The sequence below is a fragment of the Azonexus sp. GW821-FHT04F04 genome, assembly GCF_059420025.1.
In genome coordinates this window covers 1-56,476 of the sequence record NZ_JBWKSX010000018.1, presented here as the reverse complement: position 1 = coordinate 56,476, position 56,476 = coordinate 1, and the positions used below count along the sequence as shown (strand labels likewise).

Below are 56,476 nucleotides of genomic sequence, written 5' to 3'. Positions count from 1 at the left end.
CACGCCGCGCATGGGGCCGATCAGTTCGATCATGGGCGAAATCATGCAGATCGCCATTCCCATCGACACGGCGAAGATTTCGCCGATGCAGGTGCGCGAATACGCCGACTGGGTGCTGCGTCCGCGTCTGATGGCCATCGCCGGCGTCGCGCAGGTCATCCCCATCGGCGGCGAAGTGCGCCAGTTCCAGGTGCAACCGAACACGACCCGCATGGCGGAACTGGGCATTTCGCACGAACAGTTGACCGGGGCGCTCAAGGGCTACTCAGCCAACACCTCCGGCGGCTTCCTCGAACTCAACGGGCGCGAATACCTGATTCGCCATCTCGGACGCACGTCGCGTCTGGATGACCTGACGAATCTCGCCCTGGCCGCACGCCACGGTCAACCCGTTTTATTGCGGCAAATCGCCGACGTGACCTTCGCGCCGGCCATCAAGCGGGGCGATGCCGGTTTTGAGGGCAAACCGGCGGTCATTCTCGGCATCCAGAAGCAGCCGACGGCCGATACCATCCATCTGACCCGGAGCATCGAGGCCGCCGTGGAGGATCTGAAGAAATCGCTGCCAGCCGGCATGGAGGCGCCCAAGGTGACCTTCCGCCAGGCGAGTTTCATCGAGTCGTCGATCAGCACGCTGCAAGGAAAGCTGATCGGGGCATCGATCTTCGTCGCCGTCATCCTGTTCTTCTTCCTGGGCACCTTGCGCCCGACGGTAATCGCGCTGACCGCGATCCCGGTGTCGATTTTCATGACGGCGCTGGTCTTCGACTATTACGGCCTGTCGATCAACACCATGACGCTGGGTGGCCTGGCCATCGCCATCGGTGGCCTGGTCGATGACGCTGTGGTCGGCGTCGAGAACGTGTTGCGGCGCCTGAAGGAAGACCGGGCCAAGCACCACGATCATCGGATGCACCCGATTGAACTGGTAGCCCATGCGACGATGGAAGTGCGTTCGGCCATCCTCTACGCAACGATCATCATCGTGCTGGTCTTCCTGCCGCTCTTCGCGCTGCCCGGTATGGAAGGGCGCTTGTTCGTGCCGCTCGGTATCGCTTTCATCGTTTCGACGCTGGCTTCGCTGGTGGTGTCGGTGACAGTGACGCCGGTGCTTTCCTTCTACCTGCTGCCCCGCATGAAGTCGCTCGATCATGGCGACACGAAACTGCTGGCCTGGCTGAAGGCCAGCTATGGCCGCAGTTTGCAGGCGGTACTCAACCGTCCCAAAGCGGCGTTGGCGGCCGGTGCCGTCGCCATTCTGGTGGCAGCAGTCGCGGTGCCGTTCTTCCCCAAGACCTTCCTGCCGCCCTTCAATGAAGGAACGCTACTGATTGGCATGCGCCTCAACCCCGGCGTCACGCTGGCCGAGTCGTCAGCCCTGGCACAACAGGCCGAGGTGCTGGTCAAAGCGGTGCCGGAAGTGGTGCACGTCGGGCGACGCAGCGGCCGGGCGGAACTGGACGAGCATGCCGAAGGTGTTCACGTCAGCGAACTGGATGTCGGCCTGAAGCCGGCGTCCGAAATGACACGTTCAATGGGCGAAATTTCGGCTGACATTCGCGCCCGCCTGATCAATCTGCCGGCGGCGATTGCCATTGGCCAGCCCATCTCGCACCGCATCGACCACATGCTCTCCGGCGTGCGTTCGCAGATCGCCATCAAGATTTTTGGTGACGACCTGGACACGCTACGCGGTCAGGCCGACGCGCTGCGCGGCAGGCTGGCCGGTATTCCGGGCATTGCCGATCTGGAAATCGAGAAGCAGGTGCTGGCCCCGCAGATCAAGGTCAGCGTCAACTATGCGACGGCGGCGCAATACGGCGTGCCGACGCCGCAGATTCTGGCGACGCTGCAAAGCCTGGTCGAAGGTGAAAAAGTAACGCAGGTGGTCGAGGGCGGCCGGCGCTTTGCCTTGGTCGTGCGCTTGCCCGAAACGTCCCGCTCGCTGGAAGGCCTCGGGCAGATCCTGCTGGAGACGCCCGGCGGCCCGATTCCCTTGTCAAAAATCGCCACCATCGAGGACGGCGACGGGCCGAATCAGGTCAGCCGCGACGACGGCAAGCGGCGCATCGTGATTTCGGCCAACGCGCAAGGACGGGCGTTGTCCGAGATTGTCGAGGACATCCGCAAGGTCGTCGGCGACAGCAAGCTGCCGGAAGGCTACTTCATCACGCTGGGCGGACAATTCCAGGCGCAGGAAGAGGCTTCGCGGCTGGTTGGCCTGCTCTCCATCGTCTCGCTGGTGCTGATGTTTGTGGTGCTCTTTAGTCGCTACCAGTCGGTCGTGCTGTCGGCGCTGATTATGGCCAACATTCCGTTGGCGCTGGTCGGCGCGGTGCTCGGCTTGTGGATTTCCGGGCAGCCGCTGTCGGTCGCCGCGCTGGTCGGCTTCATCACGCTGGCCGGCATCTCGGTGCGCAACGGCATTCTCAAGGTCAGCCATTACATCAATCTGATGCGCATGGAAGGCGAGAACTTTGACCACAAGATGATCCTGCGCGGCTCGCTGGAACGTCTTGCGCCCGTCTTGATGACGGCGCTGGTCACCGCCTTCGCGCTGGCGCCGTTGTTGTTCGAGGCCGAGCGGCCGGGCACGGAAATCCTGCATCCGGTGGCGGTGGTCATTTTCTCGGGCCTGATCAGCTCAACCCTGCTCGATACCTTCCTAACACCCGCCATGTTCTGGCTGTTTGGCCGCAAGGATGTGGAACGTCTGATGGCCGACCGCGATGCCGGTGCACTTTGATGATTATTCAACGAAAGGAAAACTCATGAAACCGATTCATCTTCTCGCCGCTTTTTCCTTCTCCATGTCCGGCCTTGCCTTCGCCGCGGGTAGCCACGAGCACGCCCACAAGCCGCTCCACGGTGGCGTGGTCAGCGAGGTCAGGGATATGGATTACGAACTGGTTGCCAAGCCGGATCTGATCCAGTTGTATTTGCGCGATCATGGCAAGCCGGTGGATGTCTCAAAGACCAACGCCAAACTGACCATTCTCGTCGGCACCGACAAGCAGGAAGTCGAGTTGAAACCGGCTGGTCAGCCACTGGAGGCCGGGGGAAGTTTCAAACTGGCCAACAGCAAGATTGTGGCCTTGGTATCCGTCCCGGGCAAAGCCCAGGCAACGGTTCGCTTCGTGTTGAAGTAGAAGGGAGACCACATGTCCGCGACGAGAAAAATACTCACCACATGTTTTCTGGGCGTGACGCTCTCCGGTTGTGCTGGGCATACTCATCGACTGGTATCGGAGAACAACTCGCTATCCGTCACTGGCTCCTTTAGCCACGAAGGCACACAAGCGCCGGTCATGGTTTTGGAACTCGAAGGAGCGCGATATGAGGGGCGGGGATTTGTGATTCAGCATTCTCAAGACCTCGCAAAATTACGTAAATTGTTTGGCCCAGGCAAACATTACGACCGAATTACCAGCGGCATGGACAGCGATCACATAAAGAATTCGGCTTCGCCGATACTACGTTCCCAAAGTGGGGAAACAATTCTATGCCTGCTGGCTTGGAGTTCAGGCCAAAGTCCAGCCGGGGTTTGCACGAAGCCTGATGGAAAGGAGATTGATGTTCGTTTCGACTGATTCTGGGTAAGCCTGCTTCGGGAAGCATAAAAAGCCAAAAAGGCGACAAGCCCATGGCTTTGCTTGCTTCCCAAATAGCGGATGTTCGTTGTGTGCCGTCTTGGTGTCATTTTGAGCTATACCCCAAACGGATGTCAGGGTAGGCCACTCAAAGAAGTCCAGATAAGTCAAATATTCAATTTATTGGCACCTGCCACGACAGGGCATAGATTTTTAGCTGACCGAATTCGCTCGGGAAAGGAGTTTAACGGGTCAAAGTGTCGGCTATGTCCGGTTCGGGACATTTCGAAGCGAGGATCAAAGGCAAGATCACTGTGCACCGGTAGGGGTCGCAAGATTACACAAATGTAATTTATCGGTCAGCATCCCGTTGGGCAACGCTCCGTACCATCCGTGTTTATTGATCTGAACTCGGTGAACTTGCCCCAATGAATTGCTCTCCGCCAACGCCCAAATTGCGCGCCGGGACCGGCTTCCTGCTGGTGGCCTTGCTGGCCGCCCCAATTGGTTCCGCTCAGGCGGAAACCCTGCGCGATGTGTTTGAAAAAGCGTGGGCCAATTCCCCTCAGGGGAAAACAGTCGTCGCGAAACGCGAGGAGGCGACCGCCAGCCGAACCGTTGCCGAATCCTTGTTTCCTGGTACACCGAAAATCGGCCTGGCGCAGCGCACTGACCGCTGGAACGACAATCTCGGCAAGGAAGAGAGCGAAATCGGAATTTCCGTTCCGCTCTGGCTGCCCGGCCAAAAATCAGCCCGGATAGCCGTTGCCGAGGCCGATGGCGACGAGAGTCAGCGGAGCATTGCCGCCATCCGGCTGGCCGTCGCCGGTGAATTGCGGACGGCCATGTGGACGCTCTATCTGGCGCAAAGCGAAGCGGCGGTTGCCGTTGAACGTCTGGACGCGGCGGCCAAGCTGGAAGCCGATGTGGCCAGGCGGGTCAAGGTCGGCGATATGGCGCGCTCCGATCTACTCCTCGTCAAGCAGGAAACGAGCAGCGCCCGGGCCGCAGCGGCCGAGGCGAAAGCCCTCGTCGTGCGCAGTACGCAACGCTACCGGGTGCTGACCGGCAGCGACCGCTTGCCGGACAATCCGCAAGAGCCGGTCATGGCTGCCGCCACTGACGATATCCATCCCCGTCTGGCGGCCGGACAAGCCATTGCCGAGCGTGCCCGTGCCGGCATGAAATTGGCACGGGAGTCGCGGCGCGATGCGCCCACTATCGGCGTGCAATATCGCCGGGAGCGCGATGCTTCCGGCGCCACCCCACGCGACAGCGTTGGCTTCGCCATCACCATCCCCTTCGCTGGCGAGGTCCGCAACGCCCCCTTGATTGCCAGCGCCAACACGGCACTGATCCAGGCCGATGCCCAGTATCAGCGGCTGCTTGCCGATGTCGAAGCTGAAGTCATGGAGGCCGAGGCGCAACTCGACTCGGCCCGAATCGGCGCCGAACTTACTGTCGATCGCGAGCAAGCCGCGGCCGAGCGCCTGGCCCTGATGCGCCGCGCCTTCGAACTGGGGGAAACCGCGCTCGTCGAATTGCTGCGTGCCCAAACCCAGGCGATCGAGGCCCGCATCGACCTGGGCCGCAGCCGCGCCCGCCTGTCGGCCGCCCAGGCCAATCTGAATCAAGCCCGAGGAATTACACCGTGATCGAGAAGCCTTTCATCCTGAGTTTGGCTGCCCTGAAAGCCATTATTACAACCATCCTGCTTGCGCTGTCCATGCCGCTCCTCGCCCATGAAGGCCATGACCACGGAGCCCCCGCCAAGCCGGCCGATGTCAACTTGGCACCACGTTTCGAACTGCGCAGCGAAGACCTTGAACTCGTCGGCGTACTCGCTGGCCAGGACCTGATCATCTATCTCGACCGCGCCGCCGACAACGCACCCGTTCCCGGAGCGCAAATCGAAATCGAAGGTCAGGGGATCAAAGGGGTAGCCACCGAGATGGCGAATGGGGTCTACCAATTATCCGCTCCCTCCCTGACGCAAGCCGGCAAATACCCGCTGACCATCACCGTCCAGGTGGGCGAAATTGTCGATCTGCTTTCGGCCAGTCTGGAGATTGGCGAAATAGCGCCTGCCATGCCTGACGACGGACACTCCGATCGCAACTGGTGGTTCTACGCCGGCACACCGCTGTTGCTGCTGGCCGGCGGCCTGATCGTGCGCCGCCTGCGTCGCCAACCGCAACATGGGATTCATTCAGCATGACCATTATCAAGAACTTTTCCCGCTACGCCCTGGCTCTGTTTGTGGGCAGCGCCCTGGCTGTCCAGGTCTCCGCCCACGGCGGCGAGGACCATGGCGATGCCCCGAAATCTCCCGCTGCACCGGCTCCGGCCGCCGCAGTCAATGCCCAAGGCCAGGTGACATTCAACGAGCCGGCCATTCGACTGCCGGACGGCAGCATATTTGTCCCGAAATCGGCGCAACGACAACTGAGCCTGCGCACCCGGGCAGCCCTCAAGGGAGAATTCCCGCGCACCCTCGAACTCAATGGCCGCATCATCGCCGACCCCAATGCCGGCGGCCGGGTGCAGACTTTCCAGAGCGGCCGGATCGAGGCCGGCCCGAACGGGCTGGCGGTGCTCGGTCAACGAGTGAAGAAGGGGCAGATATTAGCCTGGCTGCAACCCGCCGCGACCGCCCTCGAACGCGGCACACAGCAGTCGGTACTGGCTGAACTGGCCGCCCAGGAGAGCGTTCTCGAACGCCGCTTGGCGCGTCTCAAACAACTGGAGGGCAGCGTCCCGCAGAAAGACATCGAGCAGGCGGAGATCGAACTCGCCGCGTTCAAGAAACGTAAAAGTGCGGTGGGCGGCAGCCTCGGCCGTGAAGCCTTGGTTGCGCCGGTGACTGGCGTGGTCAGTGCGGCCAATGCCGCAGTCGGTCAGGTGGTCGATGCGCGGGAAGTAGTCTTCGAGGTCATCGATCCGCAGCGGCTGGCGGTCGAGGCATTGGCCTATGATCCGCTGTTGCTCGATGGACTGGGCAAGGCCAGCGCGCCGATTGCCGGTGGCGTGCTCGACCTCGCCTTTGTCGGCCTGGGGCGTACCTTGAAGGACCAGGCCATGCCGGTGCTGTTCCGGGTCGAGCCGCCGAAAAACGGCGCGAAGTTGGGTGAACTCCCCGCCGTAGCGGTCGGCCAGACCCTCAAGGTCCTGGCCCAAACCAGGGCCAGCCAAGCCGGCGTGGCGATTCCCGCCGCCGCAGTGGTACGCAATGCGGCCAATGAATCCGTGGTCTGGGTGCATGAAAGCGCCGAGCGCTTCGTTTCCCGCAAAGTCAAGGCGGCGGCCCTGGACGGTCATTCGGCGGTCGTGACCGACGGCCTGAACGGCGGTGAACGCGTCGTCGTTCAGGGCGCTGCTTCCCTGGCGCAGATTCGCTAAGGGGACGCCGTGTTCGATTTCATCATCAATGCGAGCCTCAAGCAGCGCCTGATCGTGCTCGGCGTTTCGCTGCTGCTGGTCATTTATGGGGCGCTGACCGTGCGCCAGATGCCGGTGGACGTATTCCCCGACCTCAACAAACCCATGGTCACGCTGATGACCGAAGCCGGCGGTATGGCCCCGGAAGAGGTCGAGCAATTGATCACCTTCCCCGTCGAATCGGCGATGAATGGCATGCCGGGCGTGACGCGGGTGCGATCGGTGTCGGGCATCGGCCTGTCGGTGGTCTATGTCGAGTTCGAGTGGGGCAGTGAGATTTATCGCAACCGCCAGCAGATCGCTGAGCGACTCAACCTCGTACGGGAGCAGTTGCCGCAGGGGATCGTGCCGCAGATGGGGCCAATCTCTTCAATCATGGGCGAAATCCTGCTCATCGCTTTGCCGGCCGATCCGGACAAAGCCAGCCCGATGCAGGTGCGCGAATACGCCGACTGGGTTATGCGGCCGCGCCTACTGACCATCCCGGGCGTCGCCCAGGTCATCCCGATCGGCGGCCAGGTCAAGCAGTACCGCGTCGAACCCGACCCGGCTCGCCTGCAGGCAGTCGGTGTCACACTGGCCGAACTGGAAGCGGCGCTGAAGAACTTCGGCGGCAACACGGCCGGCGGCTTCGTCGATGCCGGCGGCCGCGAATACCTGATCCGCAACATCGGCCGGACGACCCGGCTGGTCGATCTGCAGAACCAACCGGTGGCGACGCGCAACGGCCAGCCCATCCTGCTGCGCCAGGTGGCTTCCGTCACCTTTGCCCCCGGGGTCAAACGCGGCGATGCCAGTTTCAAGGGAAAACCTGCGGTCATTCTCTCGGTACAAAAGCAGCCGACGGCAGATTCGGTCGAGTTGACGCGGGCCGTCGAGCAGGCCCTGGCCGAGATGGGCAAGAGCCTGCCGCAAGGTGTCGACACGCCGCAGTTCCTGTTCAAGCAGGCCAGTTTCATCGAAGCCTCGGTCAGCAACGTCGAGGAAGCGTTGCGTGACGGGGCGATCATGGTCGCCGTCATCCTCTTCCTGTTCCTGGCCAATTTCCGCACCACCTTCATTTCGCTGACCGCCATTCCGGTCTCGCTGCTGGTCACAGCGCTGGTCTTCAGCTACTTCGGCCTGTCGATCAACACCATGACGCTGGGCGGCCTGGCCATCGCCATCGGCGAACTGGTCGACGATGCCGTGGTCGATGTCGAAAACGTCCTGCGCCGGCTGCGTGAAAACCGCAGCCTGCCCAACCCCCGGTCAGCGCTGGAAGTGATTGCCGCCGCCTCGAAGGAAGTCCGCTCCGGGGTCGTCTATGCGACCTTGATCGTCGTGCTGGTGTTCATTCCGCTGTTCGCCCTGCCGGGTATCGAGGGCCGGCTGTTCACGCCGCTTGGCGTCGCCTACATCGTCTCCATCCTGGCCAGCATGGCGGTAGCGATGACCATCACGCCGGTGCTCTGCTACTACCTGTTGCCGAAGATGAAGCATATTGATCACGGCGACAGCGCCCTGGTCAGAAAACTCAAAGCCTGGGACGAACGCCTGCTTAACTGGTCGTTCGACCGTGCCCGGGCGCTGCTGATCGGCGCCGTCGCCGTCGTGGTCATCGCGCTGGCCTCCATTCCCTTCTTTGCGAAGTCCTTCCTGCCGCCGTTCAACGAAGGCACGCTGACCGTCAATGTCGTGCTCAACCCCGGGTCATCGCTGGTCGAATCGAACCAGATCGGCACGCAAGCGGAAAACATCCTGCTCGCTGTGCCCGAAGTGACCGAGGTCGGCCGCCGTACCGGTCGCGCCGAGTTGGACGAGCACGCCGAAGGCGTCCATTACTCCGAGATCGAGGTTGATTTGAAGGCTTCCGGGCGGGATCGGGAAGCGATCATTGCCGACATCCGGCAGCGCTTGGCCGTGCTGCCAGCCGTGGTCAATGTCGGGCAGCCGATTTCGCACCGCCTCGACCATTTGCTGTCCGGCGTCCGGGCGCAGATCGCCCTGAAGATTTTCGGCGACGATCTGGACACCCTGCGCGGCCTGGCCGGCGAGCTCAAGGAACGCCTGGCCAAGATTCCGGGCATCACCGACTTGCAGATCGAAAAGCAGGTGCTGATTCCGCAGTACAAGATCCATCTCGATTACGATGCCGCCGCCCGCTACGGCGTGGCTTCCGGCGAGTTGCTGCAACGCCTGGAGCAATTGCTGGCCGGCGAGCGGATCGGCCAGGTCATCGAGGGCAATCGCCGTTTCGACCTGACCCTGCGCCTGCCGGAAGAAGCGCGCGGCGAACGCGGCCTGGCAAACCTGCTGATCGAGACGCCGACCGGCCGCGTGCCGCTGTCGTTACTGGCCCGCATCGAGGATGGCGACGGGCCGAACCAGATCGGCCGCGAGAACACCCGGCGCCGCATCGTCGTCTCGGCCAATACCGACGGTTCCGACATGAGCCGGATCATCGCCGACATCCGTCGCGAAATCGACAAAAAGCCCGTGCCGGAAGGCTACTTCACGCTGCTCGAAGGGCAGTTCCAGGCGCAGGAACAGGCGGCCAAGCTGATCGCGCTGCTCGCCATCGTCTCGCTGACCATGATCTACCTGGTGCTCTACAGCCGCTATCGCTCGGCGGTGCTGACCGCCATCATCATGGGCAACGTGCCGCTGGCCCTGGTCGGCTCGGTCGTCGCCCTGTGGATCTCCGGCCAGCCGCTGTCGGTCGCCGCTCTGGTCGGCTTCATCACGCTGACCGGCATCGCCACCCGCAACGGCATCCTGAAGATCAGCCATTACATCAATCTGTGCGCCTTCGAGGGCGAAATCTTCGGGCGAAAAATGATCGTCCGCGGCTCGCTGGAGCGCCTGACGCCGGTGCTGATGACGGCCCTGGTCGCCGCCTTCGCGCTGACCCCGCTGCTGCTGTCCGCCGACGCGCCGGGCAAGGAAATCCTGCATCCGGTCGCCGTGGTGATTTTCGGCGGCCTGATCAGTTCCACCTTGCTCGATACCCTGCTGACTCCGGTCATGTTCTGGCTGTTCGGCGAAAAACCCCTGCAACGCCTGCTCGCTGAGAAGGCAGAAGAGTCTTTCTAACCCCACCCGATGAGGAAAAATCCGTGAAGCTCCCCCTGATTCCCAACCTGATTTTATCTGCTGCCTTGCTGTTCGCCGGCAACGGCGCTTTCGCCCACGACGATGCCACCCTCGACCAGATGAAGGCCCCCAATGGTGGCCAACTGCGCATGGCCGGGCCATATCACTTCGAACTGCTGGTCGACAAAACCAACAAGGAGGCCAAGGACAGTCCGGTCACGGTCTATCTCACCGACCATGGTGAGAAAAAAATCCCGGCGGCCGGCGTCAGCGGTACGGCAACGATTTTGGCCGGCAAGTCGAAAGTGACGGTGCCGCTGTCCCCGGCTGGCGACAACAAACTGAGCGGGGTCGGCAAGTATGTCTCCGATGGCCATATGAAGGTGGTTGTCTCCATCGTCTTCCCGGATAAAAAGACTGAGCAGGCCCGGTTTTCCCCGCTGGCAGCGGAGCATGCTGAAGAGCATAAGCATTGACCGGCAAAAGCCACGGTAAGTACCGTCCGTGAAAATTACAAAAATGTAATCAAGGAGTCAGTATTTTGTTGGTATTGCTTGGCCATACTGCCCTCAGTCAATTGAACGAGGAGTGATTTCCATGGCAAAGCCGATAACTGTTCTGCTGACGCTGTTTGCCCTTGGCGCAGCGGTAAACCTGCCGGCCAGTGCGGCAGATGCGGTCGACGTCTATAAAAGTCCCTATTGTGGATGCTGCGAAAAATGGGTCGAGCATCTGCAGCAGGCGGGATTCGCTGTGCGAACCCACGACGTCAATGACGTGCCGGCTGCTCGCCAGCGGCTGGGCATGCCCGAGCGCCTCGGTTCATGTCACACAGCCAAGGTCGCCGGCTATGTTGTCGAAGGACACGTCCCCGCCGCCGACATCCAGCGCCTGCTCAAGGAAAAACCGAAGGCCATCGGCTTGGCCGTGCCTTCGATGCCGCCCGGATCTCCCGGCATGGAGAGCCCCAAGCCGGTTCCCTACAACACGCTGCTGGTCCAGGCCGGTGGTGCAACCACCGTATTTGCCAAACACTGACCCCTATTCCTCAACAGGAGAAAACCATGAAAGCACTCTTCACCTCAACCCTGATCGCCCTCGTCACCTTGGGTGCTGCGCCGGTTCAAGCGGCTGGCGATCATGCCGGCCACGGCATGGCGATGCAGGCAACTGCTTCCACAGAAATGCAGATGGTTGATGGCGTAGTCAAGAAAGTCGACAAATCGGCCGGCAAGGTGACGCTCTCCCATGGGCCGTTGACCAATCTGAGCATGCCGGCGATGACCATGGTTTTCCGGGTCAAGGATGCGAACTGGCTTGATCAGATGAAGGCGGGCGACAAGATTCGCTTCATGGCTGACAATGTCAATGGCGCGGTAACCATTGTGCATTTCGAACCGGCCAAATAACAACGAGGGCGATGGCATACCGGGGTAAGCCACCCGGAGTGCCCATCGCTTTGTGAAGTCGCGTTTTACAGGGAGGTCGTATGCGACGATTCAGGCTTGCCCCCATTTTCGCCTTGCTAATGGCCATCGGCTTGGGCATGCCCGCACTGGCTCAGGAACCGGCTATCGGCGCTTCGGTCGACAGCCTGCTCGATTTCGCCAAGACGCGGAACCCCGAGTACGCGGCAATGCAGGCGGAAGCGGAGGCCTCCGGCCAACGCATTACATCGGCCGGGGCGCTGCCCGACCCCAAGTTCCGGGCCGAGTTGCGGGACATTACCCGCATGGGCGAGCAGAACGCCACGCTTTCCCCAAGTCGCGTCGGCAGTACCAAATATCTGTTGATGCAGGATATTCCGTGGTTCGGCAAGCGCGACCTGAAGCGGGAAATTGCCGAGTTCGAGGCCGAAGGTGCCAAGGGGCGAGTTATGGGAACCTGGGCCGACATCGCCGGCCGGATCAAGGTCAACCATGCCCAGTTGTACTACCTCCACGGCAGTGAACGACTGACCCGCGAAATCCTTGACCTGATGATCCGTCTGGAAAAAATCGCCCAGGTCCGCTACGCCGGCGGGTTGGCGGCCCAGCAGGATGTCATTCGTGCCCAGGTTGAACAGACCACGATGCGCAATGAATTGATCGCCCTGGAAACCGAGCGTCATCACCTGCATGCCCGCCTGAACGCCTTGCTGGCCCGGCCGACTCGGGCGCCCCTGGCCGAGCCAAGCCAACTGCGGACACTGCCGCCACCGGCCAGACTCGACTATGTCGCCCTCGAAGAGCGCGTCCGCGCCAGGAATCCCCTGCTGTTCGCCGACGAGTCGCGGATCAGGGCCGCCGAAAAAACCCGCGATCTGACCTACAAGAATCGCTATCCCGATGTAACGCTCGGCGTCTCGCCCATCCAGTACCAGAACGAGGTCAAGGAGTGGGAGTTGATGCTCGAAATGAATATCCCGCTGCAGCAGTCCTCGCGCCGCGCTCAGGAACGAGAATCCGAATCCATGCTGAATGCGGCCAGAGCGCGCAAGGAAGCGACCGCGAACCAGGTGGTCAGTGACCTCGCGGAAGGTCTGGCCGGTATCGAGGCCGCCCGCCAGACCGAAAATCTGCTGAGTAACAGCCTGCTGCCGCAAGCCGAACTGACCTTCCAGGCCGCCTTGGCCGGCTATGAAACTGGCAAGGTCGATTTCGCCACGCTGCTCGATGCCCAGCGGCAAATTCGCCAGGCCAGACAAAATCGGATCAAGGCTCAGGCCGAGGCGCAAATGCGTCTGGCCGAAATCGAACGACTTTTAGGGGAAGACTTATGAAACAGGGCGCAGGATTGACTCTTGGCGTGATCGCGGTCGCCGTTGCAGCCGGCGGCGGCTATTGGCTGGGCGGCAAAGGCGACGCGCCCCACGGTGAAACAGCAGCGCCGGTGGCAGCCACTTCCCCGGAGCCGGCCAAGAAAGAAAAGAAGCTGCTCTTTTACCGCAATCCGATGGGGCTGCCCGACACCTCGCCGACGCCCAAGAAAGACCCGATGGGTATGGACTACATCGCCGTCTATGAAGGCGAAACGGACGACGAACCAACGACCGCCAACCAAATCAAGATCAGTACCGAGAAGGTGCAGAAACTGGGCGTGCGGACCGAAGCTGCACAACTCCGCATTCTCGACAAGGTGGTCCGAGCATCCGGCCGGATCGAGCCGGACGAGCGCCGCATGTATGCGATTTCGCCCAAGTTCGAGGGCTATGTCGAGCGCCTGCATGTCAATGTGACCGGCCAGCCCGTTGGCAAAGGCCAGCCGCTGTTCGAGGTGTACAGTCCGGAGTTGGTCTCCGCCCAGCGTGAATATGCGATTGCCGCCCAGGGCGTCGAATCGCTGAAAGAGGCCGGCGGCCCGGCGCGGGACGGCATGAAGCAACTGGCCGATTCCAGCCTGCTGCGACTGAAAAACTGGGATATCTCGGAAGAACAGGTCAAGGCCCTCGCCAAATCCGGCGAGGCGAAGCGGACGATGACGTTCCGTTCGCCGGTAGCCGGCATCGTCACCGAGAAAAAAGCCGTCCAGGGCATGCGCTTCATGCCCGGCGAGGCGCTCTATCAGGTCGCGGACCTCTCCTCGGTGTGGGTCGTCGCCGACGTGTTCGAACAGGACATCGGCCTGGTCAAATCTGGCAGCAAGGCCAAGGTGACGATCAACGCCTATCCGGGCAAGACTTTCGACGGCACGATCAGTTATGTCTATCCGACCTTGAACGCCCAGACCCGTACCGTGCCGGTTCGCGTCGAACTGGCAAATCCGGGGCTGCTGCTCAAGCCGTCGATGTTCGCCCAGGTCGAACTGCCGGTGGGCGCCAAAGGCCAGGTGGTCACGGTGCCGACCTCCGCCGTCATCGACAGCGGTGCCCGCCAGATCGTACTGATCCAGCAAGGCGAAGGCCGCTTCGAGCCGCGCGATATCAAACTCGGGGCGCGCAGCGACAATCACGTCGAAGTGCTGGAGGGGGTCAAGGAAGGCGAACAGGTGGTGGTCGCCGCCAACTTCCTGATCGATGCCGAGAGCAACCTCAAGGCGGCGGTCGGCGGTTTCGGCCATGCCGCCCACGGAGCAGCCCCCAAAGAAGGGCAAGCGGCAGCACCCGGACAGCCAGCCGCCAAAGGCGCTAGCCACCAGGCCGAAGGCACGGTGGATGGCATCGACGCGGCAGCCGGCACGATCAGTCTCAATCACGGCCCGGTCGCCAGCCTCAAATGGCCGGCCATGACCATGGAGTTCAAGGCTGCCAACGCATCGCTGCTGCAAGGGCTGAAACCGGGGGCCAAAGTCGCCGTCGAGTTCGTTGAGCGACAGCCCGGCGAATGGGTGATCACGGCCGTCAAGCCTCTGCCGGCAACCCAGGGAGCCGGCACGCCGGCCGCCGCTGCCAACCCGCACGCCGGTCACTGACCGAGAGCCACGGAGAGTCGCCCCATGTTGGCCAACATCATCGAATGGTCGGGCCGGAACCGCTTCCTGGTCCTGCTCGCCACCCTGTTCATCACCATCGGCGGCATTTATGCCGTGTTGCGCACCCCGATCGACGCCTTGCCCGACCTGTCGGACGTCCAGGTCATCGTCTATACCGAGTATCCCGGCCAGGCACCGCAAGTCGTCGAAGACCAGGTCACCTATCCGCTGACCACGGCCATGCTGTCGGTGCCGAAATCGAAGGTGGTGCGCGGCTTTTCCTTCTTCGGCGCCTCCTTCGTGTACGTCATTTTTGAAGACGGTACTGACATCTACTGGGCCCGCTCGCGTGTGCTGGAATACCTGAATTTTGCCTCCAGCCGCATGCCAAAGGGTGTCACCCCCTCGCTCGGACCGGACGCCACCGGCGTCGGCTGGGTCTACCAGTACGCGCTGCTCGCCAAGGATAAGACACTGGCCGAACTGCGCACCATCCAGGACTGGTACGTCCGCTATCAGCTGACCAAGGCGCACGGCGTCGCCGAAGTGGCCTCGATCGGCGGCTTCGTTCAGACCTACCAGGTCACCGTCGACCCGGTGAAACTGCGTTCCTACGGCATTCCGCTGATGAAGGTAGCGCAGGTGATCCGCGACTCGAACCGCGATGTCGGTGGCCGTGTCGTCGAGATGGCCGAAACTGAGTACATGGTGCGCGGCAAGGGCTACCTGCGCGGCAAGAGCGACCTCGAAACGCTGGTCGTCAAAAGCGACAAGGGCACGCCAGTGCTGATCCGCGACATTGCTCGCGTCGAACTGACGCCGGACGAAAGGCGTGGCCTGACCGAGCTGAACGGTGAAGGCGAAGTCGTATCGGGCATTGCCATGGCGCGCTACGGTGCGAACGCGCTGGAAGTCATCCACAACCTGAAAGCCAAAATCGACGAAATCGGTGGCGGCTTGCCCGAGGGCGTCACGGTGCAGACGGTGTACGACCGTTCCGAACTAATTCACCGCGCCATCGACACGCTGAAGCGGACGCTGCTGGAAGAAGCGCTGATCGTCGCCCTGGTCTGCATCGTTTTCCTGATGCATGTGCGCAGCGCGCTGGTCGCCATCCTGATGCTGCCGGTCGGCGTGCTGATCGCCTTCATCGCCATGCGCTCGCTGGGCATGAACTCCAATCTGATGAGCCTGGGCGGTATCGCCATCGCCATCGGCGCGATGATCGACGCCGCCATCGTGATGATAGAGAACGCCCACAAACACCTGGAGCGTCTGCCCGAGGAGCACAGCAAAGCCGAGCGTGCCGACGCCATGCTCGCCGCCTGCAAGGAAGTCGGCCCGGCGCTGTTCTTCTCGCTGCTCATCATCACTGTTTCCTTCCTCCCGGTGTTCGCCCTGGAAGGCCAGGAGGGGCGGCTGTTCTCGCCGCTGGCCTTCACCAAGACCTTCTCGATGGCCGGCGCGGCGCTGCTTTCGGTGACGCTAGTGCCGGTCCTGATGATGCTATTCATCCGCGGCAAGGTCATGCCGGAAGCGAAGAATCCGGTGAATCGCTTCCTGATCTGGGTCTATCGGCCGATCATCGCCGGCGTCATGCGCTGGAAGAAAATGACCATCGTTGCTGCCGTCGTTGCCTTGGTGGCCTCGATCTACCCAGCCTCTCAACTCGGCTCGGAGTTCATGCCTACGCTCAACGAGGGTACGCTGCTCTACATGCCGGCATCGCTGCCCGGCATGTCGATCACCAAAGCCGCCGAGTTGATGCAGACGCAGAACAAGATCATCAAGAGTTTCCCCGAGGTCGCTTCGGTCTATGGCAAGGCCGGGCGCGCCAATACGGCGACCGATCCGGCGCCGACCGAGATGTTCGAGACGGTGATCAACCTGAAGCCGGAATCCGAATGGCGCCCGGGCCTGACCACCGACAAGTTGATTGCCGAACTCGACAAGGCCCTGCAATTCCCCGGCGTCGCCAACGCCTGGACGATGCCGATCAAGGCCCGCATCGACATGCTGTCCACCGGCATTCGCACGCCGATCGGCATCAAGGTCTTCGGCAAGGATCTCGGTGAGATGGAAAAAGTGGCCAAGGAAATCGAGGCCGTGGTCAAAGCCGTGCCCGGCACGACCAGTGCCTTCGCCGAGCGCATCACGGGCGGCTTCTATCTCAATATCGAACCGGACCGCGAGCAACTGGCGCGCTACGGCCTGGCCATCGGCGACCTGCAGGATGTGATCGGCACGGCGCTGGGCGGTGAGATGGTGACGACCACGGTCGAGGGGCGGGAACGTTTCGGTGTCACCGTGCGCTACCCGCGCGAATTGCGCTCCGATCCGCAGCGGATCGCCCGCGAAGTGCTGATCCCGACCATGGACGGGGCGATGATTCCGCTCGGGCAACTGGCCAAGGTCGTTGTCGCCAAGGGCGCACCCAGCATCCGTACCGAAAACGCCCTGCTCTCCGCCTATATTTATGTCGACATCCGCGACCGTGACATTGGCAGCTACGTGGCCGATGCCAAGAAGGCGGTCGCCGAACAGGTCAAGTTCCCGCCGGGCTATTACGTGACCTGGAGCGGCCAGTTCGAATACATGGAACGGGCCATCGAGAAAATGAAGATCGTCATCCCGGTAACGCTGCTGTCGATTTTCCTGCTGCTCTATCTCAACTTCAAGCGCATTACCGAGACGCTGATCGTCATGCTCTCGGTGCCTTTCGCGCTGGTTGGCGGCATCTGGTTGATGTGGTGGCTCGGCTACAACCTGTCGGTCGCCGTCGCCGTCGGCTTCATTGCGCTGGCCGGCGTCGCGGCCGAGACCGGCGTCATCATGCTGATCTATCTCGATCACGCTTGGGAGGAATTGAAGACCAAGCGGCGCGCCGAGGGTCAGGTTCCTGGCCTGACCGATCTTTACGAGGCGATCATGGAAGGCGCCGTCGAGCGCGTCCGCCCGAAAATGATGACCGTGGTAGCGATCATGGCCGGCCTGCTGCCCATCATGTGGGGCACCGGCACCGGTTCGGAAGTGATGAGCCGCATCGCGGCACCGATGGTCGGCGGCATGATTTCCTCGACGGTGCTGACCCTCGCGGTGATTCCAGCAATCTACGCGCTGGTCAAGCAATGGCGCCTGAATCGGGGTATCGAGGAATGAATATTTTCAACGCAAGGAGAACGTGATGTCGAAGAAGCTCTTGGTGGTTGCTGTGACGGTCGTCGGACTGTTGCTGGGCGGGTGTGCCAGTAGTGGATATGCGGGCGGCTCCGGAAACGACTCGCACGCTGGTCATTCCCACTAATCGGTTCCTGTAGGGAAGCGGTTCACTGCTGGTGATCCGCTTCCCTTGTCAGCGGCAATGGGCTGCCAAGCAAGGCACGACAACCCGCCCGCTCATTTGCTGTTCTACCGCTTCATCCGGTGTCTATCAAGTACAAGGAGTCCGCTCATGAAAGCAGAATCTGCACATCATCACGCCGAGCCGTGGTATCGGTCTCGTGGCGCGGTCGTCGTTGCCATGATCGCGGTCATCCTAGGGTTCTTCATCATTCGCGAGCATTGGGAGCACGTAGCCGGACGGTGGATTTATTTGCTCCTTCTGCTTTGTCCGTTGATGCACTTCTTCGGTCACGGTGGACATGGCGGTCACGGCAAGGCAGAAGGAAGCAATGAACAGAATTCGTAGGCGACAGTTCGCCGCGGGGCTGATGGCATTGATCAGCCTGTCGGTGCAAGCCCAAGGCTGGCAGGTGCCCAAACCCAGCCCCGGCCTGATGCCCAATCCGGTAGCCGGCAAGACGCTATTCGCGAAACATTGCGCGGCCTGTCACGGTACGAACTTGAAAGGTTCGGATAAGGGGCCGCCACTCCTGAACCGCATCTATGAGCCCTCGCACCATGCCGATGCCGCTTTCCAACTCGCCGTGAAGAACGGCGTGCGCGCCCATCACTGGAAATTCGGCGACATGGCGCCGGTGCCGCAGGTAACACCCGACGACGTGGCACACATCACGGCCTATGTGCGCAGCGAGCAGCGCAAGGTCGGTATCGACTAAATAGAAAGTAGTCATGAGGAAAAATCTGGCTGGAGCCTGTGCAACTTTAGCTGGATACCTTTTGCGGTCGGCTTTCTCTCCTGCGCGACCGTTGCTAACGGCCTTGCTGCTGAGCAAGGCCTATTTTTTTCGATATTGGCCCATGGGGCGGCTGGATTAACTTTGAGCAAATCGCGTAATTGTGATTTTTTTGATTAAAGGGGAGTTGCCATGGACAGCGAACACTCAGGTGAACATCACAGCCATTCGTCGTCGGTCTTGAAAGCTACGTCGGGTATCTTCATCGACCCCGTCTGCGGCATGACCGTCAAACCGGAATCCCCCCACGCGACGGATCTGGACGGCGTCAACTACCGCTTTTGCAGCGCCAAATGCAAAACGAAATTCGACGCGGAACCGGCGCGTTACCTTGCTCCGCAGGCGGCGGAGCCCGCCATTCCGGATGCCGAATACACCTGCCCGATGCACCCGGAAATCCGGCAGATCGGCCCCGGCACCTGCCCCAAGTGCGGCATGGCCCTCGAACCGCTGCTGCCCGATTTCGATAAGGACGAGGACAACGCCGAATATCGGGACTTCCACCGCCGTTTCTGGGCCAGCCTGCCACTGACCATTATCGTGGTCGTCCTGGCGATGGCCGGCCACCGGCTGGAAGGCTTGCCGCCTCTGGTCCGGACCTGGGCCGAACTGCTGCTCAGCCTGCCCATCGTGCTCTGGGCCGGGGCGCCGTTTTTCATCCGCGGCTGGCAGTCGCTCGTCCACCGCAGCCCGAACATGTGGACACTGATCAGCCTCGGAACCGGCGCTGCTTTCGGTTATAGCGTCGTAGCGGCGCTGGCCCCCGGCCTGTTTCCCCAATCATTCGTTGCCCACGGCCGCATCGGCGTCTATTTCGAGGCAGCGGCGGTCATCATTTCCCTGACCCTCCTTGGCCAGATGCTGGAACTGCGCGCCCGTTCGCAAACCTCGGCCGCCATCAGGTCGCTGCTCGGCCTCTCTCCGAAGACGGCCCGCCGCATTAACCCGGACGGAATAGAGGAGGATGTGCCGCTGACTCATGTCCATCTCGGCGACATGCTGCGCGTACGGCCTGGCGAGAAGGTTCCGGTCGATGGCGCGGTGATCGAAGGTTCGAGCGCCGTCGATGAGGCGATGCTCACTGGCGAGCCGCTGCCTGTAACGAAACGCCCCGGCGACAAAGTGATCGGTGCCACCATGAACACCGCCGGCAGCCTGGTCATCCGTGCCGAGAAGGTCGGTGCCCAGACCATGCTCGCCCAGATCGTCCAGATGGTCGCCCAGGCCCAGCGCTCGAAGGCGCCGTTGCAGCGGCTGGCCGACGTCGTCGCCGGCTATTTCGTCGTCGTCGTGGTGGCCATCGCCCTAATCAGTTTCTTCGCCTGGGGCATTTTCGGTGGCGAGCAGGGCTGGGTCTTCGGTCTGATCAACGGCGTCTCGGTGCTGATCATCGCCTGCCCCTGCGCCCTCGGGCTGGCGACGCCGATGTCGATCATGGTCGCCACCGGCCGCGCAGCGACGCAGGGCATTCTGTTTCGCGACGCGGCGGCCATCGAACGGCTGCGCGACGTGGATACCCTGATCGTTGACAAGACCGGCACGTTGACCGAAGGGCGGCCGGCCTTCGAACGCGTGCTGCCTGCACCCGGCATCGCCGAGGACGAAGTGCTGCGCCTGGCGGCCAGCCTCGACCAGGGCAGCGAGCATCCGCTGGCCGACGCCATCGTCCGCGCCGCCCGGGAACGCGGGCTGGCCCTCGACAAGGCCGAGCAGTTCGAATCGGCCAGCGGCATCGGCGTACGCGGAACGGTCGGCGGCCAGCGCCTGGCCCTCGGCAACGCCGCGCTGATGGCCGAGGACGGCGTTGATATCGACGCCCTTGGCAAGGAAGCGGAAACCCTGCGCCAAAGCGGCGCCAGCGTCATGCATCTGGCGGCCGACGGCCGCCTGCTCGGTTTGCTGGCGGTCGCCGACCCAATCAAGGCGAGTACCCAGGAAGCCCTGACCATCCTGCGCCAGGCCGGGCTGCGCATCGTGATGGCCACCGGCGACGGCCTGACCACCGCCCGGGCGGTCGGGGCCAGTCTGGGCATCGAGGAGGTGCACGGCGAGGTCAAGCCGGCCGACAAACTGGCGCTGGTCGAACGCCTGCAACGTGAGGGACGCGTCGTGGCGATGGCCGGCGATGGCATCAACGACGCCCCGGCGCTGGCCAAAGCGGATGTCGGCATCGCCATGGGTACCGGCACCGACGTCGCCATGAATAGCGCCCAGCTCACGCTGGTCAAGGGCGACCTGCGCGGTATCGCCCGCGCCCGTCTGCTCTCTGTTGCAACGGTCGGCAACATGCGCCAGAACCTGGCCTTCGCCTTCCTCTACAACGCCCTCGGGGTACCGGTCGCGGCCGGCATCCTCTATCCCTTCTTCGGGCTGGTGCTGTCGCCGGTGATTGCGGCCGCGGCGATGAGTCTGTCGTCGGTCAGCGTGGTCGGCAATGCGCTGCGTCTGCGCGGGCAACAATAAAACAGAGATCTGCTGATGTCCTCACGATTGCCTGACATAACTACCCAATACGAATGGCGCGACTGCTACAGCGTCGGGAACGCCATCATCGACCAGCAGCATAAAAAGATGTTGCTACTGTGTGCGGAGTCGGAGAAATGCTTGGAGAGCGCCGGTCCAGAAAGTTGTGAAAAATTTCATGATCTCCTCAACGAAATGGCTGTCTGTGCCAGAGAGCATTTTGCGAAGGAAGAAGAATTGCTGCTTGCGCGACATTACCCGATGCTGGCTGAGCACGCCGAAGAGCATGAACGATTCCAAACCGCGCTAGTCGATTTTCTATTCTCCGCAGTGCACGGCGAACTGGACAAGACCGGGGTGTTCCGTTTCCTGTCCGAATGGTGGATTCACCATATCCTCGTATCAGATTTGGACTGTAAGCCGTATCTCATAGAAAGTTCAGCCCTCACGGAATACTCCTCAACATCAGATTGCACCTGAGTTTCCTGACATGAATGTAATCAATAAGTCATCCCGGTGACAGTTGCGAAAGCGCAGACTTCGAAGTGTCAGGTATTTATCAGCGATCCGACATTTCTTACCACTCTTCTGGAGAACCATCATGAAATTGCAATCCACGCTTTCAGCAATCCTGTTGGCCACCGCCGCGCTGTCCTTGGGAGTCCAAGCCGCCGACGCCGACAAAGCAGCGCCTGCCGCAGAAATGAAGATGGAGCAAGGCGCCAAGCCCGCCAAGGCAGTCAAGCCGCACTCGCACGTTGAAGAAAAAACCGGCGTTCCGCAAAAGGCGCCTGCCGCCGTTGATCCCGACAAGAAGAATGCTGCGCAGGACAAGGACAAGCACTACCACCCCCGGGATATGAAATAACGGGTTTTCGTTACCAGGCTGTTCGCAGAAGCCTGCACAGTTCTGCTGACTTGGTATACGGCTTGGCACTGATTGAGATGGCGCCAAGCCGGGAGGGAGAGCGACCGTGACAAAAGCCGTGACCACAAGCCGCGATCCGGTGTGCGGCATGGCTATCGAGGTCGCTCGCTCCTCACGCTTCATCACCTATCGCGGCATGCTCTACCACTTCTGCTCGGCCCACTGCCTCGAACGCTTCAATGATATCCCGGCCCTCTACACCGGCTCACAGCGGATTGCCGATATCCGCCCCATCCCGAAACGACGCAAACTGCGACTGGCGAACGGCAACGAATCGGACATCCAACGCGCCGGCCGACGTGTCGGCGAAATGATTGGGGTAATCTCCGTCATCACGGGGAAAAACCAGCTGCTGGTCGAATACGATTTGAGGAAAACCATCCTCTCCCAAATCGAAGCGGTGGCCACCGCCGAGAGCTTGCGGTTTAAAGATGGGTTCCATGGCTTCAGACGACGCCTTTGGAAACTGGCGGAAGCCAGCGAGCTGGAAAATGCCGCCCACCCCGGACCCGGAGCCTGCTGCAACCGGCCTCCTACCAGGTTGCGCTGACCGAACCCGCGAAACGACGGCGTCTGCCTTTTTCCGGACCTGTGTCGAATTACACCTGCGCCGAGTGCTGCGAGCCAATGCCTGCGATGCGACTACGGGCTGCATTGACGCGTCGCGAAAGCCCGGATTTATCATGACATTTCGCCAACTGCTTTGTAATTCGATGGTTATGTTGTCGACAGTCGCCGGGTCGCACACTGGATACACCATTACAAGCAGAGGAGAAGATCATGCGTATCGCACTCGCTCCAATTCTTGCCGGGATTGCCTTTCTGACCCTAACGGCATGCACCTCGGTGCCGTCGGTCGGTGAAATTCCGGCGAGCATTGCCAATGCCACCACAGCCGCCGAGCACCAGCGAATAGCTGCCTATTTCGCGGAGAAGGCGGCCAGCTACGATGCCGAAGCGGCTTGGCACGAAAAAATGGGGCGCTCCTACGCGAGCCGCCCGAAAGGCGATCTGGCGGCGATGCAATCTCACTGCCGTTCGCTGCAGGCGCAGTTCACCAATGCCGCCAAGGATGCGCGCACCCTGGAACAGGCACACCGCCAATTGGCCGGCAGTTCCGGTAAATAGATGCCGATACGGCAGGCAATCCGTTGCCCGAAACGTTCGCGTCGCGTAATCCGAAATGAATAGCGCGCCGCCACTCTCGACAGCCACAAGGTATCGCCCACAAATTGCCAAAGGAATACAAGGAAAAAGGCGAGGACTGACAAGTAATCGCCCTTTTGATTGAGTCAAACCAAAGTTCAAGGAGATTTTCATGGCTATCGATTCCATTAGCCGCAATACCATCACCAGCGCTACGCGCCAGCCTGTCGAAAGTCCACTAACCCAAGAGCTAAAACAAGCCGAACGCCAGGAAGTCAGGGCGCAAGAAGTCTCACAGCGCCAAGCAGAGGAAACGTTACCGCCGGTTGTGAATATTCAGGGCCAAACCACCGGGACGCTAATCAACATCGTCGCCTGAGTTGGGGAACGTGTTTGGGTGAAAAGCACTTGGGCCGACAGTTTGGCCAAAAACGGTTCCCGCCCGCTATGTTGTTGCACCTGACATTTGAATGACAAACTTGTAACCGCGGAGTTATGTAGGCGTCAGTCTCCTCGACGCATACTGCAATTATTCAATATCCAGGATAAAGGAAGAAAAAATGCTGGAAGCTGCTGATCGTTTGAAAAGCCAGTGTCAGTCACAACTTGAGTTGACCTTGAATCTTGGCAATTTGGGGCTGGGATGTTGCGAGCGCCTGATGGAAATCAATGGACAGTCGGCTCGCGCGCTTCTGGCTCAGGCTGAAACCGATGGTCAGTCGTGGCAAGGGGGCGATGCGACCGGTTTCATTGTGGAAACGAGTCGGACCGTCATGGAGCATTGGGCCTCGACACTTGCCTGTTGCACTGATTTTCAACGGCAGGTACTGAGCAGTTTGGCGAAGAAATGATTCCTTGTGCAATGGCGGGGCCTTGCTCCAGCACCTTGCTGCTAGGCGCACACTAGCCAACACCCAATGCCCCCCAAGCGAGTTCGTGCGCATAAGTGAATAAAGCCGCCAATGCCACGAATCGATGCAGTCACCAACTCTCCACCAATGCAGCCCCCGGCCGATGGCAGCCACGCCAATCACGGTGCCACGGTGGGCGCTTCTTTTGGTGACGCCCTTTCGCAAGCCATCGGTCAACGTGCAGCAGCATCGCCCCATGGCAACCATGGCAACGCTACGGGTAATGCTCAGCACGAGAGGCATGGTGGTAGCCTGACCTCATCGAGTAACGAGCCGCACTCTCAGCATTTCCCCTTGTCCAGTCAGGCGCATGGCGGGGAAAAACATGGCGTTCAGGAAATGGCCCTTGGGGTGCGCGCCTATCGCCAGCAGTTGATTGCCTCCAATATCGCCAACGCCGATACCCCCGCTTATAAGGCTGTGGACATCAATGTCGAGGAAGCCATGCGCATCGCCCGATCGGCCTCCCAAGTACCACCGACAATGCTGACGACGACCAGCAGCGGCCACATTTCCGCGGCGGCCGTTTCTTCCCAGCCACCGTATCCTCTCAAATACCAGGTGCCGAGCCAGGATAGCGCGGACGGCAACACGGTCGATATGGATGTCGAGCGCACCAAGTTTTCCGATAACTCGATCATGTACCAGTTTTCAGTTGATCGTGTTAGCGGCCACTTCAAAATGCTGATGGAGTTGTATCAGTCCTTGAAATAAATGACATCGCCTTTCCATGGAACTTCGCAAACCTCCTGAACATGGTGATCGCTGCACCTGTCGTATGCTCGCCGCGGCCGTCGGTTGTAATCCCAAGACTTTGACTTATAACTATTGCCGAACGGTGCTGCAAAAACGTTGGTTTGTGGAGTGCAATCACGGTTGCTGCAATGAGCAAAAAACCGTCGCGCCCCGTGATGCATGGCACGATCTTGGGCCCATCGACCCGATCAAGGCTATCCTGATCATCAACGAGTGATCGATCAACTCATGCCCATCATGAATGCCCAAACCGGCTTTTACACCGCCAACCCGGAAGGCGCCCCGCCCAAATGAAAAACGCCACCCTACCGCAAACTCCCCGGCAACTGCGTTGGATGCTGGCTAGCAAGTTGGGAGCCACCTCGATCTTGATCGGACTGGCAGCAGGAGGGGGCTCGTACCTGCTCGAAACGTCGAGGACCGAGCAAGCGGCACTGGATCGCGCGACGACCAGCGCCCGCCACTTCGAGTCGCCGGCCATGCAAATGGCCTTTGATGGAAAAGCACAGGAGGAGCACGGTACACTCAACCGCCTGCTGGATCGAACCCGGTTTGTCGGCATTCGCGTATTCAGCCCGAGCCGAGCGCTGATCTACGAAACTTGGGAAGATATTCCGGCAACCCTCGTCGCTGCCGCCAAGTCCCGGCAGCATGACTGGCCGGAACGCGGTCAAAGTCACCGAAACTGGATCGAAGTGTCAGGCGAACGGCTGATCCAAGTCGTCTTGCCATTGTTCGGGAGCGATGATTCGCTGGCCGGCTATGTGGAAGGCGTCAGCCGTCTCGATGAGGAAAGCTTGCTAGCTCAGCGAGAACAAGTCCGCGCCGCAGCCCTGACCGCCACCTTGTCTGTCCTGCTCACGGCACTGCTACTCTATCCCTTGCTGTTGGCCATGCTGCAGCAATCGACCGGGCTGTCCCGACGCCTGCTGGACTCCAATCTTTCCCTGATGCACTCCCTCGGCAACGCCGTTGCCAAGCGGGATTCGGATACCGACGCCCACAACTACCGGGTCACTTACTATGCAGTCGCTTTGGCCGAGGCGATGGGCCTGCCGGAAAAGGAGATTGCCGATTTGGTGGTCGGCGCTTTTCTGCACGATGTCGGCAAGATCGGCATTCCCGACCGCATTCTGCTCAAACCCGGCAAACTGACCGCCGAGGAATTCGAAATCATGAAAAGCCATTCCCTGCTCGGCACCGAGATCGTCGCCGGGAACCGTTGGCTGGCGGGCGCGGCGCAGACCATTCGCCATCACCATGAGCGGTTTGACGGTGCTGGCTACCCAGACGGCCTGCGCGGCGAGGCGATTCCCCGTATTGCCCGCGTTTTTGCAGTGGTTGATGTCTTCGACGCACTAACCTCGAAACGCCCCTACAAGGAGCCGATGACGCTCGCTGAAGCGCTGAGCATTATCGAGAGAGATGCCGGTCAACATTTCGACCCGTTGGTCGTTGCCGTATACATCAAGATTGCGCCTGGCTTGTACACCAAGGCGGTGCAGGTTGACGATGCCGAATTGCGGCAGGGAATGCGCATGTTGCTTTCCCGCTATTTCAAAACAGAAACGGCCCCCGAAGAAGGAGCCGCTTTCGTAACGACACAGTCGGTGATTTAGCCGCGATGATCCTTATGGAGCAGACTGTCGAGACGCATGACTTCGTCACCATGCATAATGATCTTCTGGCCATCCTTGGCTTCCATCACGGTGTCTTTCTTCATGCGCACCGCGCGGCCAAGTTTGTCTTCCATGCCCATTTTTCCGTCCTTGAAAATGTAGACCGTGGAGCCATCTTTCAACTCGATCGATTTTTCAACCTGTGCCGCATCCACGGCAAATGCGGTCGCCGTAACGGCACTCATCGCAACAACCATCAACAATTTTTTCAGCATTTTGTTTCTCCACTAATTTAACGCACTGGTAATACCTCTGTTTGCAACGCTTACAAGCGTTCAACTTGCTTGATAGCCGCTTCACGCTCCGTGAGAGTCGATCGATTAGCCGCCCTCATGCCCTTTCTTGAGCAGAGAATCGAGACGCATGACTTCGTCGCCGTGCATGATGATCTTCTGACCATCCTTGGCTTCCATCACGGTGTCTTTCTTCATACGCATGGCGCGACCATATTTATCCTCCATGCCCATTTTGCCGTCCTTGAAGATGTAGACCGTCGATCCGTCTTTCAATTCGATCACCTGCTTGGCAGCAGCACGGGCTTCATCAGAAGCAAACGCAGTAGCGGTCACCGCGCTCATCGCGACAACCATCAACAGTTTTTTCAGCATTTCTTTCTCCTTGAGAGTAATGGACTTGCATTTCAATGCTACCTACGAGAACCTGTCAGCTCCCCGACGAGGCAATGACATTTGTGTCATCGCCTCGTAATCTTTCACTCAGCCGCCGGTGTAGGCCGGGTTCTCCGTGACATACACCGTCACGCCCTCAGCCCCCGGAATAACCTTGGCAAGCGGAAACGACGCAGTGCCCAGGGTATCGAACGTCCAGGTGACGCTCTTGCTGCCAACATTGATCCGGATGGTTTCGAGGCGTGTGACATTCAGGTACTTGGTGCCGCTGTCGATATTCACCACCCGAGCAGCTGCGCTGGAAGTTGCATAGCCGTAGGGCGCGAGTTGGTTGGTGGTCGGCTGACTCTTGGATTCCGAGACATGTGAAAGCCAGTGCAAACTCTGCCCTTCTGAGTAGTCCTCGTGGGCATAGCTGGTTCCGGCAACAGAAAAACCGAGAGCAGCGATCAGGGTTAGTTTGGCAATGTTCGTTTTCATGATTCTCTCCTTGTGAGATCGGGTTAATCGTGTCGGACCTCTTTCGTCCAACCGTGATGTCATCTTAGGAGTGCGCTACCAACAGGACGCTGACCTGGAGATTACGTTTCTGATAGCCAATTTGTAATTTCCTGACAGGTTTCCAGATGCCGCCAAGCCAAATACCCAGATTGGGCCATCACGAAAATTAACCATGAAATGCGCCTGAAAAAATTTACGTGGTCAGCACATTTGTTGGAGAGGCCCTCATGAAACTTACCGCAGATGATCTAGCAACCTTTCATACCCATGCACTGATCCCCCCTTTCCCGACCTCGATGGCGAAATCCCCCTCATAAGCTTCCCATTCTCGGGAGACGTCCCAGGTGGCACCGCCTACTCTTCAACCATGCGCTCGCAAGCGCAATACGTCACCGAACCGAGGTCAGGCCCATGTTCACTGCTGCATCGACGACGCACCGGCACAACACACTTCCCCGTCCGCATCAGAGCGGGCTGCAGGAGATCATCGAAACCCGTCTGTGGCTCGAAGAGCACGATTGGCTGTACCGGTTGCTACGCAGCGAGACCAATGTATCGCCGACCTTTCGCTTCCCCGACCTCATCAGCGCCTGCGTTTCGCAGGTCTTCGCCCTGCCGGATGCGCCCACACGCATCTTCCGGTTCCTCGGTACCGAGTTGGTACTGCGTTCACCGCAGACCCCGCGCCGCCGCGAATCGATGTGGCGAAGCCAATATCAGTTGTTGCTGGAGTTGCAACGCTCTCCCGCCAACCGGCACCCCAACCCCAAGTTCCAACTCGACCAACTGACAACGGCCTGCGTAGCACTGTGCCGGATGCCGGATCCGTTAGGCACGAGCGTCTTGCAGCAGGCCCGCCTGAATATGGTGGAGCGTTCCCAACTCGAGCGTCTAACCGCATCTGGTTAAGGGCCACTTGACCTCAAATCCGCCCCCAGCCGTACCCCTCCCACGCTGACCCGTTCGCTCATCGTCACCTTGCCCGGTTAGACCCGGACCGACCCGAATCCCACCCAGGCAGTCCGCTCACCGCTGACTACCCAGACCTGGCTGCCCGCCTGGCGGTCTGTCCCGATTCCGTTCGAGAGGTGATCCATGCGTTCGTCGTCCTTTGTCTCCCTGGCTACCCTGGCTGTCATGGCAACGCTTTCTCCCCATGCATTGGCCTGCTGGGGAGAGGCAGGACAGCGCTATGGCGTGTCCGCCGACCTGCTCTACGCGATCGCCCGAGTCGAATCGAACCTGAACCCGAAGGCCGTCAACCGCTCGCACATTCAGCGCACCGGGTCCTACGACATTGGACTCATGCAGATCAACAACCGTCATCTCTCGGCGCTGTCACGCCACGGCATCAGTGAATCGGACCTTTTTGCTCCTTGCACCAACATTCAGGTCGGTGCCTGGCTGCTGTCCGATTTGTTTTCCCGGCACGGAACGACATGGGATGCGGTCGGTGCCTACAACGCAGCCTGCTCGCAGCTAAAAGGTGAGGCTTGCACCAAGGCCCGCGCCCAATACGCCTGGCGGGTTTACCGCCAATTACCGGCCCAACGCAGCAGCCAGTTCATCAGGGCACCGAGCGTGGTCAAGCCGGCGGCCTCGGGCGAAATGCTTGCGATGATGTCGGTGCGGGTGGCGCCATGAGATTTGGCTCACTACGCCATTGGACACTCGGCCTCATGGGCGGCTGCGCCCTTTTGGCCGCGTCGTGCAGCCTGTTCTCTACGCCGGTATCACCCGATCACCAGGCAATCCTGCAGCGCGCAGCACCAGCACAGTTGGCCCAACTCGATTTCGGCAGGCAGGCGACGTTTGCACGCTGCATCCCACCCGCCTGCCCGATCCGTACCCCCAAGACGCTCGCGCTGGAAACGCCTGACCCATCGGCAAAGCGGACCGATGCGTCCATCCCAATCGAGCCCTCCCCGCCCGCTGCACCGTTAGCCCCGGTACCGAAGAAGGAAGTCTCCCGCACGCTCACCCTGCGTTTCGGACTAGGTAGCGCCAAGCTGAGCCCTGTCGCTCGCACCCAATTGAATGAGGCGATGGCTGACCTGAAGTCGACACGCCGCATCACGATCTTCGGCCGTACCGACAACACGGGGCCGTTGGCCTTCAATGATTCGCTGGCTCTGGCGCGCGCCTTGGCGGTCCGCGACCATCTGCTCAAAACCTATCCGACGCTGACGCCGGATCTGACCATCAAGGCGCAAGGCGGGTGCTGCTTCATCGCCCCGAACGATACCCAAGCCGGCCGCACGCAAAACCGCCGGGTCGAGGTGGTCTTTCAGATGAACGAGGGCCTGCCGCCATGACGCCGGGCGGCCCGATCTCCGTATTTGCAGCCTTTCACCCGCCGAGCACGCGCTCCCACCCGCTGGGCATCCCGATGCCTACCCGCCTTTTCCACCCCCATTCAACGTTCGACTCTTCCCCGGAGGTACTCATGAACACTGCTGTGCTGGTTTCTTCCCCTCGTCTTGCTACACGCAAGCCGATCATGGTCGCCATGCTGCTGGCAACGATCGCTCTCGGCCTCGGCATCGCTTTTCCCGGCTACGCCCTGGACTTGGTCGCCTTCACCGGCATCACCGGACCGCTAACTTCAGCCCTGACCCAGATCGCCGCGCTCGGCCCCGGCATCAAGGCCCTGGTCGGCTTCGTCGGGTTCGTGGTCGCGCTCATCTCGCTCTCCGCGCTACGCAACTTCGGTCCAGTCCTGTTTTACGTGGGCCTCGCCATCTTCGCCGCCGTCGGTCTGGTGATCGCCGGCGCGATCATGGGCGCGGTGATCTGAAACGCCGGCATCGACCCCAGGAGACCGATATGCAAGCAGACACCTATATCCCGCGGCGTCTCGATGACCAATGGAAGATCGGCTTCTGGGATGTCGATGTCGCCGCGCCGATCCTGTTCATGTTTTTCGTGGGCTACATGTCCGGTAGCAAGACTTCGTTCGCCGTCTGCATGGCGGCGGGCATCTTCGTCTCGCGCTGGATATCGCGCATCAAGGCGGACAAGCATCCGGCCTTCGCCATCCACTGGCTGTACTGGCACCTGCCGGCCAGTCCGCTGACCACCATGCGCGCCACGCCGCCGTCACACATCCGCCGCATGGTCGGCTGAGCCAAGGAGAAGAACCCATGGACTTCGAACGACTCAACGGCGACATCAAGGAAATGCGTCGCCGCAACCGGGGGCTCGGTCTGGCGGTCGGCGTACTGGCCGCCGGCCAGATCCTCGCCCTGATAGTCATCCTCAACCTGCTCGGTACGGTACGGACCGTCGTCGTGCCGCCCTCGATCGACAAGACCTTCTGGGTCACCCGCGACAAGGCGAGCAGCGAATACCTCGAGCAGATGGGTGGTTTCATCGCCTGGCTGGTGCTCGACGTGACGCCGGCCTCAATCGACTGGAAGAAGGAAATTCTGCTCGGCTACGTCGAACCCGAGCAGTACGGCCCGCTGAAGACCCGACAGGAAGTGGAAGCCGAACGCCTGAAGCGCATCAACGCCGCCACCGTGTTCGCGCCCCAGCAACTGGTTCCCAGTGAAGAAGGCCAGAGCGTCGTCATTCGCGGGCGGCTACGCACCCTGGTCAATGGCTTCGAGACGGCCAACGACCTCAAGGCCTATCGGGTCGACTTCAGCTACGCCGGCGCGCGCATGCATCTGAAAAGCTTCAAGGAGATAGCCAATGTCGGCAACTGATACCCACCCTGCCCTATGCAGATCCGATCCCCAGCCTGCGACAAAACACGGATGGACGATGAGCGCTGTGCTGGCCGTCGCCTGTATCGCCGCCATGACGGCCCTGCCCGCCCAAGCACTGCAACTCGTCGAGGCCAGCGACGGTGCGGCGGTCGAAGCCATCCTGTCAATCCGCGAACCGACCCGCATCCGCATCGAAGGGGCATCGATCACCGATGTCTTCGGCAATATCCATTCGAGCCAATGCGGCATGGCGGCAGCACTTCCCGCCACCCCGGGCATTGCGCCCGCCGGTACGGGTTCATCACCGATCAATCCGGCCGGCGAGATCGCGCTGACCTGCGACCGCGACAAGGGCGAAATCTATGTCCGGCCGGTCGGTGATTCCGCCAAGCCGATCAACCTCTTCGTCGCAACGGCCAACGCCACCTACACCTTGCTGCTGCGCCGTTCTGATACACCGGCCGACACGATCCTCATCCGCGACAGGACGCCGAAAGCATTGAAGCATGCGACGTCGGCTCAGGCTCAGGCTCAGGCCGGCCCGTCACCCAACCAGGTACGAGCGATGAAGGCGCTGTTGGTGGCGATGGCTTCGGATCGGGTACCGCCGGATGTCCGGGTCGAAGAGACCCACGGCACGCTCCCGTTATGGAACGAGGCGCGGTTTTCCCGGGTACGCCAGTACGACGGGCGCGGCCTGGTCGGCGAGAAATACCTGCTGCAGAACATCAGCGATGCGCCCATGGTGCTGGCCGAACCGGAATTCGACCGCGCGCAGGGCAATGTGGTCGGTATCGCTGTCGAGCACCACAACCTTCGCCCCGGCGAGAGCACCAGCGTCTATGTAATCCGCCGTGGAGAGACGCCATGACGACGCCGCGTCAGTGGATGCAGACGCTGCGGGGCTTACCGCAGCAATTGCTGCAGCACCTGTCCCCGCGACAACGCCAGTACGCCATGCTCGGCGCCCTGATGGCCGGCGGCGTCGGGCTGCTCTGGTCGATTTTCGCATTTACCGCGAGCAGTCCGCCCGCGAGCACCACGCAACCCGCCGCCGGGCCGGCCAGTTCGGTCACCAACATCGGCGTCATGTCGCCCGGCGCTCAGGTCAATCCGGTGGATCAGTGGGTCGGCACAGCCGGGCGCAAGCTTGCCCAGTACGAGAACGAACGCGAAGAACAGGGACGACTCAACAAGGATCGCCAAACCTTCGAAGCGAAAACGATGCAGCGCTTTGCCGAACTGGAACAACGTCTTACGTCGACCCAGCAGGCAGCAGCAACACCCCAGCCACCCACGCCAGTCCCGACCATGCCACCGGCGGCGAGCCTGCCACCCGCGCCGCCGCCGTCCAAGGGCTTGCCCGCCGGAGCAATGCCGAGCGGCACGCCCGGCGATCTGCCGCCTCCGAGCCCACTTATTGCGCAAACGCCAGCAATTACCCGGATTAGCGTTGCCGAGCGCTCCCTGCTCGCCAACACCGGCGAAAAAGCCGAGCGCGCCGCCGGGGCTGGATCGCAAACCACCCGAACCATTTCCACCTTCCTCCCCGTCAGCTTTACCCGTGGCACGCTGCTGGGAGGCCTGGATGCGCCGACCGGCGGTCAATCGCAATCCAATCCACACCCTGTCCTGATCCGTCTTTCAGACAACTCCTTCCTGCCCAACCGTTTCCGGGCCGAATACCGGGAGTGCTTCGTGGTGGCCGCCGGTTATGGCGACATCAGTTCCGAGCGCGCCTACCTGCGGACCGAGAGTCTGTCCTGCGTCCGGACCGACGGTGCGACGCTGGAAGTCAAGATTCAGGGCTCGATCTACGGTGAGGATGGCAAGGTCGGCATGCGCGGGCGGCTGGTCACCAAGCAGGGCCAGATGCTCGCCAATGCCCTGCTGGCCGGCGTGGTCAGCGGCATCGGCCAGGGCCTGGCCACCTCGTCGACCGAGTACAGCACCTCGGCCCTCGGCACTGTGGCCAGTGCCACCGGATCCGAAGCCTACCGCGCCGGCCTCGGCTCTGGCGTCGGCAAGGCCCTAGACCGGCTGGCCCAGTACTACATCAAGCTCGCCGAGAACACCTTCCCGGTCATCGAAGTGGACGCCGGCCGCGAAGTCGATGTGGTGATTACCAAGGGCGTGCGCATCGATGTACCGATGTCGACGGGCGAGTCCTCTTCCACCCGCTTCGCCAATTCCCCTGAAACCCGTTATCTGGAGACCTCGGACGATGGCAACTACTAAACCCATGCGCCGGCGAGCACTCGTCGCAGCCTTGAGCACAACCCTCCTCGTCCCCTGGCTCAGCGGCAACGCCGCCACGCCCGACGAGACGCGGCTACTGGCGGACCTGCAGAAAGCACATCCGGGAACGCAGTTTTCCAGCGTCGCCCGCACGCCCATCGCCGGCCTCTACGAGGTCCGGATGAACGGCAACGTGGCCTACGTGTCGGCCAGGCAGCCGCGCTACTTTCTCTTTGGTCATCTGTTCGACACCCAGAGCATGAGAGACCTGACCGGCACGAAACTGGCGCAGGCCGGCAAGGCAAAAAGCCCCGATGAAGCGCCCCAGCAATACCCGCCAACCACAGCATCACCGATCCGCTTCGAACAGTTGCCCCTGAGCGACGCGATCAAGACTGTGCACGGCACCGGTCAGCGCCGTGTGGCGGTTTTCAGCGACCCGAGTTGCCCTTACTGCAAACAGTTGGAAGCGGAGCTGGCCAACCTCGACAACATCACCATCTACACCTTCCTGCTACCTTTCCTCGGTGAGACCAAACCGATCGCCATCTGGTGTGCAGCGGATCGTGCGGCGGCCTGGCGGCGCCTGATGCTCGACAGCGACAACAGCTTGCTCAACACCGCCACTGCCTGTGACCACCCGATCAGTCGCAACCTGGCGCTGGCCCGCCAACTCGGCGTGCAGGGCACGCCCACGCTGATCTGGGCGGATGGCACCCGTAGCGAAGGGTTTGTCGGACGGACCTTGATCGAATCACGGCTCGCAGCGACTACTCCACAAGTTGGCCCGGAGAAATAGCCATGAAGACGCTGATCTTGCGACTCGGTGCCGTCTGCCTGCTTCTCCCCTTGGGCGCCTGCATGAACATGTCCGGCCTGGGCGGCGATTCGAAGTACGCCTGCAAAGCCCCCGATGGCGTCGCCTGCGACTCGGTGTCCGGCACCTACGCCAACGCCCTGCACAACAATCTGCCCAGCCAGCAGGCCCAACGCTCCGCTCGCCGGCAGAAAGAGACATCCGAAGAGAACGCCTCCCCCACGGTTGGACGTCCTGTTTCCTTGGCAACAGCCAAGCTTTCCGGGATGGCCGTGACTCCCACTCCCCTACGTACCCAGGCCCGCATCCTGCGGCTGTGGATCAAACCCTGGGAAGACGCCGACGGCGATCTCTACGATCAGGGCTACGTCTATGTCCAGGTGGACAACGGCCAGTGGCAGATCGACCACGTGCAACGCCAGATCCGTGATGTCTATGCACCGCTGAAGCTGCCACCCAAGCCAGCCACTGAGGCGGCCGCCGAACCCGGCGCCAGTACGCCACCGCCCCTGCCGATGCTGCAACGCCCGCCGCTTTCCGGGCCCGGCACCAGCCCTGCGCAGTGAGGTCAAGATGAACACCACCAACAGCGATCCCCATTTCGCCCGCCCGCGCAACCACGCCCATGTGACGCGCTTTCCCTTCGGCGAGGCGGCAGACACACCGGCCGAACAGTTCGCCAACTGGCTGCCCTACTCTGGCTATTTCGCTACCGAGAAGATCTTCGTGAACCGCGACAGCATGGGGGTCATGCTCGAACTGATGCCGCAGTCGGGGGCCGACGAGCGGATGGCGGAAGTGCTGATCTCGCTCTACGCCAATTGTCCACCCGGCACCGGCATCCAGTTCCATTTGTTCGCCTCGCCCCAGGTGCGCAGTCAATTGCGCCAGTACGCCAATCTGCGGGTCGAGGACGAGGATCAGGCCGAGCAGGCGAAACAATGGGGCCGCCCGGCGCGCAACGGAAATCTCTTCCGCAAACTGGCCCGGCAGCGCGTCGAGCACCTGCTGCAAGGGGCACAGAAGTCGCTGACCGCCGGCTTTCATTACACGATCCGGGATTTCCGCCTGATGCTGAGCGTCGCCTTCCCGGGCGATCCGGAAGACCTCAACAAGCGCGACGAACTGCTCGCCCTGCGCGACTCGATGTCGTCCAGCCTGCGCTCGGCCTCGTTGCCCAACCGCGTTTGCGATGCCGCCGACCTGATCAACTGGTGCGCCCTGTTCACCAATCCCGACCGCATCTCGCAGACCGATGCACCGGACCTCAATTACGACGACGGCCGCGAGTTGCGCGACCAGATCGTCGATTTCGACACCATCCAGGACCCGCATCCGAGTGGCCTGACCTTGTGGAAGGAAGCCAGTCCCGATGTGCTGGAGGCGCGCTTCTACTCGATCAAGAGTTTTCCGGAACGCTTTGCCCTGTGGCAGATGGGGTCGCTGATCGGCGACCTGATGCAGCCGGCCTTGCAGTACAGCGCGCCATTTCTGCTCACCCTCGGCGTCCAGGTCCTCGACCCCAATCTTACCAAGTCGGTGGTCACTGCCAACCATGTGCGGGCGACGCAGAATGCCAAATCGAAAATGGCCGACGTCATGCCGGACGTCAACAAGAAGTTGCAGGACTGGACGGCAGCGGCCGATGCCATCGACACCGGCGGCAACCTGGTCAGCCTCTACCACCAACTGGCGATATTCACCGCCCCGAACAAATCAGTCGCCGCCCACGAAGCCGCCAATGCGATCTGGCGCGGCCGCGGTTTCCAACTCAATGCCGACGCCTACATGCACCGCCAGGCACTACTCGCCAGCCTGCCGATGACGCTGACCGAGAAGTTTCACAAGGACTTGGTCAAGATGCGCCGGGTCACGCGCAAGACCATGGCCAACGCCATCCACATGGCACCGCTGATCGCCGAGTGGCGCGGCACGCGCACCCCGGCCCTGGTTTTCGGGGGACGGCGCGGCCAGTTGATGACGCTCGATATCTTCGACAACGATCTCGGCAACTACAACTTCGCCATCATCGGTGCCCCCGGCTCGGGCAAGTCAGTGCTGATGAACGAAATGGCCTGGTCCTACCGCGCCATCGGCGCCAAGGTCTGGATGCTCGATCTCGGTCGCAGTTTCGAGAAGCTGTGCCGCAAGGCCAAGGGCACCTATATCGAATTCCGACCCGACGTGAATATCTGCCTGGACCCGTTCACCCACATCGTCGACATCAACGAGGACATCGACATGCTGGTGCCCGGTATCGCCAAGATGTGCTCGATGCAGCACACCCTGGAAGAGGTGCAATACAAGGCGATCTCGGCCATGGTCCTCAAGCTCTGGCGTGAATACGGCAATGAACTGCGCATCACCGGCCTGCGCGACGCTTTCAAGAGCGGGAGCATCGAAGAACTGGGTGTCGTTGGCGACCAGCGCATCAAGGACCTCGCCATCATGCTCAACCCCTATTCCCGCGGCGGGCAATACGAGCGCTTTTTCGAAGGCCGCAACAACATCGACTTCTCCAATGACTTCATCGTCATCGAGAACGAGGAACTCAAACGCCGGCCCGACCTGCATGCGGTGGTCAATATCCTGCTGCTGCATCGGATCACCGGCGAGATGTACCTCACCCGTAACCGGCGCAAGGTGCTCTTCGTCGACGAGCTGAAACAGCAACTGGGCGATATCGGCGCCGACGATCCGGTCAAGGCTGCGGTCATTGAGGAAGCGGCCCGGCGTGCCCGCAAGTACGGCGGCGCGCTTGGCACGGCGACCCAGAGTGCCGACGATTTCTACGGCTCGACCCAGATGGAAGCGGCTTTCAACTGCTCGGACTGGGTTTTCCTGCTGCGCCAGAAACCCGAGTCCATCGAAATGCTCGACCGCAAGGGCCGGCTGACCATGGACGAACCGAAGAAGCGGCTGTTGAACTCCCTGCGCACCGAGGCCGGCGTCTTCTCCGAGTTGTACATCTCGTCGCCGGTCGGCGAAGGCGTCGCCCGCAACATCCTAGATCGGGCCACCCATCTGCTGTTCTCCAACAAGCTGGAAGACAACGCCCCGATCGACGAATTGCGCGCCCAGGGCCTGTCCATCGACGAGGCGATCAGCGAGTTGCTGCGCCATCGGGGGCATACGGTATGAAGCCGAATACCGCCCAGTTATTGCGCCACGGCTTGCTGACGTTACTTGTGGTGAGCGCCGCCCTGACCACCTACGACCGTCTCGTCCTGCGCCCCGCGCTGGTCATCGGCGTGGTCGACGTGGCCGAAGTGTACCGCGCCAAAGAAGCCGAATTTACCCAGATCCTGACCAAGGCCAGTTCCGAGGATGACCGGCAAAAAGCCCTGTTCATGGCGCGAAGCTTTGCCCAGCGCCTGCCGGTCGCCCTTGAAGAATTGCCGCGTGAATGCGGTTGCCTGGTCGTCCTCAAGGCGGCCGTGGCCGGACCGACGCCGAATACCGTCGATCTGACGGCCGCACTGCGCAGAAAGGTGACTACACCATGAACAGCGATCCTCTTCAACCGGCAGTCGCCACTCCCGCCGCACGACCCCGCCCTAGGCGGCGAATCCTCGGGTGTGTCGGCGACTTTCTGCGCCATGCCCGCCAGCGCTGGTATCTCTATCTGCCGATTGTCGCCATCTGGAGCCTAGCCTATGTCCGCCTCTTCATTGATGCGACACCGCGCGTGCCTATCCTTTTCAACTGGACGCCGAGCCTGCCTTATCGCGTTGCCTGGCTGCAGCACGGCCCACACCCGGTGCAGCGCGGCGATTTCATCGTTTTCTCGTTTGCCGGCGAGGCGCAGCGGCGTTATCCGGGATTGCTCGGTCAGCCTTTCTTCAAGATCGTGCGCGGGTTACCAGGCGATACCGTAACCGTCAGCGGCCGGCAGGTGGCCATCAACGGCCAGGACGTCGGTGTGGCCAAGGCACAAGCCTACGACCATCGGCCACTCGCGCCGATCACACCGACCGTCATCCCGCCTCGCTACTACTACGTGCAGGGCACCTGCCCCGACTCTTTCGACTCGCGCTACCAGGAAAGTGGCCTGGTCCGGGCGGAGCAGGTTATCGGTGTCGTGGTCCCGCTGTTCTGAGCCGCCAGCCATGTCCCGTCCCCTCTTCACGCTCGCACTATTCAGTCTTCTGGCTTTTTCCTGCGCATGGGCCCAGCCGCCTCTGGTCGGTGCCGCGTTGCCGAGCCCCCCAGATAGCCCGCCAGTAGCGCAAGGAACGCAGATCTCCGACAACCACATGCCACTGGCCGACTATCTCGGCCTGCTGCGACAGATTGCTCCCGCCGCTGAAGCCGGGGCCCGAGATTACCTCGCCGCTTTCGCACGGCGCTGCGGCCGAGCCCTCACGCCGGCCGAATTGCGCCGGGCAATCGCCGACGGTGACGGCGATCCGGCACTGATGGCTCTGATCCGCGCGAACCACCTGGGCGATACCGCCGGGCGCGAACAACTCGCCGGACAAATCCGCTGCCCGGGCAAGGCGACGCGATGAAACGCCTGATCGCCACCCTGCCCCTGCTCTTCGCGCCGCTGCTGGTCGCCCCGGGCGCGCGAGCCCTTGATCTGGGCATCATCGGGCCAACCTATGAGATTAGCGAACCGCATCTGCTGCAGATGATCGAAAGGCGCCTGCGCGACAAGGAGCGCAGCGGCGAACTCAAGCGTCTGGAAGAACAGGCCAGGGAACGCGGCATCGCAACCGTCAAGAACCCGCCGCCGGTCGCCGGCCTGCACTCGACCGAGACAGCCCGGACCTTCTACTTCGACCCGAGTTTCAGCCTCGACCGCAACATCCTCGGGCCCCGGGGCGAGTTGCTGTTTGCCGCCGGCACCCGCAAGAACCCGCTGGAAGTGGTATCGCTGTCCCGGCACCTGCTCTTTTTCGATGGGCGCGACGCGCGCCAGGTAGGTCGGGCCCGGCAACTGATTGCCTTCTATCAAGGGCGGGTCAAGCCGATTCTGGTCGGCGGCTCCTACCTCGAGCTGATGAAGTCATGGCGCATGCCGGTCTATTTCGATCAGCAGGGTCTGCTTACCCGCCGCCTGGGCATCACCCAGGTTCCTGCCCTGGTATCGCAGGAAGGACTGCGCCTACGGATCGACGAACTGGAGATGGCGCGATGAGCCAACGCTGCTTCGTGAACAGTCTCCATTTTCTTTTGGCGCTGTTCCTCGGCTTCTCCTCCCTGCCGACCCCTGCTGCCGGAACAGCCACCTGCACCGGCAAGTTTCCGAATCCGATCACCGACATCTGCTGGTCCTGCATCCTGCCGATCAGCATTGGCAGTGCGCGTATTGCCAACTTTGGCGACCAGGAGGATACCGACAATCCACCCAACCCCGTGTGCAGTTGCCTGGTCAATCCGATCGTCGGTCTGTCCATCGGCTTCTGGGAGCCGGCGCGCCATGTCGAAGTGGTGCGCAAACCCTTCTGCCTCGTCTCCCTCGGCGGCGTTGACCTTGATCCAGGCATCCCTGCTCCCGAGGCGGCCCGCTTTACCCGGCCGGAAGGCGATGGCGATGGTGGCGGTTTCTATCAGGCGCATTACTACCTGAACCCGGTGATGTACTGGCTAGACGTGGTCACCGATTTTCCCTGCCTGGAGAAGGCATCCTTCGATCTGGCCTACATGACCGAGGTCGATCCCTTGTGGGCCGACGACGAACTCACCCTGATCCTCAATCCCGATGCCGTGCTGTTCGCCAATCCAGTCGCCATTTCCGCTTGTGCCGCCGATTGCGTCGCAGCCTCGGTTGGCTTCGGCATCCGCGAGATGTTCTGGTGCGCTGGTTGCCAAGGCGGCATCTATCCGCTCAATGGGCACGTCCCCTACCACCTGGGTGGCGTGCGGACTGCCGCGCTGATGGCCCAGCGCTTGAGCGCCAAGATGCACCGTGAGTTGGTGGCCTGGGGCTGGCATGGCAAAGACGGCCTGTGCGGGCCGTACTTCGAGCCAGTGATGGACAAGACCGCCTACAAAACCCAACTCACTTATCCCATTCCCAACACCGACAAGGAAGGCGGCCGCTGCTGCCAGCCCTTCGGACGGACCACCGTACTCTGGGGGGCCGGCAAGGAATACCCGGTGCGCGGTGAGGACTTCGCCTTCATGTTGTTTCGCAAAAGGAATTGCTGTGTCGGCTACTAACCTCCATCGAACCCTTGCCCTCCTGACCCTCGGACTCAGTGCCGCGCTTGCTATCGGCAGCCCGGCCCTGGCGCAGACAACTCCGGTCGTCACGGAGGCGGACATCGAACGAGCCCGGCGTGAGACCCCCACGGTCACCGAGCAAGACATCGAGTTGGCGCGGCAGAAGTACGCGCAGCCGATCGATGTCGGGCGCCGATCCGCGCCGCAGAACAGCCCGAACCTTGAGGCGCTGCCCAAGCCGGCAACGCCCGTGCCGGTCGACCTGGAAGCGCTGGCCCGCGGCTATGCCGGACAATCCGATGCGATGACGCGGGCGCAGGGACTCGCTACGGGTCCAGGCTTTTTCATCTTCGTCAGCCTGACCATGCCCCGCGCCACACTGCAACGTCTGGTCGACCAGGCGGCGCTGGCCAAAGCCGCCATCGTCATCCGCGGCTTCGCCAACGGCTCGCTGCGCGAAACGGTCTCCCAGATCCAGGGCTTGATCGGCAAACAGCAGGTGGCAATCCAGATCGATCCGCTGGCCTTCGACCGCTTCGCCATCAGCAAGGTGCCCAGCTTCGTCTTGGTGCGCGACAGAACACGTCCCGTTCCCTGTGCCAGCGGCAGTTGCGCGCCCGCTGACAGTTTCCTGCGCACAACCGGTGACGTCAGCCTGGATTACGCGCTGGAGCACATGCAGCGCTCTGCCCCTGGCTTCAGTCCAGCCGCCGAACTCTTTCTGAAACGCATCAGAGGATAGGTGATCCCCATGCGCCGCCTGATCATCTGGATCACGCTGTTCTGCTTCGTCACGACGCAGAGTGCTGCAATCGCCGGGCCGTTTGAAGAGGGCACCGCCGCCGGCCAGGTGGCCAACCCGGTCATTCGCGGCACGGTAAATATGCCCAGCGCCGCGAGCGCCGTGCCGTCGTACACCACGACGCCCCCCGAAACGGCGTATTACGGCCAGCCCAACTTGTCCGGGGCGGCCAATGTCCGCCTGAGTACCTGCGCGGCTGGTACCAGCGATCCGGTCTGCCAGGCCCAGGACGGCGCGCTGACCTCGGCCAATACCCCCCGTCCGGCGATCTCCGCCTACGATCCGGCGGTCTCCGCGGCCCGCGACATCGCCCGCAATCCGTCGAGCACACTGGGCAGCCTGGCCGATTATTACTCGGGCTGCACCACCGCCGAGGTCGGCATTGCGGCGGGCACCACGACCAAGGTTTGCAATCGCTACAGCGGGGTCGGCAACTACACGACGCGGCGCGATCTGACGGTTGAGATCGACCTCCAGCCCAGTTGCATCGAAGGCACTTGGGTCGCCCACGGTCAGGTAAACCGCAACGGCGCCGACTACATGGTGGCGGAAGCGCAATGCCAACTGCGCAGCGATGGGCTGCAGCGTTTCCGCTTCTATGCGGCCGGTGGCCAAGGGGCCTGCATCGGCTGGCAGACCGTCGACCTCCCGACCGCACCGGCCACCCTGGCCACCTATGTCACCAACCTATCCCCCCATTGGGAAGGCAGTTGCCGGAGCCCATTCACGGTCAACATGATGCCCGGTTCAGGCTGCACGGCCGGGACGTGCAATTACACATTCCAGTTCAGCGGTTTTGGCGGATTCGTGAAGTGGAACCTGCCTCTGTCATTCGTCCAGCCGGCCATGGTGCAACACGAGACCGATGTCTGGGTCGACAAGAGTGCCGTGCTGAACGCTGGCGGGCGCTGCACCGTCACCACGGCCGACACCTGTGTCGACGGCCCGGCGACCAAGGCCATCGAAGGCCGCGCCGTGACCCGTGCCTGCTGGTCCTATGAGCGCACCCTGACCTGCACCTCGGGCGCCCCGGTCGACGAGTGCGCACCGCTGGCCAGCAGCGGCTGCACGCCAGCCAGCAGTTCCTGCAAGCAAATGAATGTCGGCAGCGGACTGTGCGAGATCACCCAGGACACCTATACCTGCCCGGTCGCCGCGCAAACCACGACTACCGCTTCGAACTGCCCGGCCAACGTTTATTGCCTGGGTGCGAACTGCTTCAACACCAGCTACACCAACGATGCCGACTTCGCCCGTTCGATGTCACTGATGGAAGCCGGACGCGAAGCGGGCGTGTATCTCGACACCAGCAAGATGCAGGTTTTCAAAGGCGAAGGCAACCGCTGCCGCGACCGCCTGCTGAAGAACTGTTGCAGTTCCGATTCGGCCGGCGCCGGCATGACCAACCAGAGCCTGTTCGGCACCGGCTCGAGCCTGGTCTACGACGTGCTGATGAATTCCCAGAACCGCGAGTTTCTCTATCAAGGGATGCAGGCCTTGCTGCTGGGCGGCGGTTTCAGCGGCAGCTTCACCACTTATGGCATCACCGTTGCGGTCAACGGTACGGCACTGCCGGCCAGTTCGGCCGTGCTCTATTCCGGTGAAAGCCTGGTCGTCGCCTTCGACCCCTGGTCGCTGGTCATTGCAATCGTCATCTACATCATCATGTCGATGTCGTCCTGTAACGAGGAAGAAGGCAAGCTCGCCATGAAGGAAGGGGCCGGTCTGTGCCATACGGTCGGTTCCTGGTGCTCCTCCTGCATTCGGATTTTCGGCAAGTGCGTCTCCTGTATCGAACACAGCACCGGCAAGTGCTGCTTCAACAGCAAACTGGCCCGCATCGTCAATGAGCAGGGCCGCGTGCAGGTCGGCAAGGGCTGGGGCTCCGGGGAACGCCCCGACTGCTCGGGGTTCACCATCGCCCAACTCCAGAGCCTCGACTTTGCGGCCATGGACCTCACCGAGTTCTACGCATCCATCGTCCCGACGCTGCCCAATGCCGGCGCGCTCCAGGGCAGCAACGCCGCCCGCCTGACGACTTGCTACTACGGACAGGGGAAGTGCCAATGAAGATCGCTTACACCGCTGCCTTGCTCGCCGGATTCGCGTCGCCCGCCCTCGCCGACGAGGTGCCCAGAGCCCCGGTATCGGATCCCCGACCGGTCATGTTGGCCGCCCTCCGATCAGTTGATGGCGAGGCCCACGCCATCCTCAGCGGCGAGATTGCCGAGGCGCTCACCCAGCGCTTTGCTGCCACCTCGCCGATCTATATCGATGTCACGACCGAGAAGCGCTACGCCCAGGCCGGTTGTGCCCGCTTGAATGTCAGGTTCTGGCAGGACGGGGTTTTACTGCCCGGTGCGCCGAGCCCACGCCGCCAGAGCATCGATTTCGGCATCAACTACTGCCTTGACGGCCAGCCACCGCAATCCCTGAAGTAGGGCCACGCATGATTATCCGTAACCGCTCCGCCCTCCCGCTGCTGCTGACCTTCGCCGTGCTGCTCGGCAACCAGAGCGCAACAGCCCAGGATGCTGCCTCCCGCTATTGGGCCGACAGTTGGCGCGGCTGGCATTTCTATGAAGCGCCAGTGCCAGAAGAGATCGAACACCCATTACCGCCGGGCAAGGCTACAACAACTGTGCCACCAGCCCAACCTTCGCGGGCACCGGAACTGCTCGAATTCGAACGCCTTCAGAAAGCACTGGAGGAGACGCGCAACATCGCCATCATGCGACCGAGCGAAGCCAATGTACGGCGCTACATGGAACTGGAGTCACAGGTCGTCGCCCGCGCTTCCTACTTCGCCGATGTCGCGCAACGCGTGGCCTGGGCCACCCCGCAACTGGACCCGACCCTGCAGGGCCGCCCGGTCAATGCCAAGGCCCTGGAAGTCTTCGACCAAGCCGAACTGGTGGATCGCTCGCGCGCCATTACCGACTTGGGCAAGGATCACGTGCTGTTCTTTTTCTATCGCTCGGACTGTCCGTACTGCCATGCCTTGGCACCGACGTTGGCAGCCTTCCAGGCCCGTCACAGTATCCAGGTCGTCGCCATCAGCGTGGACGGTGGACAGTTGCCAGTTTTCCCCAATGCCCGCCCAGACAACGGCATTGCCACTGCCCTGAAAGTCAGCCAGGTGCCCGCCGTATATCTGGCCCAGCCCTTCACCGGAAAGATCAGCCCGATCGGCTTCGGGGTGCTCTCGGAATCCCAGTTGCTCGAACGCATTGCCGTCGTCTCCACTCCGCAAGCCGAGGCCATGCTGCCCACAACCACACAAGGTCTCGCCCTACCCCCGGAGGTGCCATGAAACATTACGATCATCCTCATTTGCAGCGTAGTGCTGCCGCCTTCCTGGCGCTGCTGCTGGCGATCCCGTCCCTCCAACTGCAGGCCGGCGACCTCAACAGCGAGGTGAACAACATGTTCAACAATCTGGGTGCCATCGGTAACTACACGGCACCCGGTGCCTTCCGCGGCCAGACCTTCAATACCTACACCGGCGGCAACTTGATGATGCGTTCGCCGAACAAGGTTTATCAGCTGGCCGCCATCCAGTTCCCAAGCGCCAAGGCCGGCTGCGGCGGCATCGACGTTTTTGGTGGTTCCTTCTCGCACATTTCGGCGACCGAGTTCAAGAACATGCTGAAGAACATCACGGCTGCCCTGCCGGGGATCGCTTTTCAACTCGCTCTGGAGGCGGTCTCGCCGCTGCTCGGCGGACTGACCAAGTGGGCCAAGGGACTGGAGACCTGGATCAACAATGCCCGGATCAATTCCTGCGAAACCGCCAAGGCCATTGTCAGTACGGCGGCCGAATCGATTGGCTACAGTTCTCAGGAAACCTGCGCCGATCTGGCCATCGAGATGGGTATGGAAAGCGACCGCGATGCCGCGCGTCGGCGCTGTGCGACCGATCGGCCCAGCATTCTGTCCTCGGCACGCTCCTCGGGCGATCCGAAGGTGAAAAACAAGGCACCTTTCGTCGGCAACCTGACCTGGAAAGCCTTGCAGTACACCGGCGCCTATCTGGATGATCAGGAGCGCGAACTGATCATGAGCCTGGTCGGCACCATCATCTATTACCCTGAAGAGTCGGCCCGCGACCCCGAGCCGATCGCCCCGACGCTGACCTCGATCAGCCAGTTGCTTTACGGCCAGGGTGCGGCCGCCGGTACGGATGTCGTGCAGCATGTCTTGAAGTGCAACGACTACACCAACTGCGACGTGGTCACCTTGAACACTTCGTACACCCACACGCCCTTTACCGCCAAGGTCGAAGCGATCATGCGCTCTATTGCCGAGAAGATCACGACACGCACTGCCATCCCCAATAACTCGACCGAGGTCGGCTTCGTCAACCAGACCACCGAGCCGGTCTACAAGATGTTGTCGATCGGTACCAGCATCCCGGGATCGGGTTTGGCCGACAGCCTGATCGCCCAGTATCGCGACGTGATTGCCGCCGACTACGCCTATGTTTTTCTTGAACGCAATCTGCGTCTGGGCATGGCTGCGCTAGACAAGAACTACACCCTGCAGCAGTCGCAACGCGAGCAAGCCAACCGGGTCCGCCAGCGGGCGCAGGCCATGCTCATGCAACTCTCCCAGGAGAAAAACCTGCTCTACCAGAAGGTCGGCTCTTTTCGGGCGGTATCGAACCACCTGGAACAACTCGAACGCCAATTACGCTCCAGCATGCCGCAACACGTGATGGACATGCTCGGCCAGCAGGCCGCTTACCTGTCGCAATAGAGACGAAGCGATAGCGCGACAGGAGAAAGCAGCATGTGGGAAATCTACGCTTACCAGAATGCCGACAGCCTGTTCGGCGTCTTCAATGCCGCGGCGGCGATTCACGCCTCGGGCGACTACGCCGCTGCGCTGGCGGCCGTGGCCTTCTGCGGTTTTGTGGCCACCCTGATTGCCTACGCTTTTGCCCCCGAGAAATTGCAGGGTTGGAAGTGGCTGGGCACAGTCGTGCTGGTCTTCTCGGTGTTGATCGTCCCCAAGGTCACTATCGGCATCGTGGACAAGACCGGCGGTTCGGCCGTCAAGGTCGTCGGTAACGTGCCATTCGGGGTAGCCGCGCTGGGCAGCATCACCAGTACCATCGGCAATACGCTGACCAGTCTGTTCGAAACAGCCTTCCAGGTTATCCCGGGCGTCGGCGCCCTGCCGGTCGAACTGAGCTATCAGCAGAATGGACTGATGTTCGGCAACCGGCTGATCCGTGAGACCGGCAATGTGGTTTTCCAGGACCCGGCCTTCCGCACCGACCTGATCAACTTCATCCACAATTGCACGACCTACGACCTGATCGACGGCACGCTCGATCCGGCGGTCTTTTCTGCATCGGATGATGTCTGGCCGCTGATGGCCTCACCCAATCCAGCACGCTTCAGTACGCTGACCGGCGCGGGCGGCAGCGTCGGCGTCGATACCTGCCCCAATGTCTATCTGAGCCTCAATGGCCGCTTGCCGGTCCAGATAACCCGCATCCAGGGGCGACTGGCCTTCCAACTCAACCCGACCTTGCCCGGCGCTGCCGCTGCAGCGGCCATCGCCGGACAAATCCAGCAGGCCTATCTCAAGAACAGCATCGCCACCGCGGCGGCGACGGCGGCCGACATCATCCGACAGAACGCCATGCTCAACGCGCTTGAGGACACGAGCAAGATCGTCGGCCAGAAGGTTAACGACCCGGCGGCGATGGTGTTGGCGGTCGGCCGCGCTCAGGCGGTGGCCCAGCAGAACGCCTCCTGGCTCAATTACGGCAAGGTGGCCGAGCAGGCACTGCCTGTTTTTAGAAACGTGGTCGAGGCGGTCACCTACGCGATGTTCCCCCTCATGGTCATGCTGCTCCTGCTTACCAGCGGTCGCGAAACGATGTTGGCCTTCAAAGGCTATGCGGCGGTGCTGATCTGGATTCAGCTGTGGCCACCGCTCTATGCCATCCTGAACTACATGGCTTCGATCTATGCGGCCTACGACCTTGCCGCCGCTGCCGACCTCGGAACGGGGGTCAAGTCGCTGGCATTGCAGACGGCTTCAACGATCTATTCACGGGCAATCTCGGGGGAGGCCGTTGTCGGTTACCTCGCCATCAGCATTCCTTTCATTGCCTGGGCCGCCCTGAAGCGCATGGAGAACTTCGGAACAGCACTGGTCGGTGGCCTGTCAGGGCTACAAGGGATGATCTCCGGCAGCACCTCGGCCGCCACCGTTGGCAACGTCTCGATGGGCAACGTCGGCATGGACCAGATGCAACTGGCACCCAACCGTACATCGGCATTCATGAGTAGTTGGCAAAACGACCTCTCTGGAAATACGTTCTCGTCGAACGCGCTCACCGGCCGAACTGCGGTCAGCCTGTTGCGCAATCAGGGATTCGCTTCGCGAGTGGTCTCGATGCGTGTATCCGAACAGGATGTGCAGCAAGCCAGCCGGCAGGTCGATGCAGCGCGCGGTGAAGCCACGACAGCGACGATGGAGCAATCGGCAGCACTATCCGAAGTGTTCTCTCGCGGGCTCCACAAGCTTCGCTCCACGCGTAGCAGCAGCGGTTCCAGCACCAGCAGCTTCGAGCAAATAGGCGACACGCTGAATCAGTTGGATCAGATCACGCAAAGCGTTGCCCAGAGCACCGGTCTCAGCCAGGCGCAGGTCGCGCGTATTGCTTTCGGTGCGGCCGCCCATGTCGGCGTGAATGCCAAAGTTGCGGGCGCTGACCTTCACACCAGCGCCGACAAGTCCTACCAGTCGAGCCTTTCCACCCAGGAACAGAAAGCGTTGGCCAGCCTAAGCGGAGAGCAGTTGGTAGCCTTCAAACAATTCGGTGACCGGGTATCGAGGGATGCCAGCTATTTGCAGGCGCTCTCAAACGACGCGAGTGAGGCCCGCGAGATGTCGTCCCGCCTCGGTTCGACACGAGCCCGTTCCGAACGGGCGGATGCCACCCTTGCCGATCGCACCAGTTTTGCGGAACGTGTATCGTCCGCCCACGACAAGGGCGATTCCATCTCCATCGACATCGCCCAAGACCCGCACAACATGGAGATGTTCCTCCGATATGCCCAGACCTATGGCGGCAACAGCGCCGCCGCTCACGCCTTGATGTCGGCCGAGTTGGCCCGCCAGTCATTGCGCCCGAATCGGGTTATTTCGGATGGGAGCAGCCTCCCGACCTCCTTTGGTGATATCCGCGACCTCCATAAAGAGCAGTTGCATGATGTCGCCATCACACCGGACATCAAGGCAACCCACCAGGCTCAAGTGAGCAAGGCCTCACGGTTTGGCAGCAATCCAAGTCGTCCGCTGGAACAGAAAACCGAACGACCTTCGCCCATGCGCGAGGAAGTGCAGCAACGCGCCGTCCAGATTCACGGCGAGGCCGCAGCGAAGCGCGAAGAATTCGACGGCAAGGCTGAAATCATCAACACAGACGACGGGACCCTGGCATCGAAGAAGTCGCTGATGTGGCAATCAGCCAGGCAGGTATACAAAGATGGAGAGGCAACGGTAGGTAACGCAAAGGATGCCGTGCAGGAGTTGATCAAGTCGAAAAAGTAACTGCTACCGATCCCAGCGCCGAACAGGGACATCTCCCTTGAGCAAAGACCCGGACGTGCCCCTTAGTCCTCCACCAATCCGTCGCCGCCGCAACCTCCTGCGGCCTCGTCCAATGCCCGTCAACGCACTGGCGAGCGGAACGGCAAAGAGTAGCCCAATACCCACCATAACTGCCCCTGCGCCCCATTCGCCTTTTGCTGCGATAGCAACCAGCAATCCGATCCCTGCGCCAATCGCCAGGATCGCGAAGAAGAAAAATTTCCGCATATCGACCTCCTGACATCAGGCTAATCGCGGAAATGCCGTCAGCAAGCCCCTGATTCCAGTCAATCGCTATTACCACTACCAAGCGCCGCCGAAATCGCTAGACGGGTCGTTTCTTTCGCAGCAACAACTGGATCATCGCAAACAAGCGATGGAACAGATAGTCGACGTGATCCACGTCGATGACCGGTATTTGCTTGAGTTCGGTGTGCCGAATGAGGTGGCTGTTACCGATATCGGTCAGTTCTTTTGCTTCGTCTTCCAGCCGCTGCCGAAGCGCCACCTCTTCGGCGGTAGCATCGAGAATGATCTTGATCGATTTTTTCTTATTTTCGGGATCTGCAAGCGATTTGAGTCGCTCCCATGCGTCCCACAAACGCTCAAGACCATCGCGGCGCAGGAGCGGATCACGGTCAGTAAATTTAGCGCGGCTTTCTTCCAACATGTTGTCGAGGATCCGGTCCCCCGTCCGGAATACCATCCTTTTGAGGTCATCCCCCAGCACCAACGGAAGAATACGCACGATACGACCGTTTGACAGCATTTCGAAGGCCACACCATTGCGCGCAAAGATGCGATTGACCGTCGCCCTGAACTCTTCCTGTCCGGATTGCTGATCGAAGGTGAAATGGTGGTGATTGAAAAAGTCGTGGAGCCTTCCTGGAATCGGCTTCGCCACCGATACGTAGACGAACTCGACGAAATCCAGGATCAATAACGTGTCCGGCGCAAATGGCTCATGCTGCCGCAGGAACCCATCCTCCACCAGTCTGGAGGTTTCGAGGGGCCACCTTAATCCCGGTATTTCTGCAATGACGGAAGCACCGATGGCATCCTGATCACAGCCGCAGATGGCTTGCCCATCCGGGCAGCGCTCCGGAAAACGCAGTCCGAAGGCACCGCTATTGACCAGCGCCTGCACCGTCGCCACCAAACCAGCCCAGACCTCAGACGAAATGACCTGCTCGGTTCGGGCTCGCGGCCCGTTTTCCCGGTCGCTGAAGTAATCGTTCATGTATGTTGTTCCTCTTGCGCCAACTTGTCCGCGTTCATGGCGCGGTTGATGGTCTTTTCGAATTGCTTGACGCCGGCCGGGACCGCTTCAAGCTTCGGGAGCTCGCCAAAGACCATGCCGGCCATTGCTTCGTAGTCCCGAACTATTTGGTTGCTGTGAACACGCTCCAGTTGTCAGTCAGCCACATTCATTACCTTTTGGTTCGGAGCTTTTTCGGCAGCATTTTGTCGAGCTCATCATCAGAGAAGAACAGCTCTTCCGCCGATTTCAGCGCTTTTTGCGCAGCTGCATATGCCGAGCTATCAGTCCGCGGGGCGCCTTTGTAGATATCCTCCAACTGCAAGTTGAGTTGATCGCGCATTTGGCGTACCTCCTCGAGATCCCGCCCATCGTGCATATCAACAAGGAGGCTGAGCAATGCTTCCCGAACCCCCCAGAGCTTCGAGGCAACAACGGTATGCTTCTGTGCCTGCTCCCCCAGGCTGGCTTCCTTGAAATAAAGTGTGAAGCCAAGCAAGAGCGTCGAGAGCGCAGCACCAGCGATAGTCGCGGTGCGCGAATCTCCCAATACGGCCAGTACCAAGCTTCCGGCCGCTAGAGCTGACAGCCATATTTCCAAGGTTTTAATTATTCGATACCGACGGATATAGCCATCCGCCATCTTCTCATGGGTTTTGTGCGTGTAGGCTGCTCGGCCGTACATTTCCCGCAACTGGCCTTCAAGCGTTTTCATGGGAGGTTGATGCTCGTCGTTAAGCGGGGAAGCTTGTTCCATAAATCTCCCGATATTTTTTCTTGGCGGATGAGTCATGACCGTTGTTTTGGTGCTGAATGGCCTCCAAGGCGAGAAGCTCGGCCTGGCGCGCCTTGTATTCGAACAAACCGCCTCGATAGACATATGAACCACTGCCGGGAGCGAGCCAATATGATTGCTGTCTGTTCTGCCCTGCCAGAAACTTGAAGAAGTCGCGGGTCATGTAGTCATAGTAAAAATAGGACTTGTTGCGAAACTCCCAAGTCTCGATGAACTGATATGCCAACGTGTCTATCAGCATTCCCCCCATCGGGACGTTATTTCTGTCACGCCAAGCCCTGGCCATTCGGCCTAGCTCTACAAGGTTCTTACTGCAGTTATCGTTGCGAGTCGCGAATGCAGCCATCTCTTGCTTTGGCTTGCATGACTTCCAAGAGCCACCACCGTTTGTATCTGCGAACGTGTACCCGTTCGCGGTATTGAGAAATGCAGGGAGGATTTCAAATTTAATGCCATCATTAAAATTAATGACAATTACTTGCCCATCACCGGCAACACTAGATGAGCTGTAGGTCTTCTGCAGAGAAGCCCTTATTGCGCTGAGAAGGGAAGACTGACCATTGTTTTTGTAGGCGTCGTACTGCTGAAAAAGAGTGGCGGGCAGTTCATATAACAGGTCAACGTCACTCACGCTTGGTATTGCTGTGCTACGACCGTATGACCCGACGTAGAAACGATTAGCCGTCTTGGAGTCCAAACCTCGGAAGTCGAGGTTTAGCCTCGCCGTAATTCGCTCGGTCCGAGTTGCAATTGACCCGCGCTTATCTGTGCCGAGCCGCCCAGCCGAGCAAAAATCCGAAAACCATTCTCCCACTCCCATCAGTTGGTATCTCCAACGCTGCCTGAGTTAATTTGCCCCGTTAGGGCCGCTAAAATCGAAGACTTCTGATAGCCACTCTGGCTTAGCAGTCCAGGGTATCTCTTGGCACGCAGCTCTTCGAGAACTTTTTCAGTCAACTTCCACGGATCGCCTTTGATGCGCGTGATCAGTTCCTCCCATACGCGCTCGAACGCCTGTATAGCGTCCTCGTCATTGAAACGGATGCCTGCCGGCAGCAACGGCGCAATGTCTTCGATCAAGCTGCGCGTAAGCTTTTCCAACATGCGCTGCTCGGCAATGGCACGTGTGATGGGTTTACCTTCAAGCGCCAAATAGTGGTCAAAGCATGCGATGAGTTTGCCTTGGTCCATCGCGAGTTGCTCAAGCCCATGGTGCAGATCGAAAAGGTCACGATTCTTGCGCCGCTGCAGCAATGCACGTAATTTTGTACCGAACAGTTCCTCAGGTTCGAAAGACGTAATATCAGTCGCTCCTTTGTACCAATCGCTTTCCACAGCAAAGGGATAGGACTTGAGGCCAAACATATGCTCGTGCTCGCGCGTATTGATCTCGACTTTCAGCTTCAGTGTTGTCTGGGGGTCTGCTTCGGGTATGAACCTGAATATCAGGTGCATCGAGTGACCGGCCTGCTCTCGATTGCACTTGCCAAGCCACGACAGGGCTTCGCGGATCGCATCAACCGTTGTACCGATTGGCTCGGCCTTTGTCTGTACTAGGTCAATGTCTTCCGAATAACGCAACGGTAGCTTGAACAGCAACTTATTGATTGCAGTGCCGCCGCGGAACGCAATTTTGTCTTTTAATGCCGGGGCGTTGAATAGGTCGCACAAGGCACGACTAATAATCAGGTCTTGTTCAATCTGCCTGGCATCAGGCCACGGAGCCGTCGAGCCCCAAGCCTGAATGTATGAGTTGGGAATCAAAAATCGACCTCTATTGGTTCATTGATTACAAGCTTCCACTTCGTATCCTTTTCGTGAAAATCAACTAGCGATTCGATGAGGGGCTTGACGGAAGGGTCCAGTGCTACTGCCGTCTTGGCTTTTTTGGCGAATGCTTCCAGCGCATCGGCCTGGCGCGTATGACCCGCACGATCAAGCAGGTACCCGAGCCGACGCACGGACGAGTTTTCATAGTAAAAAGCCAATTTGGCGAGTGCACGCGGCTCGGCCTTTCCTCCAATATCCTTGGCTATCTGCGCAACGCCATTGATGCCGGCGGACTTGTGAAAGTAGCGCGCACAATCCAACAACGTGAGTTCAACCCCCGCCACTTGAGCAAAGCCAGCGTCGCTTTTCATCTGGTCAAGCTGATCGGGTTGATTGAGTTTTTCAAAAGCGCTGGGCGACTGATAGAGAAATTGGAGACGATGCCGTCCAATCTCGAAATCCCTCAACTGCTTTGGCGCCACCACTTGAAAGACCATGGCTGCTTGGTGTGATGAACCATGAAAAGCTGCAGCACGTAGCAATGAGATACGATAGTCGAGACCCTGATGCTTCATCAAGGGATGAATCCAACGAACTGGATCGGGAGCACCTGTCATCTGATCCTCAGGGCGTAGGATCAGATAGAAACCATGGCGCGGGTTGATCAGCCGGCGCCGTCTGACCAGCCTAGTAATCGCAGTAGCCAGTCCCTCAGGACTTAGGTCAACCCCGGCCAGTGCCTCTTCTCGGTCGAAGTATGCGCGCCCATGAAGTAACCGGTTATCAACGAACCGCTCAAGATTTACCATACCCGGATCATATGCAAAAACCGTCACAAATCCAATGTTTTTGCATATGATCCGGGAGAAGTAACACGAAAACCCAAGCACCGAGAGGTCTCAACTGGAGACTCCAAGCAACAACTCAAATTGAAAGCCAGCCAGAAATCGACGGTGGAGGCCGTAGCCTTCTGCGGTTTCGTACATTGGCAACACATGAGGCGCCACCTGAAGCAACAGGCAGACGGTATCGGCGTAAGCCCTATCCATAGGACTTGAGGGTCAATAGCGGCCATCTTTAAGGCGAGACACCCACAGCTTGTCGCTCCCCCCGTAAGGCATATTGCTGCAACAGCGCATTCACTTCTACGGCAAGATATCGGAGGCGACGCCGGCAGAAATCAGCGGGACGACGACAAGCAGGAGTCCACACAAGATCAAAAGACTTACGCAACGGGCGATGAGTAGTCGGTTTTCTGAAGCGAACCTCTCGGGCCGAACAGTGAACCATGGAGTCGCAAGTGTCACTACCCCTGTAATCAGTTGCTTGATTTGCGGATAGTCTCTAACGGCATACGCGACAACTGACCCGCCGTGGCTGTGTGCAACAAGGAAGAACTCGTCGTACGTAGTACTCTCTGACCTAACGCTTTCAACAAATGCCGCTAGCGCTTCGCCAGCACGCCGCCTTGCGGAGAAGGTATTTGCCCCAGACCAACGGAAGGGGAGCACGTCGCAGGAATCCCCGCGATTTGAAAGATCTGCTGCGACTCTCTGGAGAGGCACAGAATCAGAACGTACCCACGCGGCGTTTCTGGCGAAGGTTCCGTGGACTGTGACCAATGCGACTCGTGCCATGACAATAAAAGCTAACGCGTGAATTCACTGGCGGCCGTGGGCCAGCCGGCGGAATGACCAGTTAGGCTGGAGACAATAAGTACGGCAAAGCAAATGACTCCTGCTGCATTAGTCACTTGAGGGCCGACGGACTCGCTACAAAGTTTCCCTTTAGTCATCGCGCCGCGGAGGTTAACAGAGCAAATTTTGCAACTCTGCTATCAATCAGAAGTTTCCCCAAACGCGGAAATTTCCAGTTAAGACTGGTACGAAAACCGGTGCAGCCTCACCTATACGGTCAGGGGGCAGGGATGGGCAGGTTATCTGGAAGGATTAATGTTCATGATCAGTATCATGACGCGAACAATCCGCCAAAAAGACAGCGCCGCAAAAACCCCAACGCCAACCCAAATCGCAGAAAGGTAAGGGACTTTCTCTGTTGTCACCCAAGGAAAGAAAGCGGCAATATTCAGAATACAAAACAAAAGATTGGCGAGAGTCCCTTCCACCAGAAAAGTGGAGAGGATATCAAGGTAATTTGCCTTCCGAAGGCGTTCAATAACTCCAGGGATCGCCATAAGGATGGATTTCATAGTTGCCAGAAAGCCAACCAGAATTGCCGAAACGCTGATCGATGCGGAGAGTAGTGACGTAAACCTCGTGTCGTCGCCAAATGGAAGCGAAAGGTCAAGCAGCCACCCCAGAGTGATGGCAAATGCCCCAAAAATCCATGGGTAGAGGCGCTCAAACGTCAAGCTCACGGAATAACATGCCTTCCAGACCAAGTTGCAAATGCTGCTTCAAGCCGCGCATAGCGTTCGGAGCGAAGGCAACGCAACCCGCCATCCATCTCGATTCCGCTATAGCTCAGATCCTCTTTTTCAGCAAGCAGATCTATCGGCTCGATGCGTTCGTACTCATCGTTACGGCCACTCACCTCCAGATGCTTAATTGCATCGCGGTCCTCGGAAGCCAAACGCCGAATTGATTTCATCCATTCCTTTAGTTTAAGCGAACTCTTGGTGTGGCGATCTAGTCCGACCTCGATCGTAATAACATCACCACCAAAGTTGTCGAGCTGGTATTGCAGCGCTTGGCTTAGAGCGACATTCTTCGCTCGGAAGGTATCAGAGAGGTTAGCTGGTGCAACTTTGATCTCAAGCCGAGTGAAGAGTTTCTTTTTCTCCAAACGAGCCATAGCATCATTTCGAAGCTTGATTCGGAATTCATATGAGGACACGGCCTTGTGGTCAAACACACTCAGATAATCCGCAATCGTTGTTGGTCGAGGGCCGAAATGATTGTATTGCACAAGGATATATCGACTGGCGGGGTGGTACAGAATCGCTGTTTCTTCTGAAAAACCTTCGCCAGCTTCCAGATCAAAGCTCCGGGTTGGTTTCTTGATGCTGGCCCGTCCTGGACCGCCATCAAAGCGCAGCTTTGCGAAGTCCATCAGCCAATATGGGCGATCAGCGCTTGGCGAGAGTATTTCATTTTCGACGCGGATTTTTGTACCTAAATCACGCTCTCGATGATCGAGTTCCGTATCCGCAATTTCGGACAGTCGATCTTCGAGTGGAGGAGACTCGTCACTACGGATCACCTCATACAAATGAACATGCATTTTTTTCTTTGATTTCATCGTCGTTTCTTTTTATGTCGTTTTACATTGCGTGCCGAAGCCCTGTTACCAGAACCAATTGCACCAACTCCATACCCCTGTGTGCGCTACCTCCTATTACTTGAAAGTCATCACCCGTAGTTTCGAGAATGTCTTCTCATCAGCCTTACCGAGTAGCTTCCTGCCATCTTCGAACATCATGATGAATGTGACTTTCTTTTTCTTGCCGCCGAGCACCAAGCCGGCAAACAGACCTACCGGGCCGAAGACTGCGGCACCGGCCAGGCCCCAGCGATGGCGCCGCCAGTTTTCTTGAAGCTCTCTTCGCTGGCGACCTCTAGAGGTGGCTCCGCGAATCAGGACATCCGGTTAAGTGAAATCTCTGCTTCAATGGGCGATGGGAATCGCCTGCCAAG

General features: G+C 60.3%; 59 protein-coding genes (1 of these 59 cut by a window edge). 47 read left to right on the top strand and 12 right to left on the bottom strand.

All coding sequences use genetic code 11. The features are described 5' to 3' along the window. The 25 genes from AC07TV_RS21980 to AC07TV_RS21860 form a co-directional block, all read left to right on the top strand. Positions 1–2,746: the 3' portion of an efflux RND transporter permease subunit gene (locus AC07TV_RS21980; protein WP_494650486.1), read on the top strand. Its footprint begins 374 nt before the window's first position; only the last 2,746 of its 3,120 coding nucleotides appear in the window; its start codon lies off the left edge, out of view; it ends in the stop codon at positions 2,744–2,746. A 25-nt stretch (positions 2,747–2,771) separates the two neighbouring features. After that, on the top strand, positions 2,772–3,149 hold the full coding sequence (locus AC07TV_RS21975; RefSeq protein ID WP_494650484.1) for a hypothetical protein: 378 nt from the start codon (positions 2,772–2,774) through the stop codon (positions 3,147–3,149). 12 nt (positions 3,150–3,161) lie between these two features. Next, positions 3,162–3,590 (top strand): hypothetical protein, encoded by a 429-nt coding sequence (locus tag AC07TV_RS21970; protein ID WP_494650482.1) that lies wholly within the window; start codon positions 3,162–3,164, stop codon positions 3,588–3,590. Positions 3,591–4,018: 428 nt separating this feature from the next. Continuing rightward, positions 4,019–5,245, top strand: a complete 1,227-nt coding sequence (locus tag AC07TV_RS21965) for a TolC family protein (RefSeq protein WP_494650480.1) — start codon at positions 4,019–4,021, stop codon at positions 5,243–5,245. After that, entirely contained in the window at positions 5,242–5,808 is a 567-nt protein-coding gene (locus AC07TV_RS21960) for a hypothetical protein (RefSeq protein ID WP_494650479.1), read from the top strand. The genes AC07TV_RS21965 and AC07TV_RS21960 overlap by 4 nt, the downstream gene beginning before the upstream one ends. Then, positions 5,805–6,989: an efflux RND transporter periplasmic adaptor subunit gene (locus tag AC07TV_RS21955; protein WP_494650478.1), complete on the top strand. Its 1,185-nt coding sequence runs from the start codon at positions 5,805–5,807 to the stop codon at positions 6,987–6,989. Before AC07TV_RS21960 ends, AC07TV_RS21955 begins: the two co-directional genes overlap by 4 nt. 9 nt (positions 6,990–6,998) lie before the next feature. Beyond that, the gene (locus AC07TV_RS21950) at positions 6,999–10,103 is read left to right on the top strand and encodes an efflux RND transporter permease subunit (protein ID WP_494650477.1); all 3,105 of its coding nucleotides are present in this window, start codon (positions 6,999–7,001) and stop codon (positions 10,101–10,103) included. A gap of 23 nt (positions 10,104–10,126) precedes the next feature. Next, positions 10,127–10,579, top strand: a complete 453-nt coding sequence (locus AC07TV_RS21945; RefSeq protein WP_494650476.1) for a hypothetical protein — start codon at positions 10,127–10,129, stop codon at positions 10,577–10,579. A 121-nt stretch (positions 10,580–10,700) separates the two neighbouring features. Then, positions 10,701–11,141, top strand: a complete 441-nt coding sequence (locus AC07TV_RS21940) for a DUF411 domain-containing protein (protein ID WP_494650475.1) — start codon at positions 10,701–10,703, stop codon at positions 11,139–11,141. Positions 11,142–11,167: 26 nt separating this feature from the next. Next, positions 11,168–11,512, top strand: coding sequence for a copper-binding protein (locus AC07TV_RS21935; RefSeq protein WP_494650474.1), 345 nt, complete (start codon positions 11,168–11,170; stop codon positions 11,510–11,512). 80 nt (positions 11,513–11,592) lie between these two features. After that, positions 11,593–12,864: a TolC family protein gene (locus AC07TV_RS21930; RefSeq protein WP_494650473.1), complete on the top strand. Its 1,272-nt coding sequence runs from the start codon at positions 11,593–11,595 to the stop codon at positions 12,862–12,864. Further along, positions 12,861–14,492 carry an efflux RND transporter periplasmic adaptor subunit gene (locus AC07TV_RS21925; RefSeq protein WP_494650472.1) on the top strand — a complete coding sequence of 544 codons (1,632 nt, stop codon included), beginning with the start codon at positions 12,861–12,863 and terminating at the stop codon, positions 14,490–14,492. The genes AC07TV_RS21930 and AC07TV_RS21925 overlap by 4 nt, the downstream gene beginning before the upstream one ends. A gap of 24 nt (positions 14,493–14,516) precedes the next feature. Next, a complete protein-coding gene (locus AC07TV_RS21920; RefSeq protein WP_494650471.1) occupies positions 14,517–17,651 on the top strand; it encodes an efflux RND transporter permease subunit in 3,135 nt (1,044 codons plus the stop codon). A 292-nt stretch (positions 17,652–17,943) separates the two neighbouring features. After that, positions 17,944–18,180, top strand: a complete 237-nt coding sequence (locus AC07TV_RS21915) for a DUF2933 domain-containing protein (RefSeq protein WP_305679714.1) — start codon at positions 17,944–17,946, stop codon at positions 18,178–18,180. Next, positions 18,164–18,550, top strand: coding sequence for a c-type cytochrome (locus AC07TV_RS21910; protein ID WP_305679715.1), 387 nt, complete (start codon positions 18,164–18,166; stop codon positions 18,548–18,550). Before AC07TV_RS21915 ends, AC07TV_RS21910 begins: the two co-directional genes overlap by 17 nt. Positions 18,551–18,760: 210 nt before the next feature. Continuing rightward, positions 18,761–21,091 carry a heavy metal translocating P-type ATPase gene (locus tag AC07TV_RS21905; protein WP_494650470.1) on the top strand — a complete coding sequence of 777 codons (2,331 nt, stop codon included), beginning with the start codon at positions 18,761–18,763 and terminating at the stop codon, positions 21,089–21,091. A gap of 15 nt (positions 21,092–21,106) precedes the next feature. After that, a complete protein-coding gene (locus tag AC07TV_RS21900; RefSeq protein ID WP_494650469.1) occupies positions 21,107–21,571 on the top strand; it encodes a bacteriohemerythrin in 465 nt (154 codons plus the stop codon). Between the two features lie 121 nt (positions 21,572–21,692). Further along, positions 21,693–21,959, top strand: coding sequence for a hypothetical protein (locus AC07TV_RS21895; RefSeq protein WP_494650468.1), 267 nt, complete (start codon positions 21,693–21,695; stop codon positions 21,957–21,959). A gap of 106 nt (positions 21,960–22,065) precedes the next feature. Further along, positions 22,066–22,569 carry a YHS domain-containing protein gene (locus AC07TV_RS21890; protein ID WP_494650467.1) on the top strand — a complete coding sequence of 168 codons (504 nt, stop codon included), beginning with the start codon at positions 22,066–22,068 and terminating at the stop codon, positions 22,567–22,569. A 230-nt stretch (positions 22,570–22,799) separates the two neighbouring features. Further along, positions 22,800–23,147 carry a hypothetical protein gene (locus AC07TV_RS21885; protein ID WP_494650466.1) on the top strand — a complete coding sequence of 116 codons (348 nt, stop codon included), beginning with the start codon at positions 22,800–22,802 and terminating at the stop codon, positions 23,145–23,147. Between the two features lie 190 nt (positions 23,148–23,337). Beyond that, positions 23,338–23,544 (top strand): hypothetical protein, encoded by a 207-nt coding sequence (locus AC07TV_RS21880; RefSeq protein WP_494650465.1) that lies wholly within the window; start codon positions 23,338–23,340, stop codon positions 23,542–23,544. 181 nt (positions 23,545–23,725) lie between these two features. Beyond that, complete coding sequence (locus tag AC07TV_RS21875; protein ID WP_494650464.1) at positions 23,726–24,016, top strand: hypothetical protein; 291 nt, start codon at positions 23,726–23,728, stop codon at positions 24,014–24,016. 111 nt (positions 24,017–24,127) lie between these two features. Continuing rightward, the gene (flgB, locus tag AC07TV_RS21870) at positions 24,128–24,790 is read left to right on the top strand and encodes a flagellar basal body rod protein FlgB (protein WP_494650463.1); all 663 of its coding nucleotides are present in this window, start codon (positions 24,128–24,130) and stop codon (positions 24,788–24,790) included. Positions 24,791–24,806: 16 nt separating this feature from the next. Then, positions 24,807–25,049, top strand: coding sequence for a hypothetical protein (locus AC07TV_RS21865; protein WP_494650462.1), 243 nt, complete (start codon positions 24,807–24,809; stop codon positions 25,047–25,049). A gap of 73 nt (positions 25,050–25,122) precedes the next feature. Continuing rightward, the gene (locus AC07TV_RS21860; RefSeq protein ID WP_494650461.1) at positions 25,123–26,451 is read left to right on the top strand and encodes an HD-GYP domain-containing protein; all 1,329 of its coding nucleotides are present in this window, start codon (positions 25,123–25,125) and stop codon (positions 26,449–26,451) included. Here AC07TV_RS21860 and copK (AC07TV_RS21855) read toward each other — a convergent pair. The 3 genes from copK (AC07TV_RS21855) to AC07TV_RS21845 all read right to left on the bottom strand — a co-directional run bounded on the left by copK (AC07TV_RS21855) (position 26,448) and on the right by AC07TV_RS21845 (position 27,620). Continuing rightward, positions 26,448–26,726, bottom strand: coding sequence for a periplasmic Cu(I)/Cu(II)-binding protein CopK (copK, locus tag AC07TV_RS21855; RefSeq protein ID WP_494650460.1), 279 nt, complete (start codon positions 26,724–26,726; stop codon positions 26,448–26,450). The genes AC07TV_RS21860 and copK (AC07TV_RS21855) overlap by 4 nt on opposite strands. Positions 26,727–26,831: 105 nt before the next feature. Then, complete coding sequence (gene copK / locus AC07TV_RS21850; protein WP_494650459.1) at positions 26,832–27,119, bottom strand: periplasmic Cu(I)/Cu(II)-binding protein CopK; 288 nt, start codon at positions 27,117–27,119, stop codon at positions 26,832–26,834. Between the two features lie 108 nt (positions 27,120–27,227). Further along, complete coding sequence (locus AC07TV_RS21845) at positions 27,228–27,620, bottom strand: CzcE family metal-binding protein (RefSeq protein WP_494650458.1); 393 nt, start codon at positions 27,618–27,620, stop codon at positions 27,228–27,230. 432 nt (positions 27,621–28,052) lie between these two features. Between AC07TV_RS21845 and AC07TV_RS21840 the strand changes: the two genes are divergently transcribed. The 22 genes from AC07TV_RS21840 to AC07TV_RS21735 all read left to right on the top strand — a co-directional run bounded on the left by AC07TV_RS21840 (position 28,053) and on the right by AC07TV_RS21735 (position 48,957). Beyond that, entirely contained in the window at positions 28,053–28,550 is a 498-nt protein-coding gene (locus AC07TV_RS21840) for a hypothetical protein (RefSeq protein WP_494650457.1), read from the top strand. Between the two features lie 186 nt (positions 28,551–28,736). Next, positions 28,737–29,285, top strand: a complete 549-nt coding sequence (locus tag AC07TV_RS21835) for a lytic transglycosylase domain-containing protein (RefSeq protein ID WP_494650456.1) — start codon at positions 28,737–28,739, stop codon at positions 29,283–29,285. Then, positions 29,282–29,956: an OmpA family protein gene (locus AC07TV_RS21830; protein ID WP_494650455.1), complete on the top strand. Its 675-nt coding sequence runs from the start codon at positions 29,282–29,284 to the stop codon at positions 29,954–29,956. Before AC07TV_RS21835 ends, AC07TV_RS21830 begins: the two co-directional genes overlap by 4 nt. Before the next feature lie 131 nt (positions 29,957–30,087). After that, entirely contained in the window at positions 30,088–30,438 is a 351-nt protein-coding gene (locus AC07TV_RS21825; RefSeq protein ID WP_494650454.1) for a hypothetical protein, read from the top strand. Between the two features lie 29 nt (positions 30,439–30,467). Continuing rightward, positions 30,468–30,767 (top strand): type IV conjugative transfer system protein TraL, encoded by a 300-nt coding sequence (gene traL / locus AC07TV_RS21820; RefSeq protein WP_011288049.1) that lies wholly within the window; start codon positions 30,468–30,470, stop codon positions 30,765–30,767. 17 nt (positions 30,768–30,784) lie between these two features. Beyond that, complete coding sequence (traE, locus tag AC07TV_RS21815) at positions 30,785–31,351, top strand: type IV conjugative transfer system protein TraE (protein WP_494650453.1); 567 nt, start codon at positions 30,785–30,787, stop codon at positions 31,349–31,351. Between the two features lie 58 nt (positions 31,352–31,409). Beyond that, on the top strand, positions 31,410–32,225 hold the full coding sequence (locus AC07TV_RS21810; protein ID WP_494650452.1) for a type-F conjugative transfer system secretin TraK: 816 nt from the start codon (positions 31,410–31,412) through the stop codon (positions 32,223–32,225). After that, positions 32,222–33,592: a TraB/TrbI/VirB10 family type IV secretion system protein gene (locus tag AC07TV_RS21805; RefSeq protein WP_494650451.1), complete on the top strand. Its 1,371-nt coding sequence runs from the start codon at positions 32,222–32,224 to the stop codon at positions 33,590–33,592. Before AC07TV_RS21810 ends, AC07TV_RS21805 begins: the two co-directional genes overlap by 4 nt. Beyond that, the gene (locus AC07TV_RS21800; protein ID WP_494650450.1) at positions 33,579–34,391 is read left to right on the top strand and encodes a DsbC family protein; all 813 of its coding nucleotides are present in this window, start codon (positions 33,579–33,581) and stop codon (positions 34,389–34,391) included. The genes AC07TV_RS21805 and AC07TV_RS21800 overlap by 14 nt, the downstream gene beginning before the upstream one ends. Before the next feature lie 2 nt (positions 34,392–34,393). After that, positions 34,394–34,975, top strand: a complete 582-nt coding sequence (traV, locus tag AC07TV_RS21795; protein ID WP_494650449.1) for a type IV conjugative transfer system lipoprotein TraV — start codon at positions 34,394–34,396, stop codon at positions 34,973–34,975. Between the two features lie 7 nt (positions 34,976–34,982). After that, positions 34,983–37,550, top strand: a complete 2,568-nt coding sequence (gene traC / locus AC07TV_RS21790; RefSeq protein ID WP_494650448.1) for a type IV secretion system protein TraC — start codon at positions 34,983–34,985, stop codon at positions 37,548–37,550. Then, the gene (locus tag AC07TV_RS21785; protein ID WP_494650447.1) at positions 37,547–37,915 is read left to right on the top strand and encodes a hypothetical protein; all 369 of its coding nucleotides are present in this window, start codon (positions 37,547–37,549) and stop codon (positions 37,913–37,915) included. The genes traC and AC07TV_RS21785 overlap by 4 nt, the downstream gene beginning before the upstream one ends. Beyond that, on the top strand, positions 37,912–38,508 hold the full coding sequence (gene traF, locus AC07TV_RS21780; protein ID WP_494650446.1) for a conjugative transfer signal peptidase TraF: 597 nt from the start codon (positions 37,912–37,914) through the stop codon (positions 38,506–38,508). Before AC07TV_RS21785 ends, traF (AC07TV_RS21780) begins: the two co-directional genes overlap by 4 nt. A 10-nt stretch (positions 38,509–38,518) precedes the next feature. Beyond that, positions 38,519–38,920, top strand: coding sequence for a hypothetical protein (locus AC07TV_RS21775; protein WP_494650445.1), 402 nt, complete (start codon positions 38,519–38,521; stop codon positions 38,918–38,920). Further along, positions 38,917–39,552, top strand: a complete 636-nt coding sequence (gene traW, locus AC07TV_RS21770; protein ID WP_494650444.1) for a type-F conjugative transfer system protein TraW — start codon at positions 38,917–38,919, stop codon at positions 39,550–39,552. Before AC07TV_RS21775 ends, traW begins: the two co-directional genes overlap by 4 nt. Continuing rightward, the gene (gene traU / locus AC07TV_RS21765; RefSeq protein WP_494650443.1) at positions 39,549–40,577 is read left to right on the top strand and encodes a conjugal transfer pilus assembly protein TraU; all 1,029 of its coding nucleotides are present in this window, start codon (positions 39,549–39,551) and stop codon (positions 40,575–40,577) included. The genes traW and traU overlap by 4 nt, the downstream gene beginning before the upstream one ends. Further along, complete coding sequence (gene trbC, locus AC07TV_RS21760; RefSeq protein ID WP_494650442.1) at positions 40,564–41,322, top strand: type-F conjugative transfer system pilin assembly protein TrbC; 759 nt, start codon at positions 40,564–40,566, stop codon at positions 41,320–41,322. The genes traU and trbC overlap by 14 nt, the downstream gene beginning before the upstream one ends. Positions 41,323–41,331: 9 nt before the next feature. After that, positions 41,332–43,452 (top strand): type-F conjugative transfer system mating-pair stabilization protein TraN, encoded by a 2,121-nt coding sequence (traN, locus tag AC07TV_RS21755; RefSeq protein WP_494650441.1) that lies wholly within the window; start codon positions 41,332–41,334, stop codon positions 43,450–43,452. Continuing rightward, the gene (locus AC07TV_RS21750) at positions 43,449–43,823 is read left to right on the top strand and encodes a hypothetical protein (protein ID WP_494650440.1); all 375 of its coding nucleotides are present in this window, start codon (positions 43,449–43,451) and stop codon (positions 43,821–43,823) included. Before traN ends, AC07TV_RS21750 begins: the two co-directional genes overlap by 4 nt. Positions 43,824–43,831: 8 nt before the next feature. Further along, positions 43,832–44,695, top strand: a complete 864-nt coding sequence (gene traF, locus AC07TV_RS21745) for a conjugal transfer protein TraF (RefSeq protein ID WP_494650439.1) — start codon at positions 43,832–43,834, stop codon at positions 44,693–44,695. Beyond that, positions 44,692–46,140, top strand: coding sequence for a conjugal transfer protein TraH (locus AC07TV_RS21740; protein ID WP_494650438.1), 1,449 nt, complete (start codon positions 44,692–44,694; stop codon positions 46,138–46,140). Before traF (AC07TV_RS21745) ends, AC07TV_RS21740 begins: the two co-directional genes overlap by 4 nt. A gap of 33 nt (positions 46,141–46,173) precedes the next feature. Next, positions 46,174–48,957: a conjugal transfer protein TraG N-terminal domain-containing protein gene (locus tag AC07TV_RS21735; RefSeq protein WP_494650437.1), complete on the top strand. Its 2,784-nt coding sequence runs from the start codon at positions 46,174–46,176 to the stop codon at positions 48,955–48,957. Positions 48,958–49,321: 364 nt separating this feature from the next. Here AC07TV_RS21735 and AC07TV_RS21730 read toward each other — a convergent pair whose 3' ends face one another. The 9 genes from AC07TV_RS21730 to AC07TV_RS21690 all read right to left on the bottom strand — a co-directional run bounded on the left by AC07TV_RS21730 (position 49,322) and on the right by AC07TV_RS21690 (position 56,081). Continuing rightward, positions 49,322–50,236: an AbiJ-NTD4 domain-containing protein gene (locus AC07TV_RS21730; protein ID WP_494650436.1), complete on the bottom strand. Its 915-nt coding sequence runs from the start codon at positions 50,234–50,236 to the stop codon at positions 49,322–49,324. Next, on the bottom strand, positions 50,233–50,361 hold the full coding sequence (locus tag AC07TV_RS21725) for a hypothetical protein (RefSeq protein ID WP_494650435.1): 129 nt from the start codon (positions 50,359–50,361) through the stop codon (positions 50,233–50,235). Before AC07TV_RS21725 ends, AC07TV_RS21730 begins: the two co-directional genes overlap by 4 nt. Positions 50,362–50,426: 65 nt before the next feature. Next, entirely contained in the window at positions 50,427–50,969 is a 543-nt protein-coding gene (locus AC07TV_RS21720; RefSeq protein ID WP_494650434.1) for an SLATT domain-containing protein, read from the bottom strand. Positions 50,970–50,988: 19 nt separating this feature from the next. Further along, positions 50,989–51,870 carry an SMODS domain-containing nucleotidyltransferase gene (locus AC07TV_RS21715; RefSeq protein ID WP_494650433.1) on the bottom strand — a complete coding sequence of 294 codons (882 nt, stop codon included), beginning with the start codon at positions 51,868–51,870 and terminating at the stop codon, positions 50,989–50,991. Then, entirely contained in the window at positions 51,870–52,814 is a 945-nt protein-coding gene (locus AC07TV_RS21710) for a nucleotidyl transferase AbiEii/AbiGii toxin family protein (protein WP_494650432.1), read from the bottom strand. The genes AC07TV_RS21715 and AC07TV_RS21710 overlap by 1 nt, the downstream gene beginning before the upstream one ends. Then, complete coding sequence (locus AC07TV_RS21705; protein ID WP_494650431.1) at positions 52,811–53,656, bottom strand: type IV toxin-antitoxin system AbiEi family antitoxin domain-containing protein; 846 nt, start codon at positions 53,654–53,656, stop codon at positions 52,811–52,813. The genes AC07TV_RS21710 and AC07TV_RS21705 overlap by 4 nt, the downstream gene beginning before the upstream one ends. Before the next feature lie 309 nt (positions 53,657–53,965). Continuing rightward, on the bottom strand, positions 53,966–54,457 hold the full coding sequence (locus tag AC07TV_RS21700) for an esterase/lipase family protein (RefSeq protein ID WP_494650430.1): 492 nt from the start codon (positions 54,455–54,457) through the stop codon (positions 53,966–53,968). 299 nt (positions 54,458–54,756) lie between these two features. Continuing rightward, positions 54,757–55,197, bottom strand: a complete 441-nt coding sequence (locus AC07TV_RS21695) for a hypothetical protein (protein WP_494650429.1) — start codon at positions 55,195–55,197, stop codon at positions 54,757–54,759. Next, on the bottom strand, positions 55,194–56,081 hold the full coding sequence (locus AC07TV_RS21690; protein ID WP_494650428.1) for a DUF6731 family protein: 888 nt from the start codon (positions 56,079–56,081) through the stop codon (positions 55,194–55,196). Before AC07TV_RS21690 ends, AC07TV_RS21695 begins: the two co-directional genes overlap by 4 nt. Positions 56,082–56,476 lie beyond the last annotated feature (395 nt).

Bases quoted from the DNA above. Each gene is read 5' to 3' on its own strand.
- AC07TV_RS21915 (WP_305679714.1), top strand. From the start codon at position 17,944: ATGAAAGCAGAATCTGCACATCATCACGCCGAGCCGTGGTATCGGTCT.
- traE (WP_494650453.1), top strand. From the start codon at position 30,785: ATGGACTTCGAACGACTCAACGGCGACATCAAGGAAATGCGTCGCCGC.
- AC07TV_RS21715 (WP_494650433.1), bottom strand. From the start codon at position 51,870: ATGGGAGTGGGAGAATGGTTTTCGGATTTTTGCTCGGCTGGGCGGCTC.
- AC07TV_RS21730 (WP_494650436.1), bottom strand. From the start codon at position 50,236: ATGAACGATTACTTCAGCGACCGGGAAAACGGGCCGCGAGCCCGAACC.
- copK (WP_494650459.1), bottom strand. From the start codon at position 27,119: ATGCTGAAAAAACTGTTGATGGTTGTCGCGATGAGCGCGGTGACCGCT.
- AC07TV_RS21965 (WP_494650480.1), top strand. From the start codon at position 4,019: ATGAATTGCTCTCCGCCAACGCCCAAATTGCGCGCCGGGACCGGCTTC.
- AC07TV_RS21910 (WP_305679715.1), top strand. From the start codon at position 18,164: ATGAACAGAATTCGTAGGCGACAGTTCGCCGCGGGGCTGATGGCATTG.
- traL (WP_011288049.1), top strand. From the start codon at position 30,468: ATGCAAGCAGACACCTATATCCCGCGGCGTCTCGATGACCAATGGAAG.
- AC07TV_RS21865 (WP_494650462.1), top strand. From the start codon at position 24,807: ATGGAACTTCGCAAACCTCCTGAACATGGTGATCGCTGCACCTGTCGT.
- AC07TV_RS21975 (WP_494650484.1), top strand. From the start codon at position 2,772: ATGAAACCGATTCATCTTCTCGCCGCTTTTTCCTTCTCCATGTCCGGC.
- AC07TV_RS21785 (WP_494650447.1), top strand. From the start codon at position 37,547: ATGAAGCCGAATACCGCCCAGTTATTGCGCCACGGCTTGCTGACGTTA.
- AC07TV_RS21690 (WP_494650428.1), bottom strand. From the start codon at position 56,081: ATGAAATCAAAGAAAAAAATGCATGTTCATTTGTATGAGGTGATCCGT.
- AC07TV_RS21935 (WP_494650474.1), top strand. From the start codon at position 11,168: ATGAAAGCACTCTTCACCTCAACCCTGATCGCCCTCGTCACCTTGGGT.
- AC07TV_RS21835 (WP_494650456.1), top strand. From the start codon at position 28,737: ATGCGTTCGTCGTCCTTTGTCTCCCTGGCTACCCTGGCTGTCATGGCA.
- AC07TV_RS21720 (WP_494650434.1), bottom strand. From the start codon at position 50,969: ATGAAAACGCTTGAAGGCCAGTTGCGGGAAATGTACGGCCGAGCAGCC.
- AC07TV_RS21800 (WP_494650450.1), top strand. From the start codon at position 33,579: ATGGCAACTACTAAACCCATGCGCCGGCGAGCACTCGTCGCAGCCTTG.
- AC07TV_RS21880 (WP_494650465.1), top strand. From the start codon at position 23,338: ATGGCTATCGATTCCATTAGCCGCAATACCATCACCAGCGCTACGCGC.
- AC07TV_RS21805 (WP_494650451.1), top strand. From the start codon at position 32,222: ATGACGACGCCGCGTCAGTGGATGCAGACGCTGCGGGGCTTACCGCAG.
- AC07TV_RS21895 (WP_494650468.1), top strand. From the start codon at position 21,693: ATGAAATTGCAATCCACGCTTTCAGCAATCCTGTTGGCCACCGCCGCG.
- AC07TV_RS21955 (WP_494650478.1), top strand. From the start codon at position 5,805: ATGACCATTATCAAGAACTTTTCCCGCTACGCCCTGGCTCTGTTTGTG.
- AC07TV_RS21860 (WP_494650461.1), top strand. From the start codon at position 25,123: ATGAAAAACGCCACCCTACCGCAAACTCCCCGGCAACTGCGTTGGATG.
- AC07TV_RS21810 (WP_494650452.1), top strand. From the start codon at position 31,410: ATGAGCGCTGTGCTGGCCGTCGCCTGTATCGCCGCCATGACGGCCCTG.
- AC07TV_RS21940 (WP_494650475.1), top strand. From the start codon at position 10,701: ATGGCAAAGCCGATAACTGTTCTGCTGACGCTGTTTGCCCTTGGCGCA.
- traC (WP_494650448.1), top strand. From the start codon at position 34,983: ATGAACACCACCAACAGCGATCCCCATTTCGCCCGCCCGCGCAACCAC.
- AC07TV_RS21900 (WP_494650469.1), top strand. From the start codon at position 21,107: ATGTCCTCACGATTGCCTGACATAACTACCCAATACGAATGGCGCGAC.
- copK (WP_494650460.1), bottom strand. From the start codon at position 26,726: ATGCTGAAAAAATTGTTGATGGTTGTTGCGATGAGTGCCGTTACGGCG.
- flgB (WP_494650463.1), top strand. From the start codon at position 24,128: ATGCCACGAATCGATGCAGTCACCAACTCTCCACCAATGCAGCCCCCG.
- AC07TV_RS21750 (WP_494650440.1), top strand. From the start codon at position 43,449: ATGAAGATCGCTTACACCGCTGCCTTGCTCGCCGGATTCGCGTCGCCC.
- AC07TV_RS21920 (WP_494650471.1), top strand. From the start codon at position 14,517: ATGTTGGCCAACATCATCGAATGGTCGGGCCGGAACCGCTTCCTGGTC.
- traU (WP_494650443.1), top strand. From the start codon at position 39,549: ATGAGCCAACGCTGCTTCGTGAACAGTCTCCATTTTCTTTTGGCGCTG.
- AC07TV_RS21905 (WP_494650470.1), top strand. From the start codon at position 18,761: ATGGACAGCGAACACTCAGGTGAACATCACAGCCATTCGTCGTCGGTC.
- AC07TV_RS21885 (WP_494650466.1), top strand. From the start codon at position 22,800: ATGCGTATCGCACTCGCTCCAATTCTTGCCGGGATTGCCTTTCTGACC.
- traW (WP_494650444.1), top strand. From the start codon at position 38,917: ATGAAACGCCTGATCGCCACCCTGCCCCTGCTCTTCGCGCCGCTGCTG.
- AC07TV_RS21700 (WP_494650430.1), bottom strand. From the start codon at position 54,457: ATGGCACGAGTCGCATTGGTCACAGTCCACGGAACCTTCGCCAGAAAC.
- AC07TV_RS21930 (WP_494650473.1), top strand. From the start codon at position 11,593: ATGCGACGATTCAGGCTTGCCCCCATTTTCGCCTTGCTAATGGCCATC.
- AC07TV_RS21825 (WP_494650454.1), top strand. From the start codon at position 30,088: ATGAACACTGCTGTGCTGGTTTCTTCCCCTCGTCTTGCTACACGCAAG.
- AC07TV_RS21775 (WP_494650445.1), top strand. From the start codon at position 38,519: ATGTCCCGTCCCCTCTTCACGCTCGCACTATTCAGTCTTCTGGCTTTT.
- traN (WP_494650441.1), top strand. From the start codon at position 41,332: ATGCGCCGCCTGATCATCTGGATCACGCTGTTCTGCTTCGTCACGACG.
- AC07TV_RS21740 (WP_494650438.1), top strand. From the start codon at position 44,692: ATGAAACATTACGATCATCCTCATTTGCAGCGTAGTGCTGCCGCCTTC.
- AC07TV_RS21925 (WP_494650472.1), top strand. From the start codon at position 12,861: ATGAAACAGGGCGCAGGATTGACTCTTGGCGTGATCGCGGTCGCCGTT.
- AC07TV_RS21725 (WP_494650435.1), bottom strand. From the start codon at position 50,361: ATGGCCGGCATGGTCTTTGGCGAGCTCCCGAAGCTTGAAGCGGTCCCG.
- AC07TV_RS21845 (WP_494650458.1), bottom strand. From the start codon at position 27,620: ATGAAAACGAACATTGCCAAACTAACCCTGATCGCTGCTCTCGGTTTT.
- AC07TV_RS21970 (WP_494650482.1), top strand. From the start codon at position 3,162: ATGTCCGCGACGAGAAAAATACTCACCACATGTTTTCTGGGCGTGACG.
- traF (WP_494650446.1), top strand. From the start codon at position 37,912: ATGAACAGCGATCCTCTTCAACCGGCAGTCGCCACTCCCGCCGCACGA.
- AC07TV_RS21840 (WP_494650457.1), top strand. From the start codon at position 28,053: ATGTTCACTGCTGCATCGACGACGCACCGGCACAACACACTTCCCCGT.
- AC07TV_RS21875 (WP_494650464.1), top strand. From the start codon at position 23,726: ATGCTGGAAGCTGCTGATCGTTTGAAAAGCCAGTGTCAGTCACAACTT.
- AC07TV_RS21830 (WP_494650455.1), top strand. From the start codon at position 29,282: ATGAGATTTGGCTCACTACGCCATTGGACACTCGGCCTCATGGGCGGC.
- traV (WP_494650449.1), top strand. From the start codon at position 34,394: ATGAAGACGCTGATCTTGCGACTCGGTGCCGTCTGCCTGCTTCTCCCC.
- traF (WP_494650439.1), top strand. From the start codon at position 43,832: ATGATTATCCGTAACCGCTCCGCCCTCCCGCTGCTGCTGACCTTCGCC.
- AC07TV_RS21735 (WP_494650437.1), top strand. From the start codon at position 46,174: ATGTGGGAAATCTACGCTTACCAGAATGCCGACAGCCTGTTCGGCGTC.